The sequence below is a fragment of the Jannaschia seohaensis genome (assembly GCF_900116765.1).
Lineage (GTDB): Bacteria > Pseudomonadota > Alphaproteobacteria > Rhodobacterales > Rhodobacteraceae > Jannaschia > Jannaschia seohaensis.
On sequence record NZ_UETC01000001.1, the window covers coordinates 895,945 to 948,871 of the forward strand.

Below are 52,927 nucleotides of genomic sequence, written 5' to 3' on the forward strand. Positions count from 1 at the left end.
TGAGGTTCAGCACGCTCGCCGCGCGCTCGACGCGCTTCTTTTGCTCCGCCTCGTCCATGCCCGCCATGCGCAGCGGGAAGGCGATGTTCTTGCGCACCGACATATGCGGGTAGAGCGCGTAGGACTGGAACACCATGGCCAGGCCGCGCTGGGCGGGTTGCACATTGGTGACGTCGCGGCCGTCGATCTCGATATGGCCGGTGGTGACGTCCTCCAGGCCCGCGATCAGCCGCAGGAGGGTGGACTTGCCGCAGCCCGAGGGGCCGACAAAGACGGCGAACTCCCCCTCCTCGATGGTCAGGTCCAGAGGCGGGATCACCTGGACGTCGCCGAAAGACTTGGTGACTTGGTTCAGCTTGATCTGGCCCATCTCAGGCGCCTCCGATGAAGATAAGGGGATTACGGCTCATTTCACCGCTCCGAATGTCAGGCCGCGGACCAGTTGCTTCTGCGAGAACCAGCCGAGGATGAGGATGGGGGCGATGGCCATGGTGGAGGCCGCCGACAGCTTGGCGAAGAAGAGCCCCTCGGGCGAGGAGTAGCTGGCGATGAAGGCCGTCAGCGGCGCCGCATCGACCGAGGTCAGGTTGAGGGTCCAGAACGCCTCGTTCCAGGCCAGGATGAAGTTCAGCAGGACCGTCGAGGCTATGCCCGGGATCGCCATGGGCGTGAGCACATAGAGGATCTCGGATTTGAGGGTCGCGCCGTCCATGCGGGCAGCCTCCAGGATCTCGCCGGGGATCTCCTTGAAGTAGGTATAGAGCATCCAGACGATGATCGGCAGGTTGATCAGCATCAGGATGATGATCAGCGCGGCGCGGTTGTCGAGCACACCGAGCTGGATGCAGATCAGATAGATCGGATAGAGCACGCCCACCGCCGGGAGCATCTTGGTGGAGAGCATCCACATCAGGATGTCTTTGGTGAACCGTCCCGGCACGAAAGCCATGGCCCAGGCGGCAGGAACCGCGACGATGATGCCAAGCAGCGTCGAGCCGCCGGCGATGATGACGCTGTTCCAGAGGTAGCGCATGTAGTCCGAGCGCTCCTGGACGATGCCGTAATTCTCCAGCGTCCAATCGAAGAAGAGGAAGCTGGGCGGCGCGGCGATGGCCTCGGCCTCGGTCTTGAACGAGGTCAGGACCGTCCAGAGGATCGGGAAGAACATCAGGAAACCGATGCCCCAGGCCAGGGCGGTCCAGCCGATGCGGCTGCGGGTGCTAGCGGCGCGGGCCATCACGAGGCTCCTTGGATCGAGGGAACAGTAGGGCGGGGGTTTCCCCGCCCTGCCGTGGAGGGGCGGGGAAATCCCCGCCCTACGAGGGTGCGGCGCTCAGGCATCGAGGTTCTTCCCCACCGCGCGCATCAGGAAGATCGCGACGATGTTGGCTAGGATGACCGCGATGATGCCGCCCGCGCTGCCCAGGCCGACGTTCTGACTTTCCAGCACGCGCTGGAAGACGAGATAGGTGAGCGTCCGGGTGCCGAAGCTGCCTTGGGTGGTCACGAAGATCTCGGCAAAGATCCCCAAAAGGAAGATCGTCTGGATCAGGATCACGATAGTGATCGCGCGCGCCAGATGCGGCAGGATAATGAACCAGAAGCGCTTGAGCGGCGGTGCGCCGTCCATTTCGGCGGCCTCCAGCTGCTCGCCGTCCAGCGACTGGATCGCCGTCAGCAGGATGAGCGTCGCGAAGGGCAGCCACTGCCACGACACGATCAGGATGATCGAGGTCAGCGGCGCCTGGGTCAGCCAGTCGAACGGCGTCGCCCCGAAGAAGCGGAACACATGCGACAAGACGCCGTTGACCGGGTCCATCATCATGTTCTTCCAGACCAGCGCGGAGACGGTCGGCATCACGAAGAAGGGCGCAATGACGAGGATACGGACGACGCCCTGGCCGAAGATCGGCTTGTCGAGCAGCAATGCCAGAAGGATGCCTAAGGTCACGGTGATCGCCAGGATGGCGCCGACCATGATCAGAGTCGCCCAAATCGCGTCCCAGAAGGACCCTGACGATGTGAAGCGGGCGTAGTTGTCGAAGCCGATCCAGGGCTCGAACACCCCGCGCAATGGCCGGTAATCCGCGAACGAGAAGTAGAGGGTCATCGTCAGCGGGACGAGCATCCAGCCCAGCAGCAAGGTGACGGCGGGGGCCATCATCAGGCGTGCGGCGGATGTAGAGGCCTTGGTCGCCATGGCGGGTCCTGCCTTCTATCCAGAGAAATGTAGCCGTCGGGCGATCGTCCGACGTCGGGACCTACGAGGGTCGCGCGGACGGGAACGAACCTATCCGTCCGGGGATGGGCGGGGCCATACGGCCCCACCCGAAGCGGCACGCGGCTCAGTAGCCGGCCGCCTCCATCTCTTCGACCGCGATCTCCTGAGCCCGCTCGAGGGCTTCGTCGATCGACTGCTGTCCGGCATAGACGGCCGAGAACTCCTGGCTGACCTGGGTCCAGAGACCGGCCCATTCCGGGATGGCTGCGAACTGGATTCCCACATAGGGGACCGGCTCGACGGTCGGGTTGTTCGGGTCGGCCGCCAGGATCGAGTCCAGGGTCATCTGTGCGAACGGCACTTCCTGATACTCGGGCGTGTCATAGAGCGACTGGCGCGCGCCCGGGGGCACGTTGGCCCAGCCCTCGTTCTCGGCGACCAGCTCGATGTACTCCTTCGAGGTGGCCCACTCGATGAACTCCTTGGCGGCGTCGGCCTTCTGGGTGCCCGCCGGGATGCCGAGCGCCCACGCCCAGAGCCAGTTGGCGCGCTTGCCGAGCCCGGTGTCGGGGGCCAGGGCGAAGCCGACCGAATCGGCGACCTGGCTGTCGTTGGGGTTGGTCACGAAGGAGGCGGCCACGGTGGCGTCGATCCACATGCCGCACTTGCCCTGCTGGAACAGGTTCAGGTTCTCGTTGAAGCCGTTGGTCGCGTAACCCGGAGGGCCGGATTCTTCCATCATGCCGACGAAGAACTCGAGCGTCTCCTTCCATTCGGGGCTGTCGAGCTGCGGATCCCAGTCCTCGTCGAAGACACGCGCGCCGAACGAGTTCGCCATCGTGTTGAGGAAGGCGCCGCCTTCGCCCCAGCCGGCCTTGCCGCGCAGGCAGATGCCGTATTGCTCGGCGTCCTTGTCGGTCATGGCCGCGGCGGCCTCGCGGATGAACGCCCAGGTGGGCGCGTCGGGCATCTCGAGACCGGCTTCTTCCATCAGGTCGGTGCGGTACATGACCATCGAGGACTCGCCGTAGAACGGCGCCGCATAGAGCGTGCCGTCGTGGCTCAGGCCGTTGCGCATGGCCGGAAGAATGTCGTCGACGTCATACTCTGCGGAGAGGTCGTCGAGCGGGACGAGCCAGCCGGCGGCCCCCCAGATCGGCGCCTCATACATGCCGATCGTCATGATGTCGAACTGACCGCCCTTGGTGGTGATGTCCGTCGTGACGCGCTGGCGCAGGACGTTCTCTTCCAGGGTCACCCACTCGACCTGATGGCCGGTCTCTGCGGTGAATTGGTCGGTGTAGCCCTGCATCCGGATCATGTCACCGTTGTTCACGGTGGCGATGGTGATCGTGGTGGCGTGGCTGTCGGCGAATGTCGCCGTGCCGAGCGCGCAGGCCGTCAGGGCCGTCGCCGCTCGCAGCGTGGTCTTCAATCGCATCGTGTCCTCCCTGATGCTTTGTGCAGCAGGATGTGCACGAATTGACCCGGTTGCGTCAATAGAAAAGTTACGCGCGTAAAGTTTAAGCCGAGTCCCGCACCACCAGGGAGGCTGGAATCAGCGTTTCCGTCCGCGTCCGATGCGCGCCGTCGGACTCGATCAGGGACATCAAGGTTTCAACGCTTTGGCTGGCGACGGCCTCGTAATTATGGGCTGCCGTCGTCAGCGCGGGGCAGGTGAACTGCGCCACAGGATGGTCGTCCATCGACGCCACGCGCAGCGCGCAGCCGCGGCCCGGGCCCACCCGAAGGCCGGAGGCATAGGCCGCGGCGAGAAAGCCGATGGCGAGTCGGTCGTTGCTGCACAGAACACTGCGCGTGGGCAGCGCATTGTCGCGAATCGCCGCCATGGCTCCGTCGTAGCCGATTCGCTCGAAATCCCAGCCCGTCCCTTCGACGCGGATGTAGCTGGGCTCCAGCCCGCGCCATTCCATCGCGGCGGCATAGGCCCGCCGGCGCTTTCCGGCGTTCGGGTTGGGCGCGTCGGTCATCTCGAAGAAGCAGGGGGGCGGGCCGGTCATGCAGAGATGTTCGACCGTTTCCTCAACGAAACTGACATTGTCGGAGCCGATGAAGGCCGCGCCGATCCCTTCGAGATTGCTGTCGAAGAGCACGGTCGGGACCTCGGCCGCGAAGGCCTTCACGCTGGCGACATCCGAGCCGCGGCCAAGTGGCGCCAATAGGGCGCCAGCGGGTTTGAGGGAGAGCAGCGTCTGGAGATTGTCCTGCTCCTGCACCGATTCGCCGTTGGAGCTGAGGAGGATGGGGCGAAAGCCCGCGGCGACGCAAAGCCGTTCGACCGAGCGTGCGATCTTGGAGAAGAACGGGTCCGAAAGCAGCGGCACCATGACGCCGATATTCTTGGTCAGGCGCCGGTTCTGGTTCATCGCGTAGACGTTGGGGCGGTAGTCGAGCTCCTCCAGCGCGGCCTCGATGCGTGCGCGGGTCGTGGCCCGCACGCTCCCAGGGTCCTGGAAGTATTTTGACAGCGTCGGGCGTGAGATGCCGCTTTGCGACGCGAACTCCTCCATCGTGCGGACGCGCCGGGACTTCATCTGACCGCTCTCCATCGTTTGCGCGCGCAAAGAATGCTGCGTTGCGCGCGACAAGTCAAATTCAAGCGTCAGAACTGTCCTCAGGGTCGGCCTCGGGGGCGGGTTTGTCCAGAAGAATCCGGGCCGCATCGCCGTCGAGATCGTCGTATTGACCGTGGCGCAGCGTCCAGATGCAGGCGGCGAGGCCGAGCGCGCCGAGCGCGACCGAGACGGGGATCAGGATGACCAGGACATTCATCGACGCACCGCGTTTGCTACGACCGTGACAGAGGAGGTGGACATCGCGATCGCCGCCGCAAGCGGCCCCGCAAGGCCCGACAGGGCCACGGGGATCGCGACGCAATTATAGCCCGCCGCGATCGCGAGGTTCTGCCGGATGCGCCGCGCGGCCCGCTTGGCCGTGGACAGGGTTTCGGGCAGGATCCGCAGATCGGCGGCCAGCAGGACGCCATCGGCGGCGACCCGCGCCGCGTCGAGCGCCGTGGCCGGGGCCAGGGAGGCATGGGCGGCGGCCAGGGCGGCCGCGTCGTTGATCCCGTCGCCGACCATCAGAACGCGCGCGCCACGTGCGGCGAATTCGGCGACCAGCGCCGCTTTCTCCTCGGGGGCGATACCGGAATGGACCTCGTCCAGGTCGAGGCGCGCGGCCAGGGCGGCGGCGCGGCGAGCGTGGTCTCCGGTGACGAGATGCACCGACAGACCCTGGGCACGCAGCGCGGCGACGGCCTCGGCGGCGCCGGGGCGCAGCTCCTCCCGCGTGGCGAGCGGCAGGGTCCGGTCGGGCAGGCGCAGCTCCGTGCCGTCGGGGCCGCGGCCCAGGAAGGCCGGCGCGCCGTCCCAGAGGCCGTGCATCCCTTCGCCGGGGACCTCGCGTAGGTCGGTCAGGGGGGCGGCGGCGTGGTCCTGCAAGGCATGGGCCACGGCCCGCGACACGGGGTGGTCGGACGCCTCGGCCAGGGCGCGCGCGACGGCGGCGGCGGCCGGGTCGAGGTCGGGGGCCTCCAGGCGGCCGGTGGTCAGCGTTCCGGTCTTGTCCAGCAGGACGGTGTCGACCTCGGCCAGACGCTCCAGAGCGGTGGCGGATTTCAGCAGGACGCCCGCGCGGAACAGGCGGCCGGTCATGCTGGCGGTGACGGCCGGAACCGCGAGGCCCAGCGCGCAGGGGCAGGTAATGATGAGCACGGCGGTGGCGACCGCGATGGCGGTGCCGACGCTGCCCGTGGCGACCCACCAGGCGACGAAAGCCACGGCGGACAGACCGTGGACCAGCGGTGCATAGAGCTTCGCGGCCCAGTCGGCCCAGCCCTGGTAGCGGTGACGCCCCGTCTCGGCGACCTCGACCAGCCGGGCGAGGCGGCGGAGGGTGCTGTCCTCGGCCCGCGCCGTGGCGCGCAGCACGAGCGGCGCGCCGAGAACGGTCTCGCCGGCGCAGACGGCGTCGCCCGGCTGGATTTCGACCGGATCGGCTTCGCCGGTCAGGGCGGAGCGGTCCAGGCGGCAAGCGGCCTCGGCCACCCCGTCCACGGGCGCGCGGGCGCCGACGGCGAGGGCGATCCGGTCGCCCGGGCGGATATCGGCCACGGCCACGGTGACGCGGCGGTCGCCCTCCAGCCGGGTGGCGCGGGGCAGCTCCAGCGCAGTCAGTTCGGCCGCGGCCGACCGCGCCGTGGCGCGGGCCCGGTGGTCCAGATAGCGGCCCGCCAGCAGGAAGAAGGTCAGCGACAGGGCTGCGTCGAACCAAGTATCGGCGCCCGAATCGAGGATCGTCTCCACCAGGGAGGTCGTGCCCGCCAGGGCGATGGCCAGTGCGATCGGCACGTCCATGTTGAGCCGCCCGGCCCGCAGCGCGCCCCAGGCGGAGGTGAAGAACGGCACGGCGGCAAAGGCCAGCGCGGGCAGGGCGATGGCCGCGGCGGCCCAGTGGAAAAGGGCGCGCGTTGCCTCTCCGGCGCCGGACCAGACGGCGACCGAGAGGGCCATCACGTTCATCATCGCGAAACCCGCGACGGCGATCCGGGCCAGCAGCATCCGACCGGCGGCGTCGCCCGTGTCCAGCGCCGCCTCGTCCAGTTCCTGCGCCTCGTATCCGGCGGCGGCCAGCGCGGTCAGCGCGGGCCCCGCGCCGGTGCCCGGGTCGACCACCACGCGGGCGCGGCGGCGGCCCAGGTTCACCCGCGCGGCGCGCACGCCGGGCAGCGCGCCGAGCGTCCGCTCCACCCCCGCGATGCAGCCCGCGCAATGGATGCCCGGCAGCGAGAGATGGATGACCTCGCCCGCCGCCTCGGAGGCGACCTGCGCGGCCGGGGCGGCGCCGGCGCAGGCGGGGCAGGCGGCGGTCACGGCGTCACCCGCAGCGGAATGCGGCGGCGGAAGGCGGTGCCGTCGGCGGCCTCCATTTCCAGCCGCAGGTTCCAGTTGCCGCGTCCCGCCGCGATCGGCGCGACCCAGGCCGTGCCGTCCCAAGAGAACTCGGGCACCACGTCATCCGCCACCGTGGTGGCGCGTCCGAACGTGGCCGAGACGATCCGGGGTTGCACCGGCCCCTCCGCGTCCGTGACCGCGAGGCGCAGCGTGTCGGCGTTCAGCGTCGTCTCCACCTCCCAGCCCAGCGCGTCCTGAGCGGCGCGGTCGGCCTCGAAGGCCTGGCTCACGACATAGACGTTCTTGGTCTCGATGCCGGGGAAGGTGCTGACGGCGTTGAAGGCCAGGGTCAGGTTGACGGCGATGATGATGCCGAAGCCGCCGCAGAACATGGCGGCGACCTTGCCGCCGGTCAGCGGGCGTTTGCCCGGCGTTTCCGAAGCGTGGGTCATTCCTGTCCCCTTCCGTTGAAGATGGTGTCTTGATAGGCGCGCTCGCCCGAGACGAGGTCCTCGACCCAGAAGCGCAGGTCGCTGCGTTCCTGCGATGCGGCCGCATCCTGGGGGCGGGCGGTGACGTAGACGCGCTGCAGCCGGGTCTCGTTGGCGGGCACGTCGACGGTGAGGTCGGGCTCGCCCTCCAGTTCGATGCGCAGGATGCCGTCGGCGCGGAGCGCGATGTGGAACGGGCGTTCCTCGCCATGCTTGTTGCGCAGGCGGATGTCATAGGCGTTGCGGATCGAGCCGTCGGACAGCGTCACGTAGGTCGGGTTGCGGACGGGAGCGACGGTCAGGTCGATCTCCGGCCGGATGAAGAGCGCGACGACGAGGCCGACGCCGATCCCGGCCCAGGCGAACGTGTAGATGATCGTCCGCAGGCGGAAGATGTGGCGCCAGACCGGCTGCGCCGTCCAGTCGGCCGCAGCGGCGCTCGGCGCCGCGTCGTCGGAAGCGGTGCCGAGGGGATGCACGTCGGCGGTGTCGCCCGGCACGCTGGGCGGACGGTCGTCCAGGGCGAGATAGTCGATCAGGCCGCGCGGACGGCCGATCTTGGCCATCACCTCGTCGCAGGCATCGATGCAGAGCGCGCAGGTGATGCACTCCATCTGCTGGCCTTCCCGGATGTCGATGCCCATGGGGCAGACGGCGACGCAAGCGTTGCAGTCGATGCAATCGCCCAGAATGCTGCCGTCGCGCGCGGTGCGCCCCGCCGCGTGGTCCTTGTCCTCGACCGCGGCGCCATAGCGGGCCTTGGCCTCGCCCCCGCCGATCGCCTCGGCGGCGGCCTCCTGACGGCGCTTGATCCCGCCTTTGCCGCGGGGCTCGCCGCGCCAGTCGCGATAGCCGACGGTCAGGGTGCCGGGGTCCATCATCGCGCCCTGGATGCGCGGCCAGGGGCACATGTAGATGCAGACCTGCTCGCGCATGAAGCCGCCCAGCACGAAGGTCGTGGCGGTCAGGACGCCGATGGTCGCGTAGGCCACGAAGGGGGCGTTCAGCGTAATCAGGTCGACCAGCAGCGTCGGCGCATCGGCGAAGTAGAATACCCAGGCGCCGCCGGTGGCCACCGCGATGGCGAGCCAGGCCGCCCATTTCGTCAGCCGGAGCCGCCACTTGCGCGCGTCCCAGGTGGCGTCGTGCAGGCGGATGCGGGCGTTGCGGTCGCCCTCGATCCAGCGCTCGACGGCGTAGAAAAGGTCCGACCAGACGGTTTGCGGGCAGGCATAGCCGCACCAGACCCTGCCCAGGGCGGAGGTGAAGAGGAACAGACCAAGCCCCGCCATGATCAGCAGGCCGGCGACGAAGTAGAACTCGTGCGGCCAGATCTCGATCCAGAAGAAGTAGAAGCGCCGGCCGGCGAGATCGACCAGCACCGCCTGATCGGGCAGGTTCGGGCCCCGGTCCCAGCGAATCCATGGCGTGATGTAGTAGATGCCCAGGGTGACGATCAGGATGGCCCATTTGAGCGTCCGGAACGTGCCTCGCACGCGGCGGGGAAAGATCGGCTCACGCGCGGCGAAGAGGGGTGGAGCGTCTGACATGGGTGCGGTCTCGCAGGTCCAGGGGAATGAGACTTTGATGTCTATCAATCGGGCGCCTCCGCTGGGTCGGAGGCGCCCGGTCCTTTGGGGAGCTTTTCCCGGGCGGGGCGCGGACCCTGCCCGGCGCGATCACTCGCTGGCCGGGCGTTCGCCGCCGCCGAGGCCGTGGACATAGGCCGAGACGGCCCGGACCTCGGCCTCGCCCAGGCGCTCGCCCCAGGGCGGCATGACGCCGTGGCGGGGGGCGCGCAGCTGGGCTTCGATCGCCTCCTGCGAGCCGCCGCGAAGCCAGATCGCGTCGGCCAGGTTCGGGGCGCCGACAAAGCGGTCGCCCAGGCCATTGTCGCCATGGCAGGAAGCGCAGTTGTCGAGATAGAGGTCCGATCCGAAGGCCGCCGCCTCCGCGTCATGCTCCAAGTCGGAGAGGCTGCGGACGTGATGGGTCACGGCGGTGATCTCCTCGTCCGAAAGGATGCCGTCGAAAGCGGGCATCTCGGACCAGCGGGCGTCCGGATCGTCTTCGTTCCGGATGCCGTGGCGCACCGTGTAGACGATGTCCTCGATGGTGCCGCCCCAGAGCCAGTCGTCGTCGAGCAGGTTGGGATAGCCCGAGGCCTGAACCCCGGCCGCGCCCGCGCCGTGGCACTGCGAGCAGTAGGTGCGGAAGACCGACGCGCCGGCCTGCACGGCGAAACGGTGCAGGTCCTCGTTCTCCTCCAACGCGGCGAGATCGACGGCGACCAGGCTGTCGTTCATGTCGGCGTTTGAAAGGGCCACACGCTCCGTCTCGGCGGCGACGTCGCCGCGGGTGGACCAGCCTAGAATGCCACTGGTGGCGCCGTTGACGAGCGGCCAGGCCGGGAACAGGATCACGTAGATCACGCCCCACACGATGGTTCCGTAGAAGGTCCACAGCCACCAGCGGGGCAGGGGCGTGTTGAGCTCTTCGATGCCGTCCCAGTCATGGCCGGTGGTCTCAGTTCCCGTCTCGGGATCGATCTTGCGGTCAGCCATTGCGGCTCTCCTTGAGGCGGTCTGCCGCGCGGCGGCAGGGGCAGTCGGCGCAGCCCTTGGTACAGGGGGCGGGGATCGAGGGGCCGGTCATTCCCCGGGTCCTTCGTCGTGACGGAAGGGCGCGCGCGCCGCGTCGTCGTGGATCGGGCGGGAGCCGGGACGAAACGCCCAGACCCAGACACCCAGGAAGAACAGCGTCAGGACCAGCAGGACCCAGCTATCGGCGAGTTCGCGCAAGAAGGAATAGGTCTCCATCGCGGCCCCCTCAGCGGCTGGCGTCGGGCGTGAAGGTCGAGAAGTCGACCAGCGTGCCCAGCATTTGCAGATAGGCGATCAGCGCATCCATCTCGGTCAGCGCGTCCACCCCGTCGAAGTTGCGCACCTGCGCGCCGGGATAGCGTTCCAGCAGGCCGTCGATATCGCCGAACGGATCGACCTGGACCCGGATATCGGCGGCGGCCGTGCGGACCATCTCGTCCGTGTAGGGCACGCCGACCATCCTGTGGGTCGCCACGAGGTCGCGGATATGCGTCGTGTCGAGCCGCGTATCCACGAGGAACTCGTATTTCGGCATGACGCTTTCGGGCACGACGCTCTGCGGATCGATCAGATGGTCGACATGCCACTCGTCCGAATAGCGGCCGCCCACGCGGGCCAGATCGGGTCCGGTCCGTTTGGAGCCCCATTGGAACGGGTGATCGTACATCGACTCCGCGGCCAGCGAGTAATGCCCGTAGCGCTCCACCTCGTCGCGCATCGGGCGGATCATTTGGGAGTGGCAAACATAGCAGCCCTCGCGGATGTAGATCTCGCGCCCGGCCAGCTCCAGCGGGGAGTAGGGGCGCATGCCCTCCACCTCCTCGATGGTGTTTTCCAGCCAGAAGAGCGGCGCGATCTCGACGATGCCGCCGACGGTCACCACCAGGAAGCTGGCGCCCAGCAGGAGCGTCGCGTTGCGCTCCAGACGCTGGTGGAAGGTGATCTTCTCGGCCTCCGGCGGCAGCTCGTTGGGGACCTCCCCCTTGGCCGCCCCTTCGGCGGCGGTCGCCACCTTGGGGTCGTCCTTGGGTTCGTAGTTCGGGTCTTTGGGGTCGGTGCTCATCTCACATCACTCCGCGGGGGTGGCGACGGCTTCGGTCCGCGGGGACCGGATCGTCATCCACATGTTCCAGACCATGACCACCGCTCCGGCCACGTAGAGGACGCCGCCCAGCGCACGGACCACGTACATCGGGAACTTGGCGTCGACGGTGTCGGCGAAGCTGTTGACCAGGAAGCCGTTCGGATCGACCTCGCGCCACATCAGGCCTTCCATGATGCCCGACACCCACATCGAGGCGGCGTAGAGCACGATCCCGACCGTCGCCAACCAGAAGTGCAGGTTGATCGCCGACATCGAGTACATCCGCGCCCGGCCCCAGAGCTTGGGCGTCAGGAAGTAGAGCGCGCCGAAGGTGATCAGGCCGTTCCAGCCCAGCGCACCCGAGTGCACGTGACCGATGGTCCAGTCGGTGTAGTGGCTGAGGCTGTTGACCGCCCGGATCGACATCATGGGGCCTTCGAAGGTCGACATGCCGTAGAAGGCGAGCGAGGCGACGAACATCCGGATGATCGGGTCGGTGCGGATCTTGTCCCAGGCGCCTTGCAGCGTCATCAGGCCGTTGATCATGCCGCCCCAGCTGGGCATCCACAGGATCACCGAGAACACCATGCCCAGCGTCGAGGCCCAGTCGGGCAGCGCGGTGTAGTGAAGGTGGTGCGGGCCCGCCCAGATATACAGGAAGATCAGCGCCCAAAAGTGGATGATCGACAGCTTGTAGGAATAGACGGGACGCTCGGCCTGTTTCGGGATGAAGTAGTACATCATCCCCAGGAAGCCGGCGGTCAGGAAGAAGCCCACGGCGTTATGGCCATACCACCACTGCACCATCGCGTCCTGCACGCCCGAGTATACGATCACGGACTTGGAGCCCCAGATCGAAACCGGGATCGCCAGGTTGTTGACCACGTGCAGCATCGCCACCGTCACGATGAACGCGAGCAGGAACCAGTTGGCGACGTAGATGTGCTTTTCCTTGCGCTTCAGGATCGTGCCCATGAAGACCGCGAGGTAGACGACCCATACGATCGTCAGCCACAAATCGATATACCACTCCGGCTCGGCGTATTCCTTGGACTGGGTGGCCCCCAGCAGATAGCCGGTCGCCGCCAGCACGATGAAGAAGTTATAGCCCCAGAACAAGAACCAGGCCGCGTTGCCGCCCCAGAGGCGGGCGCCGCAGGTGCGCTGTACGATGTAGAGCGAGGACGCGATCAGGGCGTTGCCCCCGAACGCGAAAATCACCGCGCTCGTGTGGAGCGGACGCAGGCGGCCGAAATTGGTGAAGGGCTGGCCCCAGTCGAAGTTCAGAGCCGGGAAGGCCAGCTGGAACGCGATATAGGTTCCCGCGAGAAAGCCCACGACGCCCCAGAACGCGGTGGCGATCACGCCGGCGCGGATGGGTCCGTCCATGTAGCCGACAGGCGCCTCGCGCACGCGCGGAAGCGCGGTGCCCGGGGCGGGCATCGTGCGCAGCTGCCACAGGAAGGCGCTGGCCGAAAGGATGAGTATGATAATGGCGTGGACCATGTAGGCGGCATCGTGGGCCTTGTCGGCCGCGATCGCCGCCAACAACGCGATCAGCGCGAAGGCCACGAGCTTGAGGACGTCGGTATTCATCTGCACCCGCTCCGTTGCAACGGGTGCGACATCTCACTGGCGCGGGCCGTAAACCTTGACCTGCGTCAACTCCCGGTTCGTGGACGTGAAGTGGGGAGCGAGCACCACGCAAGCGATCCGGTGCTTACGGTCTGAAAAAATTTGGATTTCCGAGGGTTGGGTGGTATCCGCCCGCCGGCCGTTCCTGTCCCGCGTCAAACGGACGCGGGGGCGTCCTCAGGGCAGCAGCGCCTCCGCCACTTCGGCGCCGCTCTCGGCGCCCAGGCGCTGCAAGTCGGCGCAGGTCACCGTGCGCAACCCGTCCAGGCCGATCACGCCGTCCTTGCGCAGGCTCGTCAGCTGGCGGCTCACGGTCTCGATCGTCAGACCCAGGAAGGTGGCGATCTCTTCCCGGCTGAGCGGGAGGTCGGTGCGATAGGGCCCCGGGCCCGTCGCGGTGCGGCGCAGGAGCGCCAGAAGGAAGGTCGCGACCTTCTCGCGCGCGGTCTTGCGGCCGAGCAGCAGCATCCATTCCCGCGTGGCGTCCAACTCGTCCAGGGACATGGCGAGCAGGCGCGACGCGATTCGCGGCGACTCCTGCAAGAGCGCCTCGAAGGGGGCGCGCCGGAAGGTGCAGAGCGTCACGTCGGAGGCGGCTTCGATGGCGTGCTCGGATCGAGCCCGGCCGGGCCGGCCGATGAAGTCGGAGGGCAGCAACAGGCCGACGATCTGACGCCGACCGTCTTCGAGCGAACGGCTCAGCGTGGCGCAGCCCGTGACCACCGAGGCGGCGAAATCGAGCGGGGCGCCTTCGTGGACGATGGTCTCGCCCGCCTTCCAGGTCTTGTAATGCTTGATCCGATCCAGGGCGACGAGTTCCGCATCGTTGCAATGGGCGCAGACCGCGCGGGGACGGATCGGACAGTCGGTGCAGCCGTTGACCGTCGTCGAAGGGCGGATCGATTGAAGCTTCATGGAGTCACGTTGCGCTACATTTGATCCGGGTCAAGGTTTGTCGGGCGCTGCGTGTCACTCTTGCGCGCCCGCGCGAGACCCCTTTCAGGTCTGTGACAGGAGGGCGAGCCCGGCCGCGATCGCAAAAAGGCCCGCCCAGCAGCGCCAGAGGGCGGCGCAGGCGCGCTCTATCTCGTCCGGGCCGGGGTCGCGGCGGCCGGCGGCATTGACCCAGGGAAACTCCTGGAGGCGTCCGGCATAGCTGCGCGGCCCCGCCAGCGCGATGCCGAGGACCGGGGCCAGCGCGGCCTCGGGCCAGCCCGCATTGGGCGAGCGGTGCAGCCGCGCGTCGCGCGGAACCTGCGGGGCGTGCCGCCAGGCGCCATGGACCAGCAGGATCAGCCCCGCCGTCAGCCGCGCCGGGATCCAGTTGAGCGCATCGTCCAGCCGGGCGGCGGCCCAGCCGAAGGCTTCGTGGCGAGGCGTGCGGTAGCCGATCATGCTGTCGGCGGTGTTGACCGCCTTGTAGACCAGCATCCCCGGCAGCCCGGCCACCGCGAACCAGACAGCGGGCGCGACGACCCCGTCCGAGAGGTTCTCGGCCGCGCTCTCGATGGCGGCGCGGGCGATCTGGGGCGCGGTCATCCCTTCGGTGTCCCGTCCGACGATCATAGCGACGGCGGCGCGGCCTTCGGGCACGCCCCGGCGGAGCGCATGGGCGACCGCGCGCACATGCTCCAACAGGCTGCGCTGCGCCAGCAGGATGGCAGCCAGACCTACCTCGATCACACCGCCATCCGGGATCGCCGCCAGGCCCCATCCCAGCGCCCAGGCCCCCCCGACCAGGAGCGCGACGGCGCCGACCCCTTTCGCGCGCCGCCCCGCGCCCCGGTTCAGCCAGCGATCCAGCGCGCCGACCGCCCGTCCCATCAGCACCGCCGGATGCGGCAGGCGCGACCAGAGCCAGTCGGGCTCGCCGAAGATCGCGTCGAGGACAAGCGCGAGCGCCAGCATCAGGCGAGCGCTGCCGCCACTCTGTCCCAGCCCGTCGCCGGAGGCAGACCCAGCCGCAGCCAGGTGGCCGAATAGGGAAAGATCCGCGACCAGATGCGATGGGCCGCGAGCCGGTCACGCAGCGCGGCCGCGTCGGTCGTCTCGTAGAGACGGAAGAGCGGCGTGCCGCCCACGAGCCGTCCATGGGGGGCCATCAGCCCGTCCAGCCGCGCCGCGTCGCGCGTCAGCCGGACCCGGGTGGCCTCGGTCCAGGCGCCGTCCGCCAGCGCTGCGGCGCCGATGGCCAGCGCCGGGCCCGAGACCGGCCAGGGGCCCAGCGCGTCCCGCAAGGGGGCCAGAGTCTGTGGATGGCCGATGGCGAAGCCCAGGCGCAGTCCGGCCAGGCCCCAGAACTTTCCGAACGATTTGAGTATGATAACGCCGGGGCGCTCGGCCAGGGCCACCATCGAACGGGCGGGGTCGATATCGGCAAAACTCTCGTCGATTACAGTCAGGGGGGCGCCCTCCGGCAGATCGGCGGCGGTCCACCACCGTCCATCGGGATTGTTCGGGCTGACCACCACGCAGGTCCGGCCCGGCGCGGGCGGCGCGTCGATCACCGTCGCGCCTGCGGCGGCGAAGGCAGCCGCGTGCTCGTTATAGGTCGGGCCGGGAATGTGAACCGGCCCGCCCGCCGCGATCCCGGGCAGTCGCGCGATCAGGGCCGAGGCCCCGGGGGCCGGCAGGATCTCCGCACCGCTTGGGACGCGCCAGACTCCGCGCGCCGCCGCGATCAGCGCCTGCGTCGCGCCCGCATCGGGCAGCGCCGTCCAGGCGTCTTGCGGCAGGGGGGGCAGGGGGTAGGGGGTAGGGTTGATCCCGGTGGACAGGTCCAGCCAGTCCGTGCGCCGCCCGCCATGGAGCGCACAGGCCGCGTCCAGCCCGCCGCCGTGGTCGCGCGCCGCGGCCATCGCTCAGTCCAGCGGGGGATGCCGGGTGACGAAATGGCCTTTGACCGCCTGCGGCCATTCTCGGAACGGCACGACCCCCGTGGGAGAGGCCGCATGGCCCGTCGCATAGGCCACGATGCCCTCGGCGGCCTCCGGCACCGGGTCGAAGCGGCCCAGGGTATAGGCCATCTTGCCGGGCGCCTGGAGCGTCACGTTGCAGGCGCCCTTGCAGCCCATGAGGCAGGAATGCCTGCGGGTCACGACCCCGTCGACTCCGGCCGCCGCGGCCTCGACCAGCGTGGCCAGCGCCTCGCCATCGGTCTGGCCCGAGCCCGCATCCCATCCGTCGCGCTTGCATGTGTCGCAGATGGTGATGGTGGTCGTCATGGGGCCCTCCGGTTTCGGTTGGCCCTGTCCATCACAGCCGAACGCCGGGAGCAACCGTCGGCGAGGCCTCGCCGATCCCGGAGGGGCGAAAGCGAAAACCCGCCGTTCGACACAAATTGGCTCGGAACGCTTAACCGTCTGTTAACCGGCGCGTCGGAGAGTTGGGGCACACGGGCCGGGCAGTTGGAGAGCGCTAGATGATAAAGACTTCCGCCCATGCGGCGACGGCGCCCCTGTCCGACCGGATCGCACGAGACGACCGGCCCGTGGTGCTGACGGTGGGCTTCACACTCCAGCGCGGGCGGGAGGCGACGGCAGCCTGGGACGACTTCCGCGCGGAGGTCGCCCAGAGTCAGGCGCAGGCCGTCGCCAAGATGTTCGTTCTGCGCCCCGCGGTCGTCCTGATCGACCTCGGACTGACCGATGGCAGCCCCCTCGCGGTGGCGGATTTCGTCAGCTTCCGACATCCGAAGGCGCGGGTGATCTTCGTCAGCGATACGGCGATGTTCTCGGACGGATCGCTGTTTCAGCACTGCGCCAACGTGCATGCCCATGTGGCGCGGGGCATGGCGGAGCCGGATATGGTGGCGCTCATCGCCCATCACGCCAAGGCCGAGTTGCAGCGCCGCTGAAGCGCCGCGCGGCCCGGGTCGCGCGCCCGGCCCTCCCAGGCGCCGGGCGCGGCGGGGCGGCTCAGGCGGCGTGCCGAAGCGCCTCGCGCCCATGGGGCTCCATCCAGTCGATGACCGGATTGATCGGGACGATCCGGTGCGGGTTAATCGTCTCGTGGCTGTAGTGGTAATGGCGCACGATATGCGCCATCCCCACCGTTCCGGCAACGCCGGGCACCTGGAACAGCTCTCGCGCATAGGGCCAGAGGTTGGAATAGTCGATCAGCCGCTTGCGGTTGCACTTGAAGTGCAGGTGATAGACCGCATCGAAGCGCACCAGGGTGGTGAACAGCCGCCAATCGGCTTCGGTGATCCGGTCGCCCGCCAGATAGCGCCGCTCCGCCAACAGGCCGTCGAGCCAGTCCATCGTGTCGAAGAGCGGATAGACCGCGGCGTCATAGGCCTCCTGGGTGGTCGCGAAGCCCGATTTGTAGACCCCGTTATTGAGCGTGTCATAGACGCGGTCGTTGATCCGGTCGATCTCGGGCCGCAGCTCCTCGGGGTAGAAGTCCTGCGTATCGCCGGTCAGCCCGTCGAAGGCCGAGTTGAACATGCGGATGATCTCGGAGCTTTCGTTCGACACGATGGTCTCGCGCTGCCTGTCCCACAGAATCGGCACCGTCACCCGGCCCGACACGTCGGGTTTCGCTTTGACATAGAGATCCCGGGCGAAGGGCAGGCCATAGAGCTTGTCGCCGGTCGCGCCATGGGCGTCGGTCTCGAAGGTCCAGCCGTCGCCCAGCATGTCGGGGTGGACCACCGAGATATCGATCAGGTCCTCCAACCCCTTGAGCGCGCGGAAGATCAACGTGCGGTGGGCCCAGGGGCAGGCCAGCGAGACATAGAGGTGGTAGCGCCCCGCCTCGGCCTTGAAGCCGCCTTCGCCCGATGGGCCTGGCGCGCCGTCCGCCGTGATCCAGTTCCGGAATCCTGCGGTGGAGCGGACGAATTTCCCGCCGCTTTTCTTGGTGTCGTACCAGGTGTCCTGCCAGACGCCGTCGACAAGCTGTCCCATGGGGGCCTCCAATCTGTATTTTCGACAAAACTAGAGGTTGTCCCTGTTGAATAAAGCGGTGTCAGCGCACGGGAGGCCTGCGCATGCGAACGGGGTTTGACCTGAACCGCGGTCGAGGTCGCAAGAGCCGGATATGACGCGGATCCGACGCCTCATCGCCGCCGCCGGGCTGACCAATCTGGGCGATGGCATCGCTGTGCTGGCCTGGGCCTGGGCCGCGTCGCTGCAGACCCGGGGCGCGCTCTGGGTGGCGATTGTGCCGGTGGCGGTGCGCCTGCCCTGGGTGCTGCTGGCGCTGCCCGCGGCCATTCTGGCGGACCGTCACGACCGCGGGCGGCTGGTGCTGGCGGCGGATCTCCTGCGGGTTGCAGCCTTCGCCGGTGTTGCGCTGCTGCTCTGGCACACGACGCTGCCAGGGGCACCGCGAATGGAGGGCGCGCCGCCGCTGCTCTGGGGGATCTTGGGAGCCGCGCTGGCTGTGGGCGCGGCGGAAGTGCTGTGCGACAGCGCGGCGGCGTCGGTCTTGCCGCTCCTCGCGCCGTCGGAGCGGTTGGAGGCCGCCATTGGCCGCCAACGGCCGACTGTGATCGGCGGAGCTCGTCGGCAACGCGATGGCGGGCCCTGCGCTGGGCGCGGTGCTGATCGGTCTGGCGCTCGCCGCGCCCTTTGCCGCGGCGGCAGGGCTGTATCTGGCGGGCGCCTTCCTGATGCTCGGCCTGCACGCGGTCCAGTCCCCGCGCGCGGCCCCGCGGGACTGGCGGGCGGAGCTCGCGGACGGCCTGACCTTCCTGCGCCGAGAGCCGTTTCTACGCCGCCTCGTCTGCATCACCGGCGCCTGGACCCTGCTGGCCGATATGGCGCTGATCGCGCTGGTCCTGCATGCGCAGGAAGACCTGGGTCTCGACGCGCCGGCTCATGGCCTCGTCCTGGTGGCGGGCGCCCTGGGCGGCGTGCTGGGCGGGCTCGCGGGGGCGCGCGCGGTCCGCTGGTTCGGCCCTGGCCGGACGGCCCAGCGGGGCAGTGTCATCGGGATCCCCGTCTTTCTCGCTCTCCCTTACGTTCCGGCCGCCGTCGCGGCGGCGGTGCTGGTGGCGTTCGAGTTCGGCGGTCTGCTCTGGAATGCCGTCTCGACGGCCTACCGCCAGCGCCGGGTGCCTGACGCATTACGGGGTCGGGTTCACGCCATCTACCGGCTCGTCAGCTTCGCGGAGATGCCGCTGGGCCTGCTGTTTTCGGGCGCGATGGTCGAGGCGGCGCAGATCTGGCTGCCGCGCGGCACGGCCCTCATGGTTCCGGTCTACGCCACGGTCCTCGGCATGTTCGTGCTCAACATCCGCGTCTGGCGTGACATCCGCCGCGGATTCGACGGCGGGTGAGCGAGACTGTGCCTCATCACGGGTTCGCAAATACTCAAGTCGCTCCGCCAAGATCGGGCGCTTCGCCCATTCAAGAGCCTGTATCGCAGGGCGCGGCACCCAAACGACGCCTGCGCCCCCTCAGCCGTCGAACAGCCCCGCCACGCGTCCGGTCAGCATGAAGGCCCGCGCGGTCCGCGTGTCGGCGAAGCGGGCGATTTCTGGTCCGCTCGCCACGTCGACGAAATCGGGGAAGACCTTGTCGAAGGTCCGCAGGAACAGGTGCACCGCATCGCGAAAGACCGGGTCCTCCTTCATCCGCGCCGAACACAGCGCCAGCGACGAGCGGTCCTTGACCCCGCCCAGTGCGGCGATCGAGGGGCCACGGGCGCCGCCGGCGAAGACCCGCCAGGTCTCGGGCGTGGCGCGGTGAGGGGAGAAGTCGTCGACATAGATCCCGTCCTGGGCCAGCAGCGTCAGTACCTCCTGCGCGGAGGCAACCAGCTGCGCGGTCGGGCGGTGCTTGAGCGCCCGGCGCAGCACGTCGAAGCCTTCCACGTCGCGGTCGTTGTCGGGGAAGTTGAGCGCGCGGATGAACTCCGCCGGGGGCAGCGGGGCGCCCGGCTCGTCCTCGTCCAGGGCCAGCGCCGGCTGCGCGGGCGGCTCGGGGCGGGCCGGGGGCGCGAGGACGCGCTCGGGCTTTTGCTCGGGCGGGCGGTCGGCCTGCAGCCCCGCGATCTCGGCGCCCAATACCGCCTGGGTCCGGGTCACGCCCTCCAGCCGCTCCTCCATGGCGCTCCGCAAGCTGTGGCCCGCGATCTCCTGGCTCTCGATATAGCTCAGGCGCATGGCGTCTATGGCCGCCTGGAGGCGGGCGCTCTCCTCGCGCATGGTACGGGCCGTGCGCGCCGCCGCCGCCGCCACCCAAATCAGCGCTACCGGCAGGAAGATGCCCATCACCGACATCATCAGGCTCAGCGGGTCGGCGCGCACCGCCGCCCCCTCGCCGCCGGTCACGGCCAGGAAGAACCAGCCCACGACGGCCAGCCAGAGCAGCGTCACGATCAGGGCGGCGACCTCGACCGCCGTGATCGCGCCCGATGCGGGCGGCACCGGGGCGGGACGGGGGGCTTCGCTCATGTCAGATGTATTGGACGGACGTGACCTCGTAGTCGCGCACGCCCCCGGGGGTGCGCACTTCGACCGAGTCGCCCTCCTCCTTGCCGATCAGGGCACGGGCCAGGGGCGATTTGATGTTGAGCAGGCCGTTCTCGATATCGGCCTCCTGCTCGCCCACGATCTGGTAGGTCTTTTCTTCCTCGGTCTCCTCGTCGACCAGGGTCACGGTCGCGCCGAATTTGATCGAGCCCGAGAGCTTGGCCGGGTCGATCACCGAGGCGAGCGAGATCAGACCCTCCAACTCCTTGATGCGGCCCTCGATGAAGGACTGCTTTTCGCGGGCGGAGTGGTACTCGGCGTTCTCGCTCAGGTCGCCATGCTCGCGCGCTTCGGCGATCGCGCGGATAATGGCGGGCCGCTCTTCGGATTTGAGCGTCTTCAATTCGGTCTGGAGCGCGGTCATGCCGCGCGGCGTCATCGGGATCTTTTCCACGGCTTTCTCCTGCGGGGCGCGCGTGTCTCGTCGCGTTCGTCGCAGGGGACACTATGCAGCGTGCGCCCGGGGCGCAACGGGGCGCGGGGATGGGCCGCGTCAGCCGGGAATCGCGGGCTCGGGGTTCGGCAGGACGGCGGCGAGCCGCGCCAGCGGATCGCCGCAGCCGCGCAGATCCAGCACCGACATCCGTGCGGCGCGCGCCGAGACAACGCCCGACAGTCCCATCTCGGCGACCAGACAGTCTTCCGGGGCGGTGGCGAGCATCGCGGCGGCGAGGTGGTAGCAATCCGCCGCCGGCTTGTCGGCGGTGACATGCGCCTCGGTGACGATCGCGTCGAACCGCTCGGGCGCGAGGTCCAGCGCGTCGAAGACCGAGACCGTCCATTCGAAGGGGGTCGTCGCGACGAGGCCCAGCGCGATGTTCCGCCGCGCGATGTCGTCGAGGACTGCCACGAGACCCGGCCTGGGCCGCAGCGGCCCCTGCGCCAGGGCCTGGCCGTAGTGATGGTTGCGACAGCGCAGGATCGCGTCGACTGGAACGGGACACAGGTCTTCGGGACGCATGACGCGGCGCGTTTGGCCCGGACGGTTGGTCCGGGGGTCGATATGCAGGCCATGATCGAGAAAAGCCTGCCGGAAGGCCTGGCGCCAGAGGTCGGACGTATCCGCCAGCATCTCGAGCGAGCCCAGAAGAATAGCCTTCATGGGTCGTATCGCCTTGGTTTGGCGCGGTTGAGCCGCGCAATGAGCGGTCGCTCAACCTTAGGTGGCGCCGAGTCGACGCGCTTTTCAAGGGGAAACCCTGGACTTTGCGAAATCTTAAAGAAATTTCCCCGGCCTGTCGGGTCGGACGCGCACGGGCGCCGCGCAGTGCCTCTCCTTCGGGCATGCCGCGCGAAAGCGTGGGCGCCCCGGAGGAGGGCTCTGGCCGCCCGTCGCGGTCCCGAGACCTCGGAATGGCCTCTAAAGGCCCGCGGGGCAGGGTCTTGTGACGCGCTGCGGCAGGGCCTGCCGGGTCTCCAGGCCGAGAGTCGTCAGACCCCGCCGCTGACGCCGAACTCGGCGGTTCCGGTGATGGTCACGCCGTTGGGCGGGCGGGAATCGTCTTCGTCGACCTGGGACGGGGGCACGGGCGGGCCATCGACGCCGCAGCCGGCCAGGGTCAGGGCCAGGGCCGCGATCAGTTTCCTCATGCCAGGATCTCCTTCCAGCGCGCGGCCTGCGCGCGCACATTGTCGGGCGCGGTGCCGCCATAGGAGGTGCGCGAGGCGACGGAATTGCGCACGCCCAGCACTTCGAAGACATCGGCGGTGATGCGCGGCTCGACCGCGTGCATCTGCTCCAGCGACAACTCCGGCAGGTCGATTCCTGCATCCTCGGCCATTTTCACCAAAGCGCCGGTGACGTGATGCGCCTCGCGGAAGGGCAGGTCGAGCACGCGCACCAGCCAGTCGGCGAGGTCCGTCGCCGTCGAGAAGCCGGAGGACGCGGCGGCCTCCAGGTTGTCTTTCTGCGCCGTCATGTCCGAGACCATCCCGGTCATCGCCGCCAGGGCCAGCATCAGGCTGTCGGCGGCGTCGAAGACCTGCTCCTTATCTTCCTGCATGTCCTTGGAATAGGTCAGCGGCAGGCCCTTCATCACGGTCAGCAGCGCGACCTGCGCGCCCAGGATCCGCCCGATCTTGGCGCGCAGCAACTCGGCGGCGTCCGGGTTGCGCTTTTGCGGCATGATGCTGGACCCGGTCGACCAGCGGTCCGAGAGGCGGACGAAGCGGAACTGGGCGGAGGACCAGATGACCAGCTCTTCGGCAAGGCGGGACAGGTGCATGGCGCAGATCGAGGCGGCCGAGAGGAACTCCAGCGCGAAATCCCGATCCGACACCGCGTCGAGCGAATTGGCCGCGGGCCGATCGAAGCCCAGCGCCGCGGCCGTCATCTCGCGGTCGATGGGGAAGCTGGTCCCGGCCAGGGCGGCAGTGCCCAGGGGGCATTCGTTCATGCGCGCGCGGGCATCCTTCATCCGGCCCAGATCGCGTCCGAACATCTCGACATAGGCGAGCATGTGATGGCCCCAGGTGACCGGCTGCGCGGTCTGGAGATGGGTGAAGCCCGGCATCACCCAGTCGGCTCCCGCCTCGGCCTGCGCCACCAGCGCGGCCATCAGCCGGGGCAGGGCGTCGATCGCCGCGTCGGCTTGGTCGCGCACCCACATCCGGAAGTCGAGTGCCACCTGGTCGTTCCGGGACCGCGCCGTGTGCAGCCGGCCGGCGGGCGCGCCGATGATCTCGGTCAGCCGGGCTTCCACGTTCATGTGGATGTCTTCCAGGGCGGTCGAATACTGGAACGTGCCCGCCTCGATCTCTGACAAGACGGTGATCAGCCCTTCCCGGATCGCTTCGGCGTCGCTAGCTGTCACGATGCCCGTGGCGGCGAGCATCGCGGCATGGGCCCGGCTACCTTCGATGTCTTGCCGCGCCATGCGGCGGTCGAAGCCGATGGAGGCGTTGATCGCTTCCATGATGGCGTCCGGGCCCTCGGCGAAGCGGCCGCCCCACATGGCATTGGAAGACTTGGTCATCGAGGTCCCACTATGTCGCGACGTTTCATCGCCGGCCTATACGCAACCGCGCTCGCCCTCGCCACCCCCGCCGCCGCGATCGAGCCGGGGCTGCTGACGGGACCCATGGCCAAGCTGCAAGTGGCCGAGGCGCCCTGGACGCCATCGGTCGACACCTTCGCCCGCGAAGACAGCACCCGGGGCCGTCTGGAGGATTACGCGGGCGAGATCGTCGTGCTGAACTTCTGGGCCACGTGGTGCGCGCCCTGCAAGGCGGAGATGCCTTCGCTCCAAGCGCTTCAGGACAGGCTCGGGGACGAGGGGCTGGAGGTCGTCACCGTCGCGTTCGGCCGCCACAATCCGATGCAGATGAAGCGGTTCTGGCAGGACGCGGGGATCACGAGCCTCCCGCTGCATCTCGACGCGGGAACCGAACTGGCCCGCGCGCTCGGGGTCGCGGGCCTGCCGCACACCCTGATCCTCGATCGGGAGGGACAAGTGATCGCGGAGCTGAAGGGCGAGGCCGATTGGGCCGCGCCCGAGACACTCGCGCTGATGCGCGGCCTGACCGCGCGATAAATCCGCAGCCCCTCGTCAGCCCTTCGCCAGCGCCGTGTCCATGCCCGGGTCCGGCGCGGTCCGGTGCCCCACGGCCTTGGCCAAACGCGATGGGGCCGGGATTCCGCGTCCGACGAAGACCCCCATGATGGCGCACTCGCCGTCCCCATCGATGTGACAGGACAAGGGTCCGTTTGGGTCGTGCTGCTTGACCGCGCGCCCTTTCCCATGACGCTGTCACCCCCCGCCCGCTGCTGCGACCGCAGGGCTAGCGGGGGGATGACCTGTCGCATCCTTCTCCCGACATCCTTCTTCTGGCCCAAAATACTCCGGGGGGCGCGCGTCGCGCGCGGGGGCAGAGCCCCCTCCGACGGTTCAGCCTGCTCAGCGCTCTGAGGGACGTCTGCGCCTCGCGCGCTGCCTTCGCCGCAACGTCTGTCCTGCCTCTGCCGCAGCGCAGCACTTGCATCGCTGCGCGACAGAATGTAGCGCGTTTCTCAAAGGCCACGCAATTTTCTGACTCGGAGACCAGTATGAGCTTCCGCCTGCAACCGACGCCCGCCGCCCGTCCGAATCGCTGCCAACTCTTCGGGCCCGGCTCCAACCCGAAGCTTTTCCCCAAGATGGCCGCCAGCGCGGCGGATGTGATCAATCTCGACCTCGAGGACAGCGTCGCGCCCAGCGACAAAGACGCGGCCCGCGCCAATGTCATCGAGGCCATCGGCGCCCAGGATTGGGGCAACAAGACGCTGTCGGTGCGGATCAATGCGCTGGACACGCCCTATTGGTATCGCGACGTGGTCGACCTGCTGGAGCAGGCCTCGGAGCGGCTGGACCAGATCATGATCCCCAAGGTGGGCTGCGCCGAGGATCTCTATGCCGTCGACGCGCTGGTGACGGCTGTGGAGACCGCCAAGGGGCGCAGCAAGAAGATCGGCTTCGAGGTCATCATCGAGAGCGCGGCGGGGATCGCCCATGTCGAGGCCATCGCCGCCGCCTCGCCGCGCCTGACCGCCATGTCGCTCGGGGCGGCCGATTTCGCGGCCTCGATGGGGATGCAGACCACCGGCATCGGCGGCACGCAGGAGGATTACTACATGCTCCAGGACGGCCAGCGGCATTGGTCGGACCCCTGGCACTGGGCGCAGGCCGCCATTGTCGCCGCCTGCCGGACCCATGGCGTGCTGCCGGTGGACGGGCCCTTCGGCGACTTCTCCGACGATGAGGGCTTCCGCGCCCAGGCGCGCCGGTCGGCGGTGCTGGGCATGGTCGGCAAATGGGCCATTCATCCCAAGCAGATCGCGCTTGCCAACGAGGTCTTCACCCCGTCCGAGGCGAAGGTCGCCGAGGCGCGCGAGATCCTCGCCGCGATGGAGAAGGCCAAGGCCGAGGGCGCGGGCGCGACGGTCTACAAGGGGCGGTTGGTGGACATCGCCTCGATCAAGCAGGCCGAGGTCGTGGTGCGCCAGGCGGATCTGATCGCATCGAATTCTTAGTATTTCGCGTTCGGCGCGGGGCGGGGCGGTAGGCTAGGCTACGCCGGCCCCACCCAGTCCGGATGCGCGCGATGATCAACCAACAGGCTCTTCTCGACTTCGCCGTCAGCATCGGGCTGCTGACGCTGCTCGTGGCCTGCTACGGCATCCTGCGCCGCCGCCTGCCGGGCACGACGCTGGCCCCGCAATTGCTGGGCCTGTTCTTCGGGTCCGTGGCGCTGCTGATGATGCAGATCCCGCTTGAGATCGCGCCCGGGGTCATCGTCGATCTGCGGGTCGTGCCGATCGTTCTGGCCGGGGCGTTCCTCGGCCTTCGGGGGGCGGTGATCGCCGTGGTGATCGCGACCGTCGTGCGGATCTGGATCGGTGGCACGGGCTGGATGTCGGGTGTCAGCGCGGTCTGGCTGGCGGCGGCGGCGGGTCTGGGCTGGTCCGTCGCGACGCTTGGGCCGGGCCATCGCCCGCTCAGCAGCTTCCTGGTCCTCGCCCTGCTCAGCCTGTCGACGCTGGCGGGGGCCCTGCTCCTCCCGGCCGAGATTGCGGCCGTCTTCTACGCGCGCAGTGCCCCGCTCCTGACCTGCATCTATCTGACCGTGATCCCCGCCCTGGCGCTCCTGCTGGAACGGCAACGCGTCGATATGCAGCGCGAGGCCTGGGCCCGTGCCGCCGTGGGGGCGCGAACCACGCCCGGCTTCGAAGGCCCCGAAGCCCTGGCCCGCAGCCTTGCGCGGGCCGAATCTGGGGGACGGTTCCGCGATGGGGCGGTCGTGCTCTCCCTCCGGTTCCGCTCCAGCCGTCTGGCCCTGTCCCTCTGGGGGGCGGATGTCGAGATAGCGGTCCTGCGGGAGTTGCGGGACCGCATCGCCGCGCTGCTGCCGCCGGGCACGAAGCTGGGCATGATCGAGCATGGCACCGTGCTCGTCTTCCTGGAACAGGACGCGGTATGCGACGCGACCGCGACGATCGCGCGGATCCGTGAGGGCGCCACGGCGGAGCCGATCGCCGTGCCGGGCATGGCCTCGGTCCGCTTGCGCATGGACGGGCGGGCGGCCAGCTTCAACGTCCTGCCGACCTTCTCGGAGATCGCCCGGGCCTTCGACCCGTCCGAAGGGCGCGGCGCCCGCGCCGAGCCGCCGCCGGCCGTCACCGCGCAGGGCACGCCGTCGGGCGTTGCCCGGCTCTTCAACGCGACGGACCGGCTGTTCGAGGTGCGCGCCCTCCGAGGACAGTCCGAAGGCGAGCGGTTTTGGGGCGTCTGAGCGCTCCGGCCCCGGCCCGCCGCTTCCGCCACCGGTTGCATCGGCCCCGACCCCCGGCCATATGACCCCGACAGGGCTGGAACAGTCAGGCCGGGGAGCGCGATGACGCAATATCTCGATTTCGAAAAGCCGCTCTCTGAGATCGAGGGCAAGGCCGAGGAACTGCGTGCGATGGCGCGGGCCGACGCCAAGATGGATGTCCAGAAGGAGGCCGCCGCCCTCGACAAGAAGGCCAAGGACATCCTCGCCAACCTCTACAAGTCTCTGACCCCCTGGCAAAAGGCCCAGGTCGCGCGGCATGCCGCGCGACCCCACTGCAAGGACTATATCGAGGCGCTCTTCACCGAGTACACGCCGCTCGCCGGGGACCGGAACTTTGCTGACGATCACGCGGTCATGGGCGGGCTCGCGCGGCTCGACGACCGCGCGGTCATGGTGATCGGCCACGAGAAGGGGAACGACACCCGCACCCGGATCGAACGCAATTTCGGCATGGCCCGGCCCGAGGGCTATCGCAAGGCGATCCGCCTCATGGAGATGGCCGACCGCTTCGGCCTGCCCGTGGTCACCCTGATCGACACGCCCGGCGCCTATCCCGGCAAGGGGGCGGAGGAGCGGGGGCAATCCGAGGCCATCGCACGCTCGACCCAGACCTGTTTGCGGCTGGGCGTGCCGCTCGTCTCGGTGGTGATCGGGGAGGGCGGCTCCGGCGGTGCCGTGGCCTTCGCCACCGCCAACCGCGTCGCCATGCTGGAGCATTCGATCTACTCGGTGATCTCGCCCGAAGGCTGTGCCTCGATCCTGTGGAAGGATTCCGACAAGATGCGCGAAGCCGCCGAGGCGCTGCGCCTTACGGCACAGGATCTCCATAAGCTGGGCGTGATCGACCGCATCGTGCCCGAGCCGATGGGTGGGGCCCATCGTGACCCCAAAGCGGCAATCTCTTCGGTCGGCGCCGCCCTGAAGGAAATGCTCGGCCAACTCGACGGTGCCGATCGCGAATCCCTCCGCGCCAACCGGCGGCGCAAGTTCCTCGACATGGGCACCAAGGGGCTCGCGGCCTGAGGCTCAGCCCTCGCGCCGATAGATTCCTTCGGGCAGGTCCAGCGCCACCAGCAGGTCGCGCACCTGACCCATCGTTAGCGTCACCTGCACCGGCTCGCCTGTGCGCGGATCGGCCTGGGTCAGGGTGATGCATTCCTCGAAGGCGGAAACCGTCACGTCCTCGCCCGGCGGGGTGCCGTCTTCGCCCTCGTCCACCAGGGTGATGATGGTGGCGTCGAACTCGTGCTCGATGGTGAACATCAGCGGGCCCTCCCTGCGGTACGGCGCAGATGCATCCGGTAGAGCAGAGGCGCCAACACCCGATCATAGACCGCATCCGCGATCTGACGCACCCCCGGCGCGGCCGTCGCCCGAGTGAGCCAGGCCAGATGCGGCATCTGCCGCCAGAGCACCCGAAACGCCGCCATCCCCGAGAGCACGCGCCCGTCATGCAACACATGCAGCCGACGCGCCGCCTGATCGGCATCCACGCCATAGGCGGTTAGGTCCGACTGGTGCAGCGCGTCGAAGCGCAGCGGCAAGCCGTCGCGCGCGGCGCGGTCGCGGTAGTGGTCGATCTCGCGCGAACAGATCGGACACTCCGCGTTATAGAGGACGCGCATCTCGGTCTCGTGTCCTGACATCGGTCGTCTCCCGTCTATAGTCAGCATCAGAGGTATGAACCAAAGGGCCGAAGTCCATGCGTCGAACGATCCTCCCTCTCCTTGCCGCGCTCGCGATCGCAGGCTGCGTCCAGACGGCTCCGGCCCCCGGCCCGGCGCCTGCCGCGATACCCGTGGGCGACAGGGTGACCCGGGAGACCGCCATCGCCAATTTCCGAGCCGCCGTCTCTCGGGTGGAACCCGTGGCCGAGCGTGTCTGCCGGGAGCAGGATCCGCGGCTCGATTGCGACTACTTGATTCGGGTCGATCCCGACCCGCGCCAGCCTCCGAACGCGTTCCAGACCCGCAACCGCGCGGGACGGCCCGTGCTGGTCTTCACCCAAGGCCTGATCGCGGATGCTCGCAACCAGGACGAGATCGCCTTCGTCATCGGCCATGAGGCGGCGCATCACATCGCGCTCCATATCGACCAGCGGATGCAGAGTGCGGCGGCGGGGCAGGTCCTTGGCGGCCTGCTTGGCGCGGCCATCGGTGCGGACGCCAATGCCGTCGATTCCTTCAGCCGCCTCGGCGCGTCGGTCGGCGCGCGCGTCTATTCCAAGGAGCAGGAGTTGGAGGCCGACGCGCTGGGGGCCGTCATCACGGCGCGAGCGGGCTATGACCCGGTGCGCGGTGCGGCCTATTTCCAGCGCTCCCCCGACCCCGGCAATCGCTTTCTGGGCAGCCACCCGGGCAATGCGCAGCGGATCGCCGTGGTCCGGCAGGTCGCGGCCGGGCTTTGACGTTTCTTGAACCAGGGACGCAGGGCCGTGCGTTTCCCCCGCACCGATAGAGGACGCCATGACCGACCGACGCAAGATCCTGGCCGGCACCGCCGCCTTCGCCGCGCTGGCGGCGCTAGGGGCCTGCCGCGACACGCGGACAGCCACCGCCGCGCCCGGTGGCTTTCCGATCGAGCTGTCGCCCGAGGAATGGCGCGCGCGCCTGACCGAGGCGGAATTCGCCGTTCTCCGTCAGGAGCAGACCGAGCCGCCCTTCTCCAGCCCGCTCAACGAGAACCGGGCCGTCGGCACCTATGTCTGCGTCGGCTGCGCGAACCCAGTCTATGCCTCCGACACCAAGTATGACAGCGGCACGGGATGGCCCAGCTTCTGGCAGCCGATCTCCTCCCAGGCGGTGGGGACCAAGCCCGATTACAAGCTGATCCTGCCCCGCACCGAGGTCCATTGCGCGCGCTGCGGAGGCCATCTGGGCCATGTCTTCGACGATGGCCCGCCGCCGACCGGCAAGCGGCATTGCATCAATGGAATCGCGCTGGACTTCGTCGCCGCCTGAGCGCGCGAACGAAGACGTGACTGGCCCGCGCCGCCACCGCGGCTAGGCTCTGGGCATGCGTGTTCTCGTGCTTCTTCTCCTTCTCGGCGCTCCGGCGGCCGCGTGCACCGGGGCCGTGGAGTGCGCTCTGGGCGACCGCGCCTATCATGTCCGCGAACCGGAGGGCTGGGACGGGAGAGCGCCGCTGCCTGTCATGCTGCATTTCCACGGCTGGGGGCGGCAGGGCGAAACGATCATGGGTCATGGCCGCATCGCGGGCGCCACGGTGCCGCGTGGCGTCCTTCTGGTGGCGCCGGACGGGCTGGGCCGGAGCTGGGCTTTCCGGCGGCCCGGGTCGCGTGACACGCCCTTCGCCCGCGCCGTGCTGGAGGACGTCGCCGCGCGCTATCCCCTCGACGGGCGGCTAATCGTGTCGGGCTATAGCTGGGGCGCGCTGATGGCCGCGCGCTTTGTCTGCGAGGGCGGTCACAGGGTCGACGCGCTACTGCTGGTCGCGGGCGCGTTTCCGCCGGGAACGGCCTGTGCGGGTCGACCGTGGCGCGTGGCCCATGTCCATGGCACCACCGACACCGTGCTCGACTTCCCCACCGGACCCGACGGCGACATCACTTATGCTGTCGCACTCTGGCGGGACGCGTTGGGATGTGCGGGGCACGCCGACCGGCGCTACGACTGGCAGGCGGTGAGTTGGCTGACCCATGACCGCCACGAATGGGACTGCGCGGAGGGCGCCGTCTCGCTGGATGTGCACCCCGCCAGCCACGTTATTCCACGCGGCTGGTTTGCGCGGGTCTTGGACGAAATCCTCCATTGAGTTGCGCTGGATCAAGGCGTGCGCCTTCCCGTTGCGGCAGTTTGCGGCCCTGAACACGGAGGACTTGCACGATGAGCCGACCCCACCCCATGGGCGACACCCGCACGCATCTGATGCTGTTCCGCACGATGGCGGCGCAGACCGGCGCCGACACTCTGCGCGCGTTCGAGGAGGGAACCCTGGACGCAGACGGCTGGGTCGACGCGGTCGAGCGCTGCCGTGACTGCCGCTGGGTCGAGGGCTGCCAGCGCTTTCTCGCGCGCCCGGCCGAGGGCCGGAAGGCCGTGCCGCAGGACTGCGCCAATGCCGACCTGCTGCGGGAGATCGTGCTGCCGGGCTGAGGCGCGGCTCAGCCGAGCCGGTCGGCCAGGCGGTCTTCGTCCCCCATGGCGGCCAGCTTCACCTCGCGCAGGAAGCTGATGGTCGGCTTGGCGGCGAACAGGACCGATCCGATCACGAAGAGCGTGATCGCCGTCGTCTCGACCGTCCTCCAGTAGAACAGGACCGAGCCGGCCAGAAAGCAGAGCGCGGCGCCGAAGTCGATGGCGGTGTAGAGCAGCTCGCAGGCGGCGTAGAACGCCTTGCTGTTTTCGTTGGTCTGGCGGTTTTCGTGGCGGAACAGGCCCATCCCGGTCTCCCTCGGCAACGTGTCGGTCGCAGCGGAAACGGTGAGACCCTCTTTCAGGTTTCGACCCGCTGCCCCCACAGATCGTATTCCGACGCCTCGTCCACCTCGACGGTCAGGATGTCGCCGGGCGCAAGCCCCTCGAATCCTTCGTCGATGAAGAGATTGCCGTCGATCTCCGGGGCGTCCGCCTTGGTGCGGCAGGTCGCGCCGTCGGGGTCGACCGAATCCACGATGACCTGCTGGCGCGTGCCGACTTTGGCTTCCAGCTTCGCGGCCGAGATCGCCTGCGCCTTTTCCATGAAGCGGGCGTGGCGCTCGGCCTTGACCTCGTCGGGGACGTGGTCGGGCAGGGCGTTGGACCGGGCACCGGCGACGTTCTCGTATTGAAACGCCCCGACCCGGTCGAGCTGCGCCTCGTCGAGCCAGTCGAGCAGGGTCTGGAACTCCGCTTCGGTCTCGCCCGGATAGCCGACGATGAAGGTGGAGCGCAGCGCGATCTCGGGGCAGATGGCGCGCCATTCGGCGATCCGGTCCAGCGTCTTTTCGGCGGCGGCGGGGCGGGCCATGCGGCGCAGCGTATCCGGGTGGGCGTGCTGGAAGGGCACGTCCAGATAGGGCAGCACCAGCCCCTCCGCCATGAGCGGCACCAGATCGCGCACGAAGGGGTAGGGATAGACGTAGTGGAGCCGGACCCAGGCGCCGAGGCCGCCCAGATCGCGGGCAAGTTCCACGATCTCCTGCCCCGCCTGCTTTGAGCGGTCCTTCCAGTCGGTCCCGTAGGCGGAGGTGTCCTGGCTGATGACCAGCAGTTCCTTCACCCCCGCCTCGACCAGCTTTTCGGCCTCGCGCAGCACGGCGCGGGCGGGCCGCGAGACCAGTTTGCCGCGCATGTCGGGGATGATGCAGAACTTGCACTTGTGGTTACAGCCTTCGGCGATCTTCAGATAGCTGAAGTGACGCGGCGTGAGGCTGACCCCGCTGGCCGGCAGCAGATCGACGAACGGGTCGGGGCTGGGCGGCACGGCGGCGTGAACCGCGTCCAGCACCTGCTCGTATTGATGGGGGCCGGTCACGGCCAGCACCTTGGGGTGCGCGCCGGTGATGTAGTCGGGCTCAGCCCCCAGGCAGCCGGTGACGATGACGCGTCCGTTCTCGCGCAGCGCCTCGCCGATGGCGTCCAGGCTCTCGGCCTTCGCGCTGTCGAGGAACCCGCAGGTGTTCACGATCACCGCTTCGGCGCCCTGGTAGTCGGGCGAGATGGCATAGCCCTCGGCGCGGAGCCGGGTCAGGATGCGCTCGCTGTCGACCAGCGCCTTGGGACAGCCCAGAGAGACCATGCCGATCCGGGGTTGGCCGGGCCGGGCGTCGGTGGGCAGCGTGGCGCGGGGCGCGAGGTCCGGGCGCAGGTCGGGCGGGTTCTGAGACATGGGGGCCACATAGGCCGGAGGGAAAGCGACGGGAACCCCTTGCAGCGCGGCCAACTGGCGATACCGTGATTCGAAAAGGTCCATTGAGAGAGGCCGAGCAGATGAAATGGCTCTTCCGCGTCGTCCTGACGCTCGCGGCGCTGGTTGGCATGGCCGTCCTGGCGCTCCTGTTCGTGCCTGCCGATCCGGTGGTGCGCCTCGCCGCCGAACGGATCCAGCAACAGACCGGCCGGATGCTCTCGGTCGAGGGGTCCGTGCGGGCGACGCTCTGGCCGCGGCTGGGCGTACGCGCCGAGGGGATCGCGCTGTCGAATGCCGATTGGGCCGGGGCCGAGCCGATGATGACCGCGCGGGCGCTGGAGATCGGCTTGGACCCCATGGCGCTGATCCGCGGCGCGCTCGCCATCGAAACGCTGGAGGTGGAGGGCGCCGTTCTGGACCTCGTCCGCCGCGGCGATGGCGTTGGCAACTGGGCGTTGCCGGGCCAGGGATCGACGGGGCGCGTGACGACGGGCGAGACGCCTTCGCGGGACATCCGCGTGGCGCGCGCCGCTCTGACGGATGCGCGGATTGCCTTCCGCGACCTCGGGAGCGGTCAGGACTGGTTGCTGGAGGCCGTGGACCTGGCCGCGTCCCTGCCGGGGCTGGACGGGCCGCTGGGCCTGACGGGCTCGGCGCTGATGAACGGGGTGGCGTTCTCCGTCGAAGGCCGCGTGGACGGGCCGGTGGCCCTGGCAGAGGGTGCGCTGACGCCGGTGCGGCTGGCGTTGCGCTCTGGCGGGTCGGAGGTGGTGCTGGAGGGTCGGGCGGACCTGGACCCGGTCTCCTTCGAAGGACGGCTGCGCGTGGCCAGCGACGACCGCCTCGCCCTGCTGCGGGCTGTGGGGGGCACGCCGCCGGACCTGCCCAAAGGGCTGGGCCGCGACCGTCTGGCCGCCCTGTCGGAAGTGACCCTCGCTCCGGAGGGCAGCCTGCATCTGCGCGGGCTGGACCTGACGCTGGACGGCAATGCTCTGTCGGGTGGGCTCGACCTAGTGCCGGGGGAGGAACGCCCGCGCGTGACCGCCACGCTACAGGCCGACGCGCTGGACCTGACGGCGCTCAGCCGCGAGGGGCAGGGCGGCGAGAGCGCCCTCGTGACCGAGACTGGGTGGGGCCGCGAGACCATCGACGTCTCGGCGCTGTTCGCGGTCGATGGCGATCTGACCTTCACCTCCGGCCCAGTCACGCTGGGTGATGCGACCCTGGATGCGGTGGCGCTGTCGGCGACGCTGGACCGTGGCCGCGCCGTCGCCAGCTTCCGCCCGATCCTGGCCTATGGCGGCGAGATCACCGGTGAGTGGGTCGTCAATGGGCGGGGCGGTTTGTCGACGCGGGCCGTGCTGGACCTGACCGGCTTGCAGATGCAGCCGTTCCTAACCGAGTTCGCCGATTTCGACCGGCTGGTCGGCGAGGCCAACCTGTCGGTCAACCTGTTGGGGGTGGGCGATACCGCGCAGGCGCTGATGGACAGTCTCGACGGAGAGCTGGCCTTCCGCGTCGGGCGCGGCGAGATTCTGGGCCTCGATTTGGCCGGCATGATCCGCACGCTGGACCTGAATTATCGTGGAGAGGGCCAGAAGACGGTCTTCGATGGGATCTCCGGCAGCTTCGCGGTGACCGATGGCGTGATGCGGGGCGAGGACCTGGCCTTCGACGCGCCGCTGCTCGCGGCGACGGGGGCGGGCGAGGTGGATCTCGCCGCGCAAAACCTCGACTATCGGCTGATGGCGACGCTGCGCCGCAACGCCGAGAGCGCGGGCGTCACGGTCCCGGTTCTGTTCCAGGGCCCCTGGTCCGACCTCTCGATCCGGCCCGATCTGGAATGGCTGGCCCGGCGCGAGCTGGAGGCCCGCGCCCGCGAAGAAGCCGCCAAGATCGAGGCCCGCGTCCGCGCCGAGGCCGAAGAGGCCGCCCGCCGCGCCGAACAGGCCGCGCGCGAGCGGCTGGCCGCCGAGCTGGAGGTCGATGTCGAGTCGCTGGGCTCGCGCGAGGCGATCGAGGCGGCGATCCGCGACCGGGTGGGAACGCAGTTGCTCGACGCGCTGCGGAGCCGGTAGGGGGCGTCGCCCGGCCCCCGCTGGACCCTCAGCGCCCCACGCGTTATCTGCGCGTTAACCCGGACCGGAGCGCAGAGCATGGGCGTCAGCCTGAAAGATACCGTTATCAAGCCCCTCCATCCCGAGGGCCCCAAGTTCATCGCCATCTTCGCCATCGCGTCGGTGATCGGCGGCATCCTGTGGGATCCGCTGGGGGTGATCGGGCTCGCGCTGACCGTCTGGTGCTACTATTTCTTCCGCGATCCGAACCGGGTCGTACCGATGGAGCCGGGACAGGTCGTCTCTCCGGCAGATGGTCTCGTATCGCTGATCGAGCCGGCCGTTCCCCCGGCCGAACTGGGCCTGGGCCCCGACCCGCTGATGCGCGTCTCGGTCTTCATGTCGGTCTTCGATTGCCACGTGAACCGCGCCCCCGTGGCGGGTGAGGTCACGGCCATCGCCTACCGGCCCGGCAAGTTCCTCTCCGCCGAGCTCGACAAGGCCTCCGAGGAGAACGAGCGCAACGGACTCGTGCTGACGATGGAGGACGGCACCCGGCTGGGCGTCGTGCAGATCGCGGGGCTGGTGGCGCGGCGCATCCTTTGCGAGGTGGACGAGGGCGCGCGGCTCGGGCGGGGGGAGCGCTTCGGCATCATCCGCTTCGGCTCGCGCCTCGACATCTACCTGCCCGACGGCACCGCGCCGAAAGTCGCGGTCGGACAGAAGATGACCTCCGGCGAATCCGTCATCGCCGTGCTGGGCGATCCGACCCCCGCCACCGCGCGGGAGGTCTGATTTGGCCGAGGAGAGAGGCGAAACGGGCCGCGCCATCGGCGTGATCGCTCTGATCCCCAATCTCGTGACGATCCTGGGCCTGTGCTTCGGCCTCACCGCGATCCGTTTCGCGGTCGATGACCGATACGATATTGCGGCGAGCCTCCTCATCATGGCCGCGCTGATCGACGGGATCGATGGCCTTCTGGCGCGCAAGCTCAATGCGGCCTCTCCCTTCGGCGCGGAGCTCGACAGCCTGTCGGATTTCGTCTGCTTCGGCGTGGCGCCGGCGCTGATGGTCTATCATTTCGGCCTCAAGGACGTGCTGAACCTGGGCTGGATCGCGGCGCTGACCTTTGCGATCTGCTGCTGTCTGCGGCTCGCCCGGTTCAATGTGGCGACCAAGGGGGAGACCAAGGACTCGCGCTTCTTCACCGGGGTTCCGGCCCCTGCGGGCGCCATGCTGGGGCTGTTTCCGGTGACGCTCTACCTCGCGGGCTTCGTGGACCTGCGGGACTGGCAGTGGATCGTCGCCATCTGGATGTTCGCCGTGGGGGGGCTGATGATCGCGCGCTTCCCGACGATTTCGCTCAAGGCGATGCGGGTCAGCCGGGAGAACGCGATCTACGTGCTGCTGGGCGCGGCCGTGGTCATCGGCCTGATGCTGACGCGCATCTGGTTGTTCCACGTTTGCGCGACAGTTCTATATCTTGCTTTGCTTGCCTGGGGGTTCCTGCGCCATCGGCGCGCCGCCTGAACAAGGAGACGACGATCCGATGGATGCCGATGCCGTAACACAGACCTATCGCCGTTTGGCGCCGATCTACGATGCCACCTTCGGGCGCGTCACCGGACCGGGCCGCCGCCGCGCCGCCGCGCACGTGAACGCGCGCGGGGGCATCGTCCTGGAGGTCGGCGTCGGCACCGGGCTGGCCCTGGGGAATTACGGGGCCGACGTTCGGGTCACGGGCATCGACTATAGTGAGGAGATGCTGGCCCGGGCGCGGCTGCGCCTCGCCGATGAGGGGCTGTCACAGGTGCAGGAGCTCCGCCAGATGGACGCGCGCCATCTGGACTTTCCCGACGATCATTTCGACGCCGTGGTCGCGATGTATCTGATCTCGGTCGTGCCCGAGCCGCAGCGCGTCCTGGCCGAGATGGCGCGTGTCTGCAAACCCGATGGCGAGATCGTCCTGGTCAACCATTTCGCGACCGAGCGCGGCGCCCTGGCCTGGCTCGAGCGCAAGCTCGGCCCCTTCGCGGACCGGCTGGGATGGCACGCGGATTTCGACATCGGGACGGTCGTCGGATCGGGCCATGTCGAGGAGCTGTCGCGGGAGCGGATCGCACCGTTCGGGCTGTTCACCTTTCTCACCCTGCGCCCCCGGCGCCCGGACCCGGCGCGGAGCGCGGCGGCCGGCTGACCGCCGCAATCCGCTTCAGTTTTCCCAGGTGATATCCGCGCCCAGCCGGGTCAGGTTCTCGGCAAAGTTCGGATGCGCCCGTTTCACCGGCCCCGCGTTCAGGATGCGCGACTGGCCCGGAATCTGGATCGCCGCGATCAGAAGGCCCACGACCACGCGGATGATATAGGGCGCCTCGACCTCGGCGGGCTTGAGCCGGTTGCCGCCGAAAACGATCAGGCGGTGCGGGTCCGACAGATGGCAGCGGACGCCGAACTTCGCCAGCTCGGCCGACCAGCCCATCGCTCCCTCATAGACCTTGTTCCAGAACATCACGTCGCCGGTGCAGCCCACCGCCACGCCGATCGCTTGCGGCAGCAGATCGGCGGGGAAGTAGGGCCAGGGCGCGGCCTCGATCTTGGGGGTCATCTGCGCGGTCAGCGGGGGCGTGACGTCGCGGGTCCAGCCGGTGACGGTGACGGCCCCGGGCTGGACGTCGAATTGCAGCCCCAGCTTGGCGAACTGGTCCAGGATCAGGGGCATCTCGCCCAGAATATCGCTCTCCACCGTCACCCGGCCGCCGCTGACGCCTCCCAGCGCCAGGAAGGTCGCGACCTCGTGGTGGTCGTCCGGCACGCGCCGGTCGGCCCCGCCCAGGCTGGCCGCGCCCGTCACCGACAGGCGGGAGGTGCCGATCCCCTCCACCGTCGCGCCCATCTCCACCAGCATGTGGCAGAGCGCCTGGACATGCGGCTCGGAGGCGGCGTTGGTCAGAACGCTCGTCCCCTCCGCCATCGAGGCGATCAGCAGGAAGGTCTCGGTCGCCGTGACCGAGGCGTATTCCGCCCAGATCGCCTGCGCCGACGGGCGCCCCGCGAGGGTCAGATCGATCTCGTCCCCAGCGGCCTGTTCGGCGCCGAAGCGGCGGAGGATCGCGATATGCGGGTCGATCTCCCGGATACCCAGCGCGCACCCCTTGGCGTCCACGTCGAAGCGCAGCCGCCCATGCCGCAGGAGAATCGGCGCCAGCAGCATGATCGCCGAACGGATGCGCAGCGGCAGTTGCTCGATCGCATCGGCATTCAGCGCCGTGGGATGGCGGACCTCCAGGATCTGCGCCGCCTTGTCATAGGAGACGGCGCTGCCCAGCGCGCGGAAATAGTCGAGGAACTTGTCGACATCCGTGATGTCGGGCACGTTCGTCAGCCGCACCGGCGCGTCGGTCAGCAGCGTCGCGCAGAGCATCGGCAGGACGGCGTTCTTGTTGCCGTTGGGGCGGATCGTTCCCGAAAGGGGACGCCCCCCGTTCACGACGAGATTGGCCATGAGGGACTCCCGGTCAGGTCAGCGGGGCGCACGGGCGCGGGGCCCGGGCGCGCGGCGCGGATCGGTCAGCGGCGGCGGTCGCGGCGCGAGGACATCGGCTGGAACGCGACCGAGACATGCGCCTCGCAATAGGGCTTGCCCGCCTGAACGGGCAGTCCGCAGAACCAGAATTTCTCGGTTGCCGGGTCGCCGATCGGCCATTTGCAGGTCCGCTCGGTCAGCTCCATCAGGCTGATTTTCTTCGCCGTCTTCTCGACCGCATTGACCTTGGCCAGGGCCTCGGCGCTGATTTCGTTGGCCGAAGGTTGGGGCGGGAGCGGTTGGCCGGCCATCAGCGGCTTGCGCAGCGGCGTGATGTTCGTGCCATGGGGGACGGCGGCCATGGTGCGGGGCTCGTCGTCGTCGTCCTCTTCCTCCGGTTCGGGCGCGGCGGCCACTTCAGGCGCGGCCTCGGGCTCCGGCGCAGGCTCCGGCGCAGGGGGCACAACCTCGGGCGCGGCGGGCGCGGCTGCGGCCGCTGCGGCGGGGGCCTCTTCTTCCTTGTTCTGGTTGCGGTTGGACAGGCCGAGGCGATGGACCTTGCCGATCACCGCGTTGCGCGTCACGCCGCCCAGCTCCTTGGCGATGGTCGAAGCGCTCGCCCCTTCGCCCCACATGCGCTTGAGCGTCTCGACGCGCTCGTCGGTCCAGGCCATTCTTGTCTCCGTCATTTGCTCGCAAGGGGCGCATCCCGCGTCGGGCCTGTGCGTGCGTGCACGGGCCAACCCCTCGGTATGTCCCTATTGTAAGGTCTGCGCGGGCCGTTACAAGCGGCCCCCGGACCGACCCGGAGGACACCGATGCCAACCGACGCCACCGTGCCACGCCCCGACGCCCCCGTTCCGGGTCACGGCGACCCCCACGGGGCCGGCGTGCGCCGCTTCGGCCGCGTCAACTGGCTGGGCACCTGGACCCTGATGGAGCGGGAGGTTCGCCGCTTCATGGCGGTCTGGACCCAGACGCTCCTGGCGCCGATCGTGACGGCGGGGCTGTTTCTGATGATCTTCACCATCGCCGTGGGCAGCAGCCGGGGCGAGGTGATGGGGGTCAGCTTCCTGCACTTCCTGGCACCCGGCATCCTGATGATGACGGTGATCCAGAACAGCTTCGCAAATGTGTCCTCTTCGATCACCTCGGCCAAGGTGCAGGGCAATATCGTCGACACGCTGATGCCACCGCTGTCGGCGGGCGAGCTGCTTGTCGGCTATCTCGCGGGCGGCATCGCCCGGGGCGTGATCGTGTCGGTGGCGATCTCGCTGGTGCTGTTCCCGACCATCGGGCTCGGCGTCGCGAACCCGGTCATGGCGCTGGTCTGGGTCGTCCTGGGCGGGGCGTTCCTGGGCGCGCTGGGCATCGTCGCGGGGATCTTCGCGCAGAAGTTCGACCAGATCGCGGCTATCACCAATTTCATCGTCACGCCGCTGAGCTTTCTGTCCGGGACGTTCTACTCGCTTGAGACGATGCCGCCGGTCCTGGCGACGATCAGCCATGCGAACCCGGTCTTCTATCTGATCGACGGGCTGCGGAGCGCCGTGCTGGGCGTCTCGGATTCCTCGCCTTGGCTCGGCTTTCTGGTGGTAGCGCTCTCGACGGCTGCTGTCGGCTCGCTGGCTTGGTGGATGTTCCGGACCGGGTTCCGGCTGAAGGCCTAGGCGGTCCCGCGGCGCGCGCGGGCCGGCTGGCCCGCTCTCAGATCGGACGCGCGGCGGGCTGAGGTCGGTGCGCGCGCCCCTCCCGCCAGGCCAGCACCAGCGCGCCCGTTACGATCATCGCGGCGCCCGTCCATCCCACCGCGTCCGGCAGGACGCCGAACAGCATGAAATCGTAAAGCCCCGCGAAGACCAGCGTCAGGTAGATGAAGGGCGTCACGAAGCTCGTCTCCGCCCGTCGCAGTCCGTTGACGAAGCAGCCCTGCGCGCAAGCCATGGCGAGACCCAGCGCCACCATGGCTGCCCATTGCGCGCCCGTCGGCGTCTGCCAGACGGGCAGGACGGTGAGCGTCGCCAGGATCACGCCGAGGCCGTTGGAAAACGCCAGGATCGCGAGCGGGCCGTCGCTGCGGGTAAGCCGCTTGATCAGCAGCACCTCCGCGCCCAGGGCCAGTGCTGCCCCCAGCGCCAGCAGCGCGCCCGGGGCGAAGACGCCCGTCCCAGGGCGGATGAGCAGCAGCCCCCCGGCCAGCGCGATGGCGGCGGCGGTCCGGCGTACGGGGCCGACCCGCTCCCCCAGGAACAGAACCGCCAGGATCATCGCCACCATCGGGTTGAGGAAGCTGATCGCCGTCGCCTCGGCCAGCGGGATCGTCGCGACCGCGGCGAACATCAGCGTCACGCCGCCCCAGCCGAAAAGGACACGCAGCGCGTGCCAGCGCAACTGCGCGAAGGAGATCGCCGGGCGCAGCGCCACCACGACCGCCGCAATCGCCAGCCCGGCGAATGCGAAGCGGCCGAAGGTGATCTGGAACGGATGGAGCGGGGCGCCCAGCGCGTCGGTGCCGAGCGCCTTCGCGAGCAGCGTGGTGGCGGCGATGAAAGCGCCGGCGCCGACCATGAAGATCGCCGCGACGCGCCTTGTTCCGAAATCTTCGCGAAGACTTCGTCCGTCAGACACCAAGACACCAGCGCATGATCGCCTTCTGCGCATGGAGCCGGTTCTCGGCCTCGTCGAACACCACCGAGCGGGGGCCGTCGAGAACCGCATCCGTGATCTCTTCCCCGCGATGGGCGGGCAGGCAATGCATAACCAGCGCATGGTCCGGCGCGGCTTCCATCAGACGCTCATTGACCTGGAAGGGGCGCAGCAGGTTGTGGCGGCGCTGGCGCGAGCTCTCCGGGTCGCCCATGCTGACCCAGGTATCGGTGACGACGAGGTCGGCGTCGCGCACCGCCGCCTCCGGGTCGCGCTCGATGCGCACCTCGCAGCCCGCGCTCCGCGCCGCACCGATCAGCGCGGGATCCGGGTCGAGCTGCGCGGGACCCGAAAAGGTGAAATGGAACCCGAAACTGGCCGCGGCATGCAGGAAGCTTTGAGCGACGTTGTTGCCGTCCCCCATCCAGGCGACGCGCTTGCCCCGGATGGGGCCGCGATGCTCTTCGAAGGTCATGACGTCGGCCATGATCTGGCAAGGGTGCGAAGTGTCGGTCAGGCCGTTGATCACGGGGACGGTGGCGTGCTCGGCCATCTCCGCCAGGATGTCCTCGCCGAAGGTGCGGATCATGATGAGGTCCACATAGCGGCTGAGCACGCGAGCCGTGTCGGCGATGGTTTCGCCATGGCCGAGTTGCATCTCGGCGCCCGACAGCACGATCGACGTGCCCCCCATCTGGCGGACGCCCACATCGAAGCTGACGCGGGTTCGGGTCGAGGGCTTTTCGAAGATCAGCGCGACGACATGCCCTTTCAGCGGCAGGTCGTCGTCTGGCGTACCCTTGGGGCGCGTGCCTCGGGTGGCCTTCATTTCGCTTGCCGACTCTAAGATCGTGCGCAAGTCGGCGGGTGCGGTGCGGTGAATGTCGAGGAAATTGGGCATGGCGGTCTCCGAGGCCGAGGGCTGGGGGCTCTGCCCCCAGACCCCCGGAGTATTTCTGGCCAGAAGAAGGAGGGTCAGGCCACGGATGCGGGGGCGACTGAGGCCGCGGCATGGTCGAGACGCGCGATGGCCTCGCGGATGTCCTCGTCCTCGATGTTGAGCGGTGGCAGCAGGCGGACCGTGTTGTCGGCGGCGGGCACGATGCAGACCTCTTGCGCATAGGCGGCCTGGACGACATCGCCCGCCGGGACCTTGCATTTCAGGCCCAGCATCAGACCCGATCCGCGGACCAGTTCGAACACGTCCGGGTGGGCGGCGACCAGACCCTCCAGCCCCTGGCGCATCAGGCCGGCCTTGCGGCGGACCTCGGAGAGGAAGGCCTCGTCGGCCACGATCTCCATCACCGCGTTGCCCACGGCGCAGGCGAGCGGGTTGCCGCCATAGGTGGAGCCGTGGGTGCCGGCGGTCATGCCGGAGGCGGCCGCCTCGGTGGCCAGCAATGCGCCCAGCGGAAAGCCCCCGCCGATGCCCTTGGCGACCATCATGATGTCCGGCGCGATCCCCGCCCATTCATGGGCGAAGAGCTTGCCGGTCCGGCCCATGCCGCATTGCACCTCGTCGAGGATCATCAACACGCCGGTCTTATCGCACAGTTCGCGAAGGCCCTTGAGGCAAACGTCGGGGACCGGGATGATCCCGCCTTCGCCTTGCACCGGCTCCAGGATGACGGCGGCCACGTCCGGCTCGGCCATTGCCGCCTTGAGCGCCTCGTGATCGCCGAAGGGCAGGTGTCGGAAGCCGGGCAGGAGCGGGCCGAACCCCTTCGTCATCTTCTCGGACCCCGCCGCCGCGATGCCCGCGGCGGAGCGGCCGTGGAACGAGCCGGTGAAGGCGAGGATCACGTTCCGCTCCGGCTGGCCCTTATCGAACCAGTATTTCCGCGCCATCTTCACTGCCAGTTCGCAGGCTTCCGTCCCGGAATTGGTGAAGAAGCAGGTATCGGCGAAGGTCGCCGCGACCAGCCGATCGGCCAGCTCCTCCTGTTGGGGGATGTGGTAGAGGTTGGAGGTGTGCCACAACTGGCCCGCCTGCCGCGTCAGTGCCTCGGTCAGCTTGGGATGCGCGTGGCCCAGCACGTTCACCGCGATGCCCGCGCCGAGGTCCAGGAAACGTCGCCCGTCCTTCTCCACCAGCCAGGCGCCTTCGCCCGAGACGAAGCTCAGCGGCGCGCGGTTGTAGGTGGGCAGGATGGGGGACATCATCTCCGTGGTCCTTTATATGGGTCAGAGGCGCCCGGCATCGCGCGAAACGGGCCACCTGTCAACGCGCAAGCACCGGTCACGTCTTCTTGCATAGGCCGTGAGCTGCGTGCCGTGCTTATGCTGGCAACAACACATAAGGGAGCCCTATCATGCGCCGTCTTTCCATGCCCGCCCTCGCCGCGGTCCTCTTCAGTTTTCCGGTCTCCGCGCAGGAGGCGCCGACCTGCGCCCTGCCCGCCGACCGCTACGACATGACCGCTGAGCAGATCGACGCGATGTATGACTGCATGTCGGATTACATGATCCAGGGCTATCAAGCCGAGGGGGACGAGATCGCGATGGCTTATCGCGGCTGGACCCAGGCCTCGATCCGGCCTGCCGTGGCAGGCGTCCACGGGGAGCGCTTTCTTAACACGTTCGTCAACGATGTGGGCGCGGAGCAGTATCTCAGGTTCGAGGAGGGCGACTTCGAGATGCCCGTGGGCTCGATCCTGGCCAAGGAGATGATCGGGATCCGCGACAATGGCGACGCGCGCCGTGCACCGCTGTTGATCATGACCAAGGTGGATGACGCGCCCGAGACCGACGGGTGGCGCTATTCCGGTGTGCAGCCGACCGGACAGGCCCTGCGCGTCAGCCAGAGCTTTTGCCACGATTGTCACGTGAACTTCGACGCCTCCGACTCGATGGGCTATCCGGTGGAGGAGGTCCGGGCCCCGAACTGACGGTCTGGGCTCCGGACCCAATTGAACCAGTTGGTGAAGGCGGTGGCGATGTGAGCGGCGGCGGGGCAGCTTCGCCCGAGCGTGTCGGGTCGGGTCGCGGCGCGGCGCCCGTCCTTGAGGCGGCGCCACCTTCGCTCGGCGAGGTGTCGCGCGCGGGAGGCAGTCCGATCCTATGAGATCGAGACGCGCCGAAAGGTTATGGCGGGACGATCGCTTCCGTACCGCGCTTGGCCAGCCCGTGCAGCTTGGACGCCCCCCCGGCGGGAGCAGCCTATCCCTTGCGCGAAGGCGCCCCCCCTTTTGCGTCGGCCACCAAGCGGTGGGCCTTCACGTGGGGCGCGCCGATCGAGACCTCCGCATGCGACCCGTGGATGCCGGTATGGCCGGCCGGCGCCGTAGATCCCATGCGCGACGCTCTGCCGGGGCCACCTGTTGAAGCGGTTATCGACGGTCTTATATTGGCCGCGGACTGCCGGGCAGGGCCGCCACCGCGCGCCCGGCCGTAGCATGTGCAGAGAGATCACCCTGCGGTCGTCGACCCGCCACGCACGGCGCTGACCGAACGGCAGATGCGGCGCGTTCCGCGCCCACTCCGCATCGCTGATCCAAGAATGCCCCCTGGCCGTCCTGCTCCCCAAACCGCTCGGAAAGGTTGAATCACCGAGGACCCGTGGCGGAAATGCCAATGGGATACCGTGCTCAGGGGGCGGGGAAATCCCCGCCCTACGCGGGCACAGCTGGCCCCAGGCGCGTTGGGGCCGTGTCGTAGGGCGGGGATACCCCCGCCTTCCGTCCCGCCGCGTGCTTGCGCAGCGCCGTCGACTCCGCCAGAGTCCAGCGGATGGAGCAGCCCCGCAAATGGTCGCGCACCCGTGCGCATTCCGTCCATGCGCTGACGGCCACCGGCGCTGTCTTCGCGATGTTCGCGCTGCTGGCCGCGGTCGAAGCGAACTGGTCCTGGATGTTCCTGTGGCTGCTGGCCGCGCTGTTGGTGGACGGCATCGACGGGCCGCTGGCGCGGCGCTACGACGTGGATCTTCACGCGGCACGCTTCGATGGGGTGCTGCTGGACCTCATCATCGATTACCTCACCTATGTCTTCATCCCGGCCTATGCGCTCTATGCCTCCGGCATCGTGCCGGGCTGGCCGGGGTGGGGGATGCTGATCGTCATTCCCTTCGCCTCCGCGCTCTATTTCGCGGATGTGCGGATGAAGACCGAGGATGCGAGCTTCGAGGGCTTCCCGGGCTGCTGGAACATGTTCGCGCTGGTGGTCTTCGTCCTTCAGCCGAATCCCTGGATCGTGCTGATCCTCTCGCTCGTTCTGTCGGTCGCGATGTTCCTGCCGATCCGGTTCGTGCATCCCGTTCGGACGGCGCGCTGGCGGCCGCTGACCCTCGCGGTGTCGCTGGCCTGGATGGTGTTAGCGGTCATGGCCGCTTGGGGCGAGTTCGGGCTGTCAGGGGCCTGGGCCTGGGCATTTGGGCTGACCTCGACCTATCTTCTGCTGGCGGGGCCTCTGCAACAGTTGCTCGACCTCAGAGGTCGATAGCGCCTTCGGGCGGGGGGCCGAGCTCCTCGACCTCCTCCTCGCGCTTGCGGCGGATGAGGATATCGCCGTTCTCCAGCACTTCGGGCGCGTGGTAGAGGGTCAGGTCGATCCCGCTCAGCTTGTCGCTCCAACGCTCCAGCAGGGGGCCGGCATCGCGGGCGAGATCTTCCAGGTCGCGGAAGGTGGGCTCCATCTCCTGCATCAGGCCGTCCATGAAAAGGCGCAGGCCCTGCTCCATCGCGGAGCGGCCTTCGCCTTCCTGGGCGGCGGCGGGCAGGCAGAGGAACGGGAGGAGGAGAAGCAGGCGCATGCCTCAGATGTGGGGCGAGGCCGGGGCCAGATCAAGGATCACGGGGAAGTGGTCGGACGCGTCGAGCAGGTCGCGTTGCAACGCGGGATCCTTCAAGGCGCGGGGTGCGTCGAACGGATGCAGGATCGTCCAATGGGCGCGGGGCACGAGGCCCGCATCGACCATCGCGAAGTCGATAAGCGCGTTCATGTAGCACTCGGCATGCGAATCCCAGAAGCGGGCGGTCGCGGGCTGCGCCGCGCCGAGCCGAGGTGGGCGGGCCGCAGGGTCGTAGAGGGCGTCGGGGCCGTCGCCCAGGACGATCTCCAGGCCCGAGCGGCCGAATAGCGCTTCGAACCGGTCCAGGCCGGGGCCGTCGTTGAAATCCCCCGCGACGATCAGGCGTCGGCCCTCGGCCAGCCGCTGATCCACGCGGCGCCGCAGCCAGATACACTGCGCCAGCTGCTTGCGCCGGTTCTGGATGGCGATCCGCATCGCATCGTCCGCGTCCTTGGCGCCACGGGCGGCCTTGGACTTGGCGTGCACGCCGATCAGGTGCAGCACCTCGCCCTCCACCTCCAGATCGATCTCCAGCGGCGGTTTGGACCAGGCGAGGCGATCGGCCCGCAGATCCAGATCGACATCCAGCTGAAAGATCCGGTCGAAGCGCGGAGCCTCCGGACTTTGCCCCGGGGCGTGGCTGGGCGTGACGCGGTCGGGGTCGTAGAGCAGGGCGATCTCTTGCTGGGTGTCGTTCGGGAAGCCCAGCAGCGAGCGGGACATGCGGAGCCCGGCCTGCTCGGCGAAGATCTCCAGCGCGGCCCCGCCCGCGCGGCGCATCGACGTGTCGGGCGCCTCCTGGATCACGATCGCATCGGCGTCGATCGCGCGCAGGACACCTGCGATGGCGTCCAGCTGCCGCGCCTTGGGCACGCCGTAGCGGCCATGCTCCTGCACCTGCAAAGGCTGGCCGTCCTCGTCGAAAAGCTGGTCGAACCACTCCACGTTCCAGGTGGCGAGCCGCAGCGATGTCCGTGCTTGGCTCACGCGGTGCCGGCCTGGATCCGCTCCCAGGCGCGATTGATGGCGACGAGACGCTTTTCGGCCAGCTTCACCGCTTCCTCGGGCAGGCCGCGCGCGACCATGCGGTCGGGATGGGTCTCGCGGACCTGCGCGCGCCAGGCCGCCCGGACCTCTTCCATCGGTGCGCCCGGCTCGACGCCCAGAATCTCCCAACAATCGGGCTCGGCGCCGGGCACGAGCCGGGTGCGCAGCGCGCGAAACTCGCGGTCTGGAATGCCGAAGATCTCCGCCACCCGGGTCAGAAAGGCATCCTCCGCGGGGTGGTAGTCGCCATCGGCCAGGGCGATGTGGAACAACCCCTCCATCAGATCGCGCAAGACCGGACCGTCGCCCTTAAACATGGCCGCGATGCGGGCGGCGTAATGCTCGAACCCGGCCACGTCCGTGCGGGCCAGATCGAACACGCGGGCGGCGTTCTCGATCTCGCGTTCGGGGATGACGAAGACTTCGCGAAAGGCGGTTACCTCGTCGCGGGTGACGCGGCCATCGGCCTTGGCCATCTTGGCGCTCAGCGCGATGACGGCGATGGTGAAGGCGACGGAGCGTTCCGGCGGGGCGCGCAGCGGCTCGAAGAGCTGCGACAGCCGCTCCCCGGGGGCCAGACGCGCGAGCGCTTGCATGATGCGTTGCCAGATCGTCATGGGAGCGACCCTAACGTGCCACGAGCGCCGCGAGAACGGCGATTTCCGTCACTTGCTGCACCGCGCCCAGCACGTCGCCCGTCTGTCCGCCGATCTTGGCCTGCGCCAGCGCGGCCACCCCGGCCGCCGCCAGCGCCGCCATCGCCAGACCGAACAGGCCGTGCGGCCCGCCCTGCGTCGCCAGCGCCGCCAGTGCCAGCGCCAGCGCGATCCAGAGGCAGCGCGCCGAGGGCCGCCCCGCCCCCCGTGCCAGCCCGTCCTCCCGCGCGGGAGGCATATGGCGCAACAGCCCCACCATCGAGGCCCGGCTGACGACGCCCGCCACGACGCATACGCCGATCAGGTTGCCCTGCGACAGCGCGAGCTCCAGCACAACCCAGCGGGCGAGCAGCGACAGCACCAGCGCCAGCACGCCATAGGTGCCCACGCGCGAATCGCGCATGATCTCCAGACGCCGGGCGCGGTCGAACCCGCCCCAGAAGCCGTCGGCGCAATCCGCCAACCCGTCCTCGTGCATCGCGCCGGTCAGCATGACCAGCAGCGTCAGCGTCACCGCCGCGGCCAGCCCTCCGGGCAGGCCGACAGCCGCCACGGCCATGCCGGCCAGCGCGGCCGGCAGGCCCACCAGCAGGCCCATCAGCGGCCAGGCCCAGGCGGCATCGGCGGCCCGCGCCGTCGGCACGCCCCGCACCGGCAGGCGGGTCAGCAGCATCGTGGCCGAGATGAGATCGGAGCGGAGCGACATGGGACCGAAGGCGTAAGTGTCTTCCGGCGGATAGCGAGCGCTTGCGCCTCGGTAAAGTCATCGCCATCACGGCGGCCATGACCGTACTCGACAGCTTCCCCGCCCTCCGCACCGCCCTGGCCGACCTGCCGGGCTCGGACGCCTCCGCCGCTCAGGCCGCCGCCGACCGCAACGGTCAGCTCACCAAGCCGCCCGGCGCGCTAGGGCGTCTGGAAGAGCTGGCGCAATGGTATGCCGGGTGGCGCGGCGACCCGCGCCCTACGATCTCGGCGCCGCAGGTGCTCGTCTTCGCCGGCAATCACGGCGTCGCGGCGCAGGGTGTCAGCGCTTTCCCGGCCGAGGTGACGGTGCAGATGGTCGCCAATTTCCGTGCGGGCGGAGCGGCGATCAACCAGCTCTCGGACCTGGCCGGGGCGCGCATGGACGTGCATGCTCTGTCGCTGGAGACGCCCACGGCGGATTTCACCCAAGGCCCCGCCATGAGCGAAGCCGAGGCCTGCGCCGCCTTCGCCGCCGGCTGGGACGCGGTGGACCCGGGGGCCGACCTGTTGGTGACGGGCGAGATGGGGATCGCCAACACCACATCTGCCGCCGCGATTGCCGCCGCCCTGCTGGGCGGTACGGGCTGGGCCGGGCGCGGGACCGGGATCGACGATGCGGGGCTGGCGCGCAAGGAGGCCGCTGTCGCCGCGGGCCTCGCCGCCAATCCGGGACGGACGGGGCTGGAGGTGCTCGCCGCCCTCGGCGGGCGGGAGATCGCGGCCATGGCCGGGGCCATCGCGGCCGCTCGGGCGCGGCGGATCCCGGTGATCCTGGACGGCTTCATCTGCGGCGCGGCGGCGCTCGTCTTGCAGGCCGAGCGCTCGGATGTGCTGGACCATTGCGTCGCGGGCCACCTCTCGGCGGAGGGCGCGCATCGGCGGATGCTGGACGCGATGGGCAAGGCGCCGCTGCTGGATCTGGGACTCCGGCTGGGCGAGGGCTCGGGCGCTGCTCTGGCGGTTCAGGTGCTGCGCGGCGCGTTGGTCTGCCATTCGGGCATGGCGACCTTTGCCGAAGCCGGGGTGGCTGAGGGCTAGGCGCGGTCGCGCTGCGCGATCATCATCGAGAGCGCATCGGACAGGATCTTGGTCTCCGCCCCGCGCGTGACGCCGCCGATACCCACGCGCCGGCCGATCCGCCACCACATGCCGGGCACCCAGGCCCGGCCAAGCGGTTCGTCCAGCCGGATCAGGAAGCCGTTGGACGGCTTGAAGCTGAACAGCGCCCGGTCGACCGAGACGATCCGGTCGAGCGGCGCGATCACGCGTCCGCTCTCCTCGCGCAGGCCGGTCTCGTCGAGCACGATGCCTTGGGCCGATCCGACCCAACCCCGATGTCCCAGAACCAGAGCAGCGATCCCCAGCACGACCAGGAAGATCCGCCACCCGAGCACCTGCGGCGGGTGCGCGACCGCAAGATAAAGCAGCGCCAGCCCCAGTACGATCTGGACGACGAGGCCGAAGGCGCGACGGGGGGCGGAAGGATAGAGGATATGGATGGGCTCGGACATGAGCGCGACCTAGCCGGGTCGCGCTCCGGCCACAATGAAAAGCGCGCTCAGGTCAGCCCGCGCCAGGCCAGCACGGCCAGAACCAGCCCAAACACGATCAGCAGGCGCAGTGCGACCAGCCCGATCAGGCCCGATCGCGCGCGGCGGCGATATTTCCCCTCGGGGATCGCGGCCAGATGCCGCTCCAGCATGGCGCAGGTTTCGACCACGCGGCCCGCGTCCAGGTTGCGCGCCGTGGCGGGGTTGGCGAGCATCGCGCGCGCGGTCGAAAGCTCCCGCGCCTGGGCCAGCGCGGCGCGCGGCAGGCGGCCGCGCGCGCCGGCCAGCTTCGCCTCGAGCGACCCGGACAGGTGCAGCCGCTCCCCCAGGGCGGCCTCGACCGCGTCGATCCGCGCGGCCACGTCGCGATGCATCCCGTCCATGGAGGCAGCCTAGGGCGCGCGCGTCGCCCTGGCCATCGCATCGGCGGCAGGATACTCCGTTTCCATGCTCAACATGATCCGCCACGGCAGCCCGACCGACCGACCGCCCCTCCTGATCGCGCATGGCCTCTTCGGCTCGGCGCGCAACTGGGGCGTGATCGCCAAGCGCCTGTCGGACACGCGCGAGGTCGTGGCGGTCGACATGCGCAACCACGGCGCGTCTTTCTGGGACGCGGCCCATGGCTACGAAGATCTCGCCGCCGATCTCGCCGAGGTCATCGGAGACCGGCCCCATGACGTGCTCGGCCATTCCATGGGCGGCAAGGCGGCGATGGTGCTGGCGCTGACGCGGCCCGAAGCGGTGCAGCGCCTTGTCGTGGCCGATATCGCGCCGGTTGGCTACCGCCACACGCAAGGGCACCTCATCGACGCGATGCGGGCGGTCGACCTGAGCCGCGTCACCCGCCGCTCCGACGCCGCCGCGCAGCTGACCCAGGTGCCCGAGGACGGGACGCGGTCCTTCCTGCTGCAATCGCTCGACGTCGCGGCAGGCCGCTGGACCCTCAACTTGGACGCGCTGGCCGACGAGATGGATCGCATCATCGGCTTCCCGGAGATCGAAGGGCGCTTCGACGGCCCGACGCTGTTCCTGTCGGGCGCCAACAGCGATTACGTGCGGGCCGAGCATCGCGACCGGATCCTCGCGCTTTTCCCGGGCGCGAAATTCGCGCGTATTCCCGGGGCGGGCCACTGGCTGCACGCCGAAAAGCCGCGGGAGTTCGAGGCAGCGATTCGCGTCTTTCTAGATAAATGACCCGCGTCCCGGCCCGGTGAGACGGAAGGCCGAACCTCGGCGAGGCGCTTCGCCCCGCCCCCTCGGAGCCCGGATTTTGCCACGCCTTCGCCTTAGAACCAATTTATGTCGATTGCATGGAACCGTTGCTGGATGCCGTCTCTGTTTTCGCCGCCTGCACCGACCTCTCGATCGATGTCGTGATGGGGGAGAAATATCCCACCCTGACGATCCGCCAGGGCCCGGGATCCTATCTCTGCGCCTCCGCAGCCCTGACCGCCGCCCCCTACGTTGCCGCCGGCGTCGCGCTGCTGAGCGTGGTCTCGATCCTGCGCCGCAGCCGTCTGAGGCGCCGCTACCGCTGATCGGCGTCAGGCGGTCAGGCCCTCCGGCGCCGGCAGTCCATGGGTCCGGCAGCAGGCCGTGAGCGTGTTGGCCAACAGACAGGCGATGGTCATGGGGCCGACGCCCCCCGGAACCGGCGTGATCGCGCCAGCGACCTCGACCGCTTCGGCGAAGTCCACATCCCCCACCAGGCGGGTCTTGCCCGGCAGATCGGGATGCGGCACCCGCGTGATGCCAACGTCGATCACCGTCGCGCCGGGCTTGACCCAATCGCCCTTGACCATCTGCGCCCGCCCGACCGCCGCCACCAGGATATCCGCCCCGCGGCAGACCTGGTCCAGGTCGCGTGTCCGCGAATGCGCCATCGTGACCGTGCAGTTCTCCCGCAGGAGCAGTTGCGCCATCGGCTTGCCAAATAGGTTCGAGCGCCCGATCACGACCGCCGAGAGGCCGCTCATGTCGCCCAGCCGGTCCCGTAACAGCATCAGACAGCCCAGCGGCGTGCAGGGCGTCAACGCGTCGCCGCCGGTGGCGAGCAGGCCCGCATTCACCACGCTCAGCCCGTCCACATCCTTCGCCGGATCGATCCGCGCCACCGTCCGTCGCTCATCCAGGTGGTCCGGCACGGGGAATTGGCACAGAATGCCATGCACCGCGGGGTCCGCGTTCAGCCGGTCGATCAGCGCGAAGAGCTCCGCTTCCGGCACGTCGGCGGGCAGGCGGTATTCGAAGCTTTCCATCCCGGCGGCCACCGTCGCCTTGTGCTTGTGGCCGACATAGACCTCGCTCGCCGGGTCCTCACCCACCAGAATCACGGCCAGACCGGGGGTGACGCCCGCCGCCTTCACCCGCGCCACCTCTGCCGCGACCTTCTCCCGGATGCCCGCCGCGAAGGCCTTTCCGTCGATGATCTCTGCCGTCATGTCGTCTCCTACCGGCGCCCGTCTGGTCCGTTTCCCCGCGCTCATTCCTAGCTCACGAAGAGACGGCAGCGGGGCGCCCCCTCTTCTTCCCTGTTTAAATATCCCCGCCGGAGGCCGCGGCTGGTCCGGGGCTCGATGCCCCGGACCAGCCGCCCCCGGCGCGACGATCCGGGGCGGCGCACCCCTAAAACAGCCCCTCGATCTCGCCCGCCTCGTTCAGGCCGATCTTCTCGGCCGAGGGCACGCGGGGCAGGCCCGGCATTGTCATGATCTCTCCGCAGATGACCACCACAAAGCCGGCCCCGGCCGAAAGCCGCACCTCGCGCACCGGCACGGAATGGCCGGTCGGTGCGCCGCGCAGGTTGGGATCGGTGCTGAAGGAATACTGAGTCTTCGCCATACAAATCGGGAGAGCGCCATAGCCTTGCTCTTCCCAGGCGCGCAACTGGTCGCGGATCTTCTTGTCCGCCAGAACCTCGTCGGCGTGGTAGATGCGCTTGGCGATAGTCTCGATCTTCTGGAAGAGCGGCATGTCGTCCGGATAGATCGGCGCGAAATTCGCCGTCCCCGCCTCCGCGATCTCGGCCACGCGCCGCGCCAGCGCCTCGGACCCCTTGGAGCCGTCGGCCCAGTGCTTCGAAACGATCGCCTCGGACCCCTGGGTCTGGACGTAATCCTTGACGGCCTGGACCTCGGCCTCGGTGTCGCCGGTGAAGTGGTTGATGGCCACGACCACGGGAACGCCGAAGCTTTTGACATTGCCGATATGGCGGCCGAGATTGGCGCATCCGGCCTTGACGGCTTCAACGTTCTCGGCGCCCAGGTCGGCCTTGGCCACGCCGCCATTCATTTTCATCGCCCGGACGGTCGCCACC

Annotated in this window: 61 protein-coding genes (2 of these 61 running past the window's edge); 20 read left to right on the forward strand and 41 right to left on the reverse strand. The window is 69.0% G+C overall.

What is annotated here, in order from left to right; all coding sequences use genetic code 11:
• From DTQ71_RS04190 to DTQ71_RS04270, 17 genes are all read right to left on the reverse strand, one after another.
• Nucleotides 1-370, reverse strand: the 5' end (the start) of a protein-coding gene (locus tag DTQ71_RS04190; RefSeq protein WP_109563001.1) for an ABC transporter ATP-binding protein. 638 nt of this gene lie to the left of the window's left edge; 370 of the gene's 1,008 nt are visible here — the first part of the coding sequence; it begins with the start codon at nucleotides 368-370; the stop codon falls past the left edge of the window.
• Between the two features lie 36 nt (nucleotides 371-406).
• Nucleotides 407-1,237, reverse strand: a complete 831-nt coding sequence (locus DTQ71_RS04195; protein ID WP_109563002.1) for a carbohydrate ABC transporter permease — start codon at nucleotides 1,235-1,237, stop codon at nucleotides 407-409.
• A gap of 96 nt (nucleotides 1,238-1,333) precedes the next feature.
• Nucleotides 1,334-2,200 (reverse strand): carbohydrate ABC transporter permease, encoded by an 867-nt coding sequence (locus DTQ71_RS04200; RefSeq protein WP_109563003.1) that lies wholly within the window; start codon nucleotides 2,198-2,200, stop codon nucleotides 1,334-1,336.
• A 145-nt stretch (nucleotides 2,201-2,345) separates the two neighbouring features.
• A complete protein-coding gene (locus DTQ71_RS04205; RefSeq protein WP_109563004.1) occupies nucleotides 2,346-3,662 on the reverse strand; it encodes an ABC transporter substrate-binding protein in 1,317 nt (438 codons plus the stop codon).
• Nucleotides 3,663-3,744: 82 nt separating this feature from the next.
• Nucleotides 3,745-4,776: a LacI family DNA-binding transcriptional regulator gene (locus DTQ71_RS04210; protein WP_109563005.1), complete on the reverse strand. Its 1,032-nt coding sequence runs from the start codon at nucleotides 4,774-4,776 to the stop codon at nucleotides 3,745-3,747.
• A 61-nt stretch (nucleotides 4,777-4,837) separates the two neighbouring features.
• Complete coding sequence (ccoS, locus tag DTQ71_RS04215; RefSeq protein WP_109563006.1) at nucleotides 4,838-5,014, reverse strand: cbb3-type cytochrome oxidase assembly protein CcoS; 177 nt, start codon at nucleotides 5,012-5,014, stop codon at nucleotides 4,838-4,840.
• Nucleotides 5,011-7,116, reverse strand: coding sequence for a heavy metal translocating P-type ATPase (locus DTQ71_RS04220; RefSeq protein WP_109563007.1), 2,106 nt, complete (start codon nucleotides 7,114-7,116; stop codon nucleotides 5,011-5,013). Before DTQ71_RS04220 ends, ccoS begins: the two co-directional genes overlap by 4 nt.
• Nucleotides 7,113-7,589 (reverse strand): FixH family protein, encoded by a 477-nt coding sequence (locus tag DTQ71_RS04225; protein WP_109563008.1) that lies wholly within the window; start codon nucleotides 7,587-7,589, stop codon nucleotides 7,113-7,115. The genes DTQ71_RS04220 and DTQ71_RS04225 overlap by 4 nt, the downstream gene beginning before the upstream one ends.
• The gene (locus DTQ71_RS04230) at nucleotides 7,586-9,178 is read right to left on the reverse strand and encodes an RdxA/RdxB/FixG family protein (protein ID WP_109563009.1); all 1,593 of its coding nucleotides are present in this window, start codon (nucleotides 9,176-9,178) and stop codon (nucleotides 7,586-7,588) included. The genes DTQ71_RS04225 and DTQ71_RS04230 overlap by 4 nt, the downstream gene beginning before the upstream one ends.
• A gap of 129 nt (nucleotides 9,179-9,307) precedes the next feature.
• The gene (ccoP, locus tag DTQ71_RS04235; RefSeq protein WP_109563010.1) at nucleotides 9,308-10,192 is read right to left on the reverse strand and encodes a cytochrome-c oxidase, cbb3-type subunit III; all 885 of its coding nucleotides are present in this window, start codon (nucleotides 10,190-10,192) and stop codon (nucleotides 9,308-9,310) included.
• 87 nt (nucleotides 10,193-10,279) lie between these two features.
• A complete protein-coding gene (locus DTQ71_RS04240) occupies nucleotides 10,280-10,447 on the reverse strand; it encodes a cbb3-type cytochrome c oxidase subunit 3 (RefSeq protein WP_109563011.1) in 168 nt (55 codons plus the stop codon).
• A 10-nt stretch (nucleotides 10,448-10,457) separates the two neighbouring features.
• Nucleotides 10,458-11,294, reverse strand: coding sequence for a cytochrome-c oxidase, cbb3-type subunit II (gene ccoO / locus DTQ71_RS04245; protein WP_109563012.1), 837 nt, complete (start codon nucleotides 11,292-11,294; stop codon nucleotides 10,458-10,460).
• A gap of 6 nt (nucleotides 11,295-11,300) precedes the next feature.
• Nucleotides 11,301-12,911: a cytochrome-c oxidase, cbb3-type subunit I gene (gene ccoN / locus DTQ71_RS04250; RefSeq protein WP_109563013.1), complete on the reverse strand. Its 1,611-nt coding sequence runs from the start codon at nucleotides 12,909-12,911 to the stop codon at nucleotides 11,301-11,303.
• 216 nt (nucleotides 12,912-13,127) lie between these two features.
• Nucleotides 13,128-13,865 (reverse strand): transcriptional regulator FnrL, encoded by a 738-nt coding sequence (gene fnrL, locus DTQ71_RS04255; RefSeq protein WP_109563014.1) that lies wholly within the window; start codon nucleotides 13,863-13,865, stop codon nucleotides 13,128-13,130.
• Nucleotides 13,866-13,949: 84 nt separating this feature from the next.
• The gene (gene cbiB, locus DTQ71_RS04260) at nucleotides 13,950-14,858 is read right to left on the reverse strand and encodes an adenosylcobinamide-phosphate synthase CbiB (RefSeq protein WP_109563015.1); all 909 of its coding nucleotides are present in this window, start codon (nucleotides 14,856-14,858) and stop codon (nucleotides 13,950-13,952) included.
• Nucleotides 14,858-15,808, reverse strand: a complete 951-nt coding sequence (locus DTQ71_RS04265) for an aminotransferase class I/II-fold pyridoxal phosphate-dependent enzyme (protein WP_109563016.1) — start codon at nucleotides 15,806-15,808, stop codon at nucleotides 14,858-14,860. The genes cbiB and DTQ71_RS04265 overlap by 1 nt, the downstream gene beginning before the upstream one ends.
• Before the next feature lie 3 nt (nucleotides 15,809-15,811).
• Nucleotides 15,812-16,174 carry a DUF1636 family protein gene (locus DTQ71_RS04270; protein ID WP_109563017.1) on the reverse strand — a complete coding sequence of 121 codons (363 nt, stop codon included), beginning with the start codon at nucleotides 16,172-16,174 and terminating at the stop codon, nucleotides 15,812-15,814.
• Between the two features lie 197 nt (nucleotides 16,175-16,371).
• On the opposite strand from DTQ71_RS04270, the gene DTQ71_RS04275 reads away from it, so the two are divergent.
• A complete protein-coding gene (locus DTQ71_RS04275) occupies nucleotides 16,372-16,806 on the forward strand; it encodes a hypothetical protein (protein WP_109563018.1) in 435 nt (144 codons plus the stop codon).
• A gap of 61 nt (nucleotides 16,807-16,867) precedes the next feature.
• On the opposite strand, the gene DTQ71_RS04280 is transcribed toward DTQ71_RS04275, so the two are convergent.
• Complete coding sequence (locus DTQ71_RS04280; protein WP_109563019.1) at nucleotides 16,868-17,860, reverse strand: glutathione S-transferase family protein; 993 nt, start codon at nucleotides 17,858-17,860, stop codon at nucleotides 16,868-16,870.
• 611 nt (nucleotides 17,861-18,471) lie between these two features.
• Here DTQ71_RS04280 and DTQ71_RS04290 point away from each other — a divergent pair.
• The gene (locus DTQ71_RS04290; protein WP_109563020.1) at nucleotides 18,472-19,236 is read left to right on the forward strand and encodes an MFS transporter; all 765 of its coding nucleotides are present in this window, start codon (nucleotides 18,472-18,474) and stop codon (nucleotides 19,234-19,236) included.
• A 120-nt stretch (nucleotides 19,237-19,356) separates the two neighbouring features.
• Here the strand turns inward: DTQ71_RS04290 and DTQ71_RS04295 are convergent, their stop codons facing one another.
• From DTQ71_RS04295 to argH, 5 genes are all read right to left on the reverse strand, one after another.
• Nucleotides 19,357-20,355: a hypothetical protein gene (locus tag DTQ71_RS04295; protein ID WP_109563021.1), complete on the reverse strand. Its 999-nt coding sequence runs from the start codon at nucleotides 20,353-20,355 to the stop codon at nucleotides 19,357-19,359.
• A gap of 1 nt (nucleotide 20,356) precedes the next feature.
• Nucleotides 20,357-20,827, reverse strand: coding sequence for a transcription elongation factor GreA (greA, locus tag DTQ71_RS04300; protein ID WP_109563022.1), 471 nt, complete (start codon nucleotides 20,825-20,827; stop codon nucleotides 20,357-20,359).
• Between the two features lie 99 nt (nucleotides 20,828-20,926).
• On the reverse strand, nucleotides 20,927-21,535 hold the full coding sequence (locus DTQ71_RS04305; protein WP_109563023.1) for an HAD family hydrolase: 609 nt from the start codon (nucleotides 21,533-21,535) through the stop codon (nucleotides 20,927-20,929).
• Nucleotides 21,536-21,864: 329 nt separating this feature from the next.
• A complete protein-coding gene (locus DTQ71_RS04310) occupies nucleotides 21,865-22,023 on the reverse strand; it encodes an argininosuccinate lyase (protein ID WP_109563024.1) in 159 nt (52 codons plus the stop codon).
• Entirely contained in the window at nucleotides 22,020-23,408 is a 1,389-nt protein-coding gene (argH, locus tag DTQ71_RS04315) for an argininosuccinate lyase (RefSeq protein ID WP_109563025.1), read from the reverse strand. Before argH ends, DTQ71_RS04310 begins: the two co-directional genes overlap by 4 nt.
• Nucleotides 23,409-23,420: 12 nt before the next feature.
• On the opposite strand from argH, the gene DTQ71_RS04320 reads away from it, so the two are divergent.
• The 4 genes from DTQ71_RS04320 (at nucleotide 23,421) to DTQ71_RS04335 (ending at nucleotide 27,765) form a co-directional block, all read left to right on the forward strand.
• Nucleotides 23,421-23,966, forward strand: coding sequence for a TlpA disulfide reductase family protein (locus DTQ71_RS04320; protein WP_109563026.1), 546 nt, complete (start codon nucleotides 23,421-23,423; stop codon nucleotides 23,964-23,966).
• Nucleotides 23,967-24,478: 512 nt separating this feature from the next.
• Nucleotides 24,479-25,441, forward strand: a complete 963-nt coding sequence (locus DTQ71_RS04325; RefSeq protein WP_109563027.1) for an L-malyl-CoA/beta-methylmalyl-CoA lyase — start codon at nucleotides 24,479-24,481, stop codon at nucleotides 25,439-25,441.
• Nucleotides 25,442-25,512: 71 nt separating this feature from the next.
• Entirely contained in the window at nucleotides 25,513-26,700 is a 1,188-nt protein-coding gene (locus tag DTQ71_RS04330) for a LytS/YhcK type 5TM receptor domain-containing protein (RefSeq protein WP_170125285.1), read from the forward strand.
• 102 nt (nucleotides 26,701-26,802) lie between these two features.
• Nucleotides 26,803-27,765, forward strand: a complete 963-nt coding sequence (locus DTQ71_RS04335) for an acetyl-CoA carboxylase carboxyltransferase subunit alpha (protein ID WP_109563029.1) — start codon at nucleotides 26,803-26,805, stop codon at nucleotides 27,763-27,765.
• A gap of 3 nt (nucleotides 27,766-27,768) precedes the next feature.
• On the opposite strand, the gene DTQ71_RS04340 is transcribed toward DTQ71_RS04335, so the two are convergent.
• A complete protein-coding gene (locus tag DTQ71_RS04340; RefSeq protein ID WP_109563030.1) occupies nucleotides 27,769-28,005 on the reverse strand; it encodes a hypothetical protein in 237 nt (78 codons plus the stop codon).
• Nucleotides 28,005-28,388, reverse strand: a complete 384-nt coding sequence (locus DTQ71_RS04345) for a thiol-disulfide oxidoreductase DCC family protein (RefSeq protein WP_109563031.1) — start codon at nucleotides 28,386-28,388, stop codon at nucleotides 28,005-28,007. The genes DTQ71_RS04340 and DTQ71_RS04345 overlap by 1 nt, the downstream gene beginning before the upstream one ends.
• Nucleotides 28,389-28,552: 164 nt before the next feature.
• On the opposite strand from DTQ71_RS04345, the gene DTQ71_RS04350 reads away from it, so the two are divergent.
• The 4 genes from DTQ71_RS04350 to DTQ71_RS04365 all read left to right on the forward strand — a co-directional run bounded on the left by DTQ71_RS04350 (nucleotide 28,553) and on the right by DTQ71_RS04365 (nucleotide 30,857).
• Nucleotides 28,553-29,149 (forward strand): M48 family metalloprotease, encoded by a 597-nt coding sequence (locus DTQ71_RS04350; protein WP_342768103.1) that lies wholly within the window; start codon nucleotides 28,553-28,555, stop codon nucleotides 29,147-29,149.
• A gap of 58 nt (nucleotides 29,150-29,207) precedes the next feature.
• The gene (gene msrB / locus DTQ71_RS04355; RefSeq protein ID WP_109563033.1) at nucleotides 29,208-29,702 is read left to right on the forward strand and encodes a peptide-methionine (R)-S-oxide reductase MsrB; all 495 of its coding nucleotides are present in this window, start codon (nucleotides 29,208-29,210) and stop codon (nucleotides 29,700-29,702) included.
• A 55-nt stretch (nucleotides 29,703-29,757) separates the two neighbouring features.
• On the forward strand, nucleotides 29,758-30,516 hold the full coding sequence (locus tag DTQ71_RS04360) for a CE1 family esterase (protein ID WP_109563034.1): 759 nt from the start codon (nucleotides 29,758-29,760) through the stop codon (nucleotides 30,514-30,516).
• A 71-nt stretch (nucleotides 30,517-30,587) separates the two neighbouring features.
• A complete protein-coding gene (locus DTQ71_RS04365; RefSeq protein WP_146204797.1) occupies nucleotides 30,588-30,857 on the forward strand; it encodes a DUF6455 family protein in 270 nt (89 codons plus the stop codon).
• Between the two features lie 8 nt (nucleotides 30,858-30,865).
• Here DTQ71_RS04365 and DTQ71_RS04370 read toward each other — a convergent pair whose 3' ends face one another.
• Nucleotides 30,866-31,144: a YrhK family protein gene (locus DTQ71_RS04370; protein WP_109563036.1), complete on the reverse strand. Its 279-nt coding sequence runs from the start codon at nucleotides 31,142-31,144 to the stop codon at nucleotides 30,866-30,868.
• Between the two features lie 53 nt (nucleotides 31,145-31,197).
• Nucleotides 31,198-32,571, reverse strand: coding sequence for a 30S ribosomal protein S12 methylthiotransferase RimO (rimO, locus tag DTQ71_RS04375; protein WP_170125286.1), 1,374 nt, complete (start codon nucleotides 32,569-32,571; stop codon nucleotides 31,198-31,200).
• A 101-nt stretch (nucleotides 32,572-32,672) separates the two neighbouring features.
• Between rimO and DTQ71_RS04380 the strand changes: the two genes are divergently transcribed.
• The 4 genes from DTQ71_RS04380 (at nucleotide 32,673) to DTQ71_RS04395 (ending at nucleotide 36,847) form a co-directional block, all read left to right on the forward strand.
• On the forward strand, nucleotides 32,673-34,670 hold the full coding sequence (locus tag DTQ71_RS04380; RefSeq protein WP_109563037.1) for an AsmA family protein: 1,998 nt from the start codon (nucleotides 32,673-32,675) through the stop codon (nucleotides 34,668-34,670).
• 78 nt (nucleotides 34,671-34,748) lie between these two features.
• The gene (locus tag DTQ71_RS04385) at nucleotides 34,749-35,444 is read left to right on the forward strand and encodes a phosphatidylserine decarboxylase (RefSeq protein ID WP_109563038.1); all 696 of its coding nucleotides are present in this window, start codon (nucleotides 34,749-34,751) and stop codon (nucleotides 35,442-35,444) included.
• A gap of 1 nt (nucleotide 35,445) precedes the next feature.
• Nucleotides 35,446-36,180, forward strand: coding sequence for a CDP-diacylglycerol--serine O-phosphatidyltransferase (gene pssA, locus DTQ71_RS04390; RefSeq protein WP_172500037.1), 735 nt, complete (start codon nucleotides 35,446-35,448; stop codon nucleotides 36,178-36,180).
• A gap of 19 nt (nucleotides 36,181-36,199) precedes the next feature.
• Nucleotides 36,200-36,847 (forward strand): class I SAM-dependent methyltransferase, encoded by a 648-nt coding sequence (locus DTQ71_RS04395; RefSeq protein ID WP_109563040.1) that lies wholly within the window; start codon nucleotides 36,200-36,202, stop codon nucleotides 36,845-36,847.
• A gap of 15 nt (nucleotides 36,848-36,862) precedes the next feature.
• Here the strand turns inward: DTQ71_RS04395 and DTQ71_RS04400 are convergent, their stop codons facing one another.
• Both DTQ71_RS04400 and DTQ71_RS04405 read right to left on the reverse strand, forming a co-directional pair.
• The gene (locus DTQ71_RS04400) at nucleotides 36,863-38,152 is read right to left on the reverse strand and encodes a UDP-N-acetylglucosamine 1-carboxyvinyltransferase (protein ID WP_109563041.1); all 1,290 of its coding nucleotides are present in this window, start codon (nucleotides 38,150-38,152) and stop codon (nucleotides 36,863-36,865) included.
• Nucleotides 38,153-38,217: 65 nt separating this feature from the next.
• Nucleotides 38,218-38,847 (reverse strand): GcrA family cell cycle regulator, encoded by a 630-nt coding sequence (locus DTQ71_RS04405; RefSeq protein WP_109563042.1) that lies wholly within the window; start codon nucleotides 38,845-38,847, stop codon nucleotides 38,218-38,220.
• A 261-nt stretch (nucleotides 38,848-39,108) separates the two neighbouring features.
• On the opposite strand from DTQ71_RS04405, the gene DTQ71_RS04410 reads away from it, so the two are divergent.
• Nucleotides 39,109-39,843 carry an ABC transporter permease gene (locus DTQ71_RS04410; protein WP_245947221.1) on the forward strand — a complete coding sequence of 245 codons (735 nt, stop codon included), beginning with the start codon at nucleotides 39,109-39,111 and terminating at the stop codon, nucleotides 39,841-39,843.
• Between the two features lie 37 nt (nucleotides 39,844-39,880).
• Here the strand turns inward: DTQ71_RS04410 and DTQ71_RS04415 are convergent, their stop codons facing one another.
• From DTQ71_RS04415 to DTQ71_RS04425, 3 genes are all read right to left on the reverse strand, one after another.
• Nucleotides 39,881-40,741 (reverse strand): DMT family transporter, encoded by an 861-nt coding sequence (locus DTQ71_RS04415; protein WP_245947193.1) that lies wholly within the window; start codon nucleotides 40,739-40,741, stop codon nucleotides 39,881-39,883.
• 52 nt (nucleotides 40,742-40,793) lie between these two features.
• On the reverse strand, nucleotides 40,794-41,720 hold the full coding sequence (argF, locus tag DTQ71_RS04420) for an ornithine carbamoyltransferase (protein ID WP_109563045.1): 927 nt from the start codon (nucleotides 41,718-41,720) through the stop codon (nucleotides 40,794-40,796).
• Nucleotides 41,721-41,794: 74 nt separating this feature from the next.
• On the reverse strand, nucleotides 41,795-42,982 hold the full coding sequence (locus DTQ71_RS04425) for an aspartate aminotransferase family protein (RefSeq protein ID WP_109563046.1): 1,188 nt from the start codon (nucleotides 42,980-42,982) through the stop codon (nucleotides 41,795-41,797).
• A 149-nt stretch (nucleotides 42,983-43,131) separates the two neighbouring features.
• Between DTQ71_RS04425 and DTQ71_RS04430 the strand changes: the two genes are divergently transcribed.
• Entirely contained in the window at nucleotides 43,132-43,707 is a 576-nt protein-coding gene (locus DTQ71_RS04430; RefSeq protein ID WP_109563047.1) for a cytochrome P460 family protein, read from the forward strand.
• 170 nt (nucleotides 43,708-43,877) lie between these two features.
• Here DTQ71_RS04430 and DTQ71_RS24820 read toward each other — a convergent pair whose 3' ends face one another.
• Nucleotides 43,878-44,393, reverse strand: coding sequence for a transposase (locus DTQ71_RS24820; RefSeq protein WP_407066386.1), 516 nt, complete (start codon nucleotides 44,391-44,393; stop codon nucleotides 43,878-43,880).
• Between the two features lie 155 nt (nucleotides 44,394-44,548).
• Between DTQ71_RS24820 and DTQ71_RS04440 the strand changes: the two genes are divergently transcribed.
• Nucleotides 44,549-45,259, forward strand: coding sequence for a CDP-alcohol phosphatidyltransferase family protein (locus tag DTQ71_RS04440; RefSeq protein ID WP_109563048.1), 711 nt, complete (start codon nucleotides 44,549-44,551; stop codon nucleotides 45,257-45,259).
• On the opposite strand, the gene DTQ71_RS04445 is transcribed toward DTQ71_RS04440, so the two are convergent.
• From DTQ71_RS04445 to cobS, 4 genes are read right to left on the reverse strand one after another with little or no spacing between them, the layout of a single operon-like run.
• Nucleotides 45,246-45,569 carry a hypothetical protein gene (locus tag DTQ71_RS04445; protein ID WP_109563049.1) on the reverse strand — a complete coding sequence of 108 codons (324 nt, stop codon included), beginning with the start codon at nucleotides 45,567-45,569 and terminating at the stop codon, nucleotides 45,246-45,248. The two genes, DTQ71_RS04440 and DTQ71_RS04445, sit on opposite strands and share 14 nt — an antisense overlap.
• Nucleotides 45,570-45,572: 3 nt before the next feature.
• Complete coding sequence (locus DTQ71_RS04450; RefSeq protein WP_245947194.1) at nucleotides 45,573-46,595, reverse strand: endonuclease/exonuclease/phosphatase family protein; 1,023 nt, start codon at nucleotides 46,593-46,595, stop codon at nucleotides 45,573-45,575.
• Nucleotides 46,592-47,272, reverse strand: coding sequence for a molecular chaperone DjiA (locus DTQ71_RS04455; RefSeq protein WP_109563050.1), 681 nt, complete (start codon nucleotides 47,270-47,272; stop codon nucleotides 46,592-46,594). The genes DTQ71_RS04450 and DTQ71_RS04455 overlap by 4 nt, the downstream gene beginning before the upstream one ends.
• Nucleotides 47,273-47,282: 10 nt before the next feature.
• Nucleotides 47,283-48,017, reverse strand: coding sequence for an adenosylcobinamide-GDP ribazoletransferase (gene cobS / locus DTQ71_RS04460; protein ID WP_109563051.1), 735 nt, complete (start codon nucleotides 48,015-48,017; stop codon nucleotides 47,283-47,285).
• 77 nt (nucleotides 48,018-48,094) lie between these two features.
• On the opposite strand from cobS, the gene cobT reads away from it, so the two are divergent.
• Complete coding sequence (cobT, locus tag DTQ71_RS04465) at nucleotides 48,095-49,096, forward strand: nicotinate-nucleotide--dimethylbenzimidazole phosphoribosyltransferase (RefSeq protein WP_109563147.1); 1,002 nt, start codon at nucleotides 48,095-48,097, stop codon at nucleotides 49,094-49,096.
• On the opposite strand, the gene DTQ71_RS04470 is transcribed toward cobT, so the two are convergent.
• A complete protein-coding gene (locus tag DTQ71_RS04470; protein WP_109563052.1) occupies nucleotides 49,093-49,569 on the reverse strand; it encodes a hypothetical protein in 477 nt (158 codons plus the stop codon). The two genes, cobT and DTQ71_RS04470, sit on opposite strands and share 4 nt — an antisense overlap.
• A 47-nt stretch (nucleotides 49,570-49,616) precedes the next feature.
• Nucleotides 49,617-49,991: a hypothetical protein gene (locus DTQ71_RS04475; protein WP_109563053.1), complete on the reverse strand. Its 375-nt coding sequence runs from the start codon at nucleotides 49,989-49,991 to the stop codon at nucleotides 49,617-49,619.
• Nucleotides 49,992-50,055: 64 nt separating this feature from the next.
• Here DTQ71_RS04475 and DTQ71_RS04480 point away from each other — a divergent pair, with 64 nt between their 5' ends.
• Together DTQ71_RS04480 and DTQ71_RS04485 are read left to right on the forward strand one after the other, a co-directional pair.
• Nucleotides 50,056-50,805: an alpha/beta fold hydrolase gene (locus DTQ71_RS04480; RefSeq protein ID WP_109563054.1), complete on the forward strand. Its 750-nt coding sequence runs from the start codon at nucleotides 50,056-50,058 to the stop codon at nucleotides 50,803-50,805.
• A gap of 116 nt (nucleotides 50,806-50,921) precedes the next feature.
• On the forward strand, nucleotides 50,922-51,149 hold the full coding sequence (locus tag DTQ71_RS04485) for a hypothetical protein (protein WP_109563055.1): 228 nt from the start codon (nucleotides 50,922-50,924) through the stop codon (nucleotides 51,147-51,149).
• Between the two features lie 6 nt (nucleotides 51,150-51,155).
• Here the strand turns inward: DTQ71_RS04485 and folD are convergent, their stop codons facing one another.
• Together folD and DTQ71_RS04495 are read right to left on the reverse strand one after the other, a co-directional pair.
• Nucleotides 51,156-52,052 carry a bifunctional methylenetetrahydrofolate dehydrogenase/methenyltetrahydrofolate cyclohydrolase FolD gene (gene folD, locus DTQ71_RS04490; protein ID WP_109563056.1) on the reverse strand — a complete coding sequence of 299 codons (897 nt, stop codon included), beginning with the start codon at nucleotides 52,050-52,052 and terminating at the stop codon, nucleotides 51,156-51,158.
• Between the two features lie 184 nt (nucleotides 52,053-52,236).
• Nucleotides 52,237-52,927 carry the final stretch of a formate--tetrahydrofolate ligase gene (locus DTQ71_RS04495; RefSeq protein WP_109563057.1) on the reverse strand. The gene runs 983 nt beyond the window's last position, so 691 of the gene's 1,674 nt are visible here — the last part of the coding sequence; the start codon falls outside the window, past its right edge; the stop codon is at nucleotides 52,237-52,239.

Coding starts and splice junctions, on each gene's coding strand:
- DTQ71_RS04195 (WP_109563002.1), bottom strand. CDS start 1,237: ATGGCCCGCGCCGCTAGCACCCGCAGCCGCATCGGCTGGACCGCCCTG.
- DTQ71_RS04200 (WP_109563003.1), bottom strand. CDS start 2,200: ATGGCGACCAAGGCCTCTACATCCGCCGCACGCCTGATGATGGCCCCC.
- DTQ71_RS04205 (WP_109563004.1), bottom strand. CDS start 3,662: ATGCGATTGAAGACCACGCTGCGAGCGGCGACGGCCCTGACGGCCTGC.
- DTQ71_RS04210 (WP_109563005.1), bottom strand. CDS start 4,776: ATGAAGTCCCGGCGCGTCCGCACGATGGAGGAGTTCGCGTCGCAAAGC.
- ccoS (WP_109563006.1), bottom strand. CDS start 5,014: ATGAATGTCCTGGTCATCCTGATCCCCGTCTCGGTCGCGCTCGGCGCG.
- DTQ71_RS04225 (WP_109563008.1), bottom strand. CDS start 7,589: ATGACCCACGCTTCGGAAACGCCGGGCAAACGCCCGCTGACCGGCGGC.
- DTQ71_RS04230 (WP_109563009.1), bottom strand. CDS start 9,178: ATGTCAGACGCTCCACCCCTCTTCGCCGCGCGTGAGCCGATCTTTCCC.
- ccoP (WP_109563010.1), bottom strand. CDS start 10,192: ATGGCTGACCGCAAGATCGATCCCGAGACGGGAACTGAGACCACCGGC.
- DTQ71_RS04240 (WP_109563011.1), bottom strand. CDS start 10,447: ATGGAGACCTATTCCTTCTTGCGCGAACTCGCCGATAGCTGGGTCCTG.
- ccoO (WP_109563012.1), bottom strand. CDS start 11,294: ATGAGCACCGACCCCAAAGACCCGAACTACGAACCCAAGGACGACCCC.
- ccoN (WP_109563013.1), bottom strand. CDS start 12,911: ATGAATACCGACGTCCTCAAGCTCGTGGCCTTCGCGCTGATCGCGTTG.
- fnrL (WP_109563014.1), bottom strand. CDS start 13,865: ATGAAGCTTCAATCGATCCGCCCTTCGACGACGGTCAACGGCTGCACC.
- cbiB (WP_109563015.1), bottom strand. CDS start 14,858: ATGCTGGCGCTCGCGCTTGTCCTCGACGCGATCTTCGGCGAGCCCGAC.
- DTQ71_RS04265 (WP_109563016.1), bottom strand. CDS start 15,808: ATGGCCGCGGCGCGCGACCACGGCGGCGGGCTGGACGCGGCCTGTGCG.
- DTQ71_RS04270 (WP_109563017.1), bottom strand. CDS start 16,174: ATGACGACCACCATCACCATCTGCGACACATGCAAGCGCGACGGATGG.
- DTQ71_RS04275 (WP_109563018.1), top strand. CDS start 16,372: ATGATAAAGACTTCCGCCCATGCGGCGACGGCGCCCCTGTCCGACCGG.
- DTQ71_RS04280 (WP_109563019.1), bottom strand. CDS start 17,860: ATGGGACAGCTTGTCGACGGCGTCTGGCAGGACACCTGGTACGACACC.
- DTQ71_RS04290 (WP_109563020.1), top strand. CDS start 18,472: ATGGCGGGCCCTGCGCTGGGCGCGGTGCTGATCGGTCTGGCGCTCGCC.
- DTQ71_RS04295 (WP_109563021.1), bottom strand. CDS start 20,355: ATGAGCGAAGCCCCCCGTCCCGCCCCGGTGCCGCCCGCATCGGGCGCG.
- DTQ71_RS04305 (WP_109563023.1), bottom strand. CDS start 21,535: ATGAAGGCTATTCTTCTGGGCTCGCTCGAGATGCTGGCGGATACGTCC.
- DTQ71_RS04310 (WP_109563024.1), bottom strand. CDS start 22,023: ATGAGGAAACTGATCGCGGCCCTGGCCCTGACCCTGGCCGGCTGCGGC.
- argH (WP_109563025.1), bottom strand. CDS start 23,408: ATGACCAAGTCTTCCAATGCCATGTGGGGCGGCCGCTTCGCCGAGGGC.
- DTQ71_RS04320 (WP_109563026.1), top strand. CDS start 23,421: ATGTCGCGACGTTTCATCGCCGGCCTATACGCAACCGCGCTCGCCCTC.
- DTQ71_RS04325 (WP_109563027.1), top strand. CDS start 24,479: ATGAGCTTCCGCCTGCAACCGACGCCCGCCGCCCGTCCGAATCGCTGC.
- DTQ71_RS04330 (WP_170125285.1), top strand. CDS start 25,513: ATGATCAACCAACAGGCTCTTCTCGACTTCGCCGTCAGCATCGGGCTG.
- DTQ71_RS04335 (WP_109563029.1), top strand. CDS start 26,803: ATGACGCAATATCTCGATTTCGAAAAGCCGCTCTCTGAGATCGAGGGC.
- DTQ71_RS04340 (WP_109563030.1), bottom strand. CDS start 28,005: ATGTTCACCATCGAGCACGAGTTCGACGCCACCATCATCACCCTGGTG.
- DTQ71_RS04345 (WP_109563031.1), bottom strand. CDS start 28,388: ATGTCAGGACACGAGACCGAGATGCGCGTCCTCTATAACGCGGAGTGT.
- msrB (WP_109563033.1), top strand. CDS start 29,208: ATGACCGACCGACGCAAGATCCTGGCCGGCACCGCCGCCTTCGCCGCG.
- DTQ71_RS04360 (WP_109563034.1), top strand. CDS start 29,758: ATGCGTGTTCTCGTGCTTCTTCTCCTTCTCGGCGCTCCGGCGGCCGCG.
- DTQ71_RS04365 (WP_146204797.1), top strand. CDS start 30,588: ATGAGCCGACCCCACCCCATGGGCGACACCCGCACGCATCTGATGCTG.
- DTQ71_RS04370 (WP_109563036.1), bottom strand. CDS start 31,144: ATGGGCCTGTTCCGCCACGAAAACCGCCAGACCAACGAAAACAGCAAG.
- rimO (WP_170125286.1), bottom strand. CDS start 32,571: ATGTCTCAGAACCCGCCCGACCTGCGCCCGGACCTCGCGCCCCGCGCC.
- DTQ71_RS04380 (WP_109563037.1), top strand. CDS start 32,673: ATGAAATGGCTCTTCCGCGTCGTCCTGACGCTCGCGGCGCTGGTTGGC.
- DTQ71_RS04385 (WP_109563038.1), top strand. CDS start 34,749: ATGGGCGTCAGCCTGAAAGATACCGTTATCAAGCCCCTCCATCCCGAG.
- DTQ71_RS04395 (WP_109563040.1), top strand. CDS start 36,200: ATGGATGCCGATGCCGTAACACAGACCTATCGCCGTTTGGCGCCGATC.
- DTQ71_RS04400 (WP_109563041.1), bottom strand. CDS start 38,152: ATGGCCAATCTCGTCGTGAACGGGGGGCGTCCCCTTTCGGGAACGATC.
- DTQ71_RS04405 (WP_109563042.1), bottom strand. CDS start 38,847: ATGGCCTGGACCGACGAGCGCGTCGAGACGCTCAAGCGCATGTGGGGC.
- DTQ71_RS04410 (WP_245947221.1), top strand. CDS start 39,109: ATGGAGCGGGAGGTTCGCCGCTTCATGGCGGTCTGGACCCAGACGCTC.
- DTQ71_RS04415 (WP_245947193.1), bottom strand. CDS start 40,741: ATGGTCGGCGCCGGCGCTTTCATCGCCGCCACCACGCTGCTCGCGAAG.
- argF (WP_109563045.1), bottom strand. CDS start 41,720: ATGCCCAATTTCCTCGACATTCACCGCACCGCACCCGCCGACTTGCGC.
- DTQ71_RS04425 (WP_109563046.1), bottom strand. CDS start 42,982: ATGATGTCCCCCATCCTGCCCACCTACAACCGCGCGCCGCTGAGCTTC.
- DTQ71_RS04430 (WP_109563047.1), top strand. CDS start 43,132: ATGCGCCGTCTTTCCATGCCCGCCCTCGCCGCGGTCCTCTTCAGTTTT.
- DTQ71_RS04440 (WP_109563048.1), top strand. CDS start 44,549: ATGGAGCAGCCCCGCAAATGGTCGCGCACCCGTGCGCATTCCGTCCAT.
- DTQ71_RS04445 (WP_109563049.1), bottom strand. CDS start 45,569: ATGCGCCTGCTTCTCCTCCTCCCGTTCCTCTGCCTGCCCGCCGCCGCC.
- DTQ71_RS04455 (WP_109563050.1), bottom strand. CDS start 47,272: ATGACGATCTGGCAACGCATCATGCAAGCGCTCGCGCGTCTGGCCCCC.
- cobS (WP_109563051.1), bottom strand. CDS start 48,017: ATGTCGCTCCGCTCCGATCTCATCTCGGCCACGATGCTGCTGACCCGC.
- cobT (WP_109563147.1), top strand. CDS start 48,095: ATGACCGTACTCGACAGCTTCCCCGCCCTCCGCACCGCCCTGGCCGAC.
- DTQ71_RS04470 (WP_109563052.1), bottom strand. CDS start 49,569: ATGTCCGAGCCCATCCATATCCTCTATCCTTCCGCCCCCCGTCGCGCC.
- DTQ71_RS04475 (WP_109563053.1), bottom strand. CDS start 49,991: ATGGACGGGATGCATCGCGACGTGGCCGCGCGGATCGACGCGGTCGAG.
- DTQ71_RS04480 (WP_109563054.1), top strand. CDS start 50,056: ATGCTCAACATGATCCGCCACGGCAGCCCGACCGACCGACCGCCCCTC.
- DTQ71_RS04485 (WP_109563055.1), top strand. CDS start 50,922: ATGGAACCGTTGCTGGATGCCGTCTCTGTTTTCGCCGCCTGCACCGAC.
- folD (WP_109563056.1), bottom strand. CDS start 52,052: ATGACGGCAGAGATCATCGACGGAAAGGCCTTCGCGGCGGGCATCCGG.